Here is a 56,692-nt window from a genome sequence, read left to right as displayed (position 1 = left end):
CCCACCTGGTGCGCACCGGCACCGCGCCCGGCCGGATCGCTGTGCTGTGCCGCGGCGGCGCCGCCTTTCCGGACATCCACGCGGCGCTGGTCGCCCGTGAGGTGCCGGTCGAGGTGGTCGGCCTCGGCGGGCTGCTGCAGCTGCCCGAGGTGGCCGACCTGGTGGCGGTCTGCGAGGTGCTGCAGGACCCGACCGCCAACGCCGCGCTGGTGCGGCTGCTGGTCGGGCCGCGCTGGCGGATCGGCCCGCGCGACCTCGCGCTGCTCGGCCGCCGGGCCGCCGAGCTGGTCCGCACCGACCGGCCCGAGGGCGTCGAGGCGCTGGCCGCCGCCGTCGCCGAGGCGGACCCGACCGAGGTGGTGTCGCTGGCCGACGCGGTGGAGAGCTTCCTCGACGCGGAGCAGCCGGACGAGCTGCCGTTCTCCGCCGAGGCGCGGGTGCGTTTCGCCCGCCTCGCCCAGGAGCTGCGCGAGCTGCGCCGCTCGTTGGCCGACCCGCTGATGGACGTGCTGCACCGGGTGCTGGCGGTCACCGGCCTGGAGGTCGAACTCGCCGCCTCGCCGCAGGCGCTGGCCGCCCGCCGGCGGGAGACCCTGCACGCCTTCCTGGACGTCGCCGCCTCCTTCGCCGACCTCGACGGGGACCCGGGCCTCGCCGCCTTCCTCGGCTTCCTGCGGGCCGCGCAGGAGTACGAGCGCGGCCTGGACAGCAGCCTGCCCGGCGGCGAGGACACCGTGAAGGTGCTCACCGCGCACAAGTCCAAGGGCCTGGAGTGGGACGTGGTCGCCGTCCCCGGCCTGGTGCGGGGCGCGTTCCCCTCCTCGACCCCGCGCGAGCGCTGGACCAGCGCCAAGCGCGTGCTCCCGCACGCCCTGCGCGGTGACGCGGCCACCCTGCCCGACGTGCGCGGCGGGTGGACCGGCAAGGCGATGACCGCCTTCAAGAAGGAGCTGGCCGAGCACACCGCCACCGAGGAACTGCGCCTGGGCTACGTCGCGTTCACCCGCCCGCGCTCGCTGCTGCTGGCCTCCGGGCACTGGTGGGGCCCGAGCCAGAAGACCGTCCGCGGCCCGTCCGCCTTCCTGGAGGGGCTGCGCGAGCACTGCGAGCAGCCCGGCGCGGGCGAGGTCGAGCACTGGGCCGAGCAGCCGGAGAAGGGCGCCGAGAACCCGGCGCTGGCCGCCCCCGTCCAGCGCCCCTGGCCGCTGCCGCTGGACCCGGCCGCGCAGCACGCCCGGCGCCGGGTCGCCGAGGTGGTGCACGCCCGCCTGGCCGGTGCCACCTCGGCGACCGAGCCCGAGCCGATGGCCCCCGAGGACCAGCGCCAGGTGGCCTCCTGGGGCCGCGATCTGACCGCGCTGCTGGGCGAGTTGGAGCGCTCCCGGCGCACCGCGCGCGAGGTGCCGCTGCCCGCCGCGCTGTCCGCCACCCAGCTGCTGCGGCTGGCCGCGGATCCGGACGGCTTCGCGCGCGACCTGGCCCGCCCGATGCCGCGCCCCCCGCAGCCCGCCGCCCGGCGCGGCACCCGCTTCCACGCCTGGGTGCAGTCCCGGATCGAGCCGCTGCTGCTGGTCGAGCCCGGCGCGTTGCCCGGCGCCGACGACGACGGCATCGAGGACGAGCAGGACCTGGAGCGGCTCAAGGAGGCGTTCCTGCGCACCCCGTACGCGCAGCGCAAGCCCCACCGGGTCGAGGCGCCGTTCCAACTGGTGCTGGCGGGGCGGGTGGTGCGCGGCCGGATCGACGCGGTCTACCGGGACGGTGACGTGTTGTCGGGATCCGGTGGTGTGTCACGCTACGAAGTGGTGGACTGGAAGACCCACCGCGAGGAGACCGCGGACCCGCTGCAGCTCGCGGTCTACCGACTGGCCTGGGCCGAGCAGGCGGGCGTCGATCCCGAGCTGGTCACGGCTTCGTTCCTGTACGTCCGCAGCGGGCGGATCGTCCGTCCGGCAGGACTTCCCGACCGAAAAGAGTTGGAACGGCTCCTGATCGGGAACAGTGAATAATGAGTCACGCAGAGCATCCAAGTCATCACGCCAACGCCCGAAACCTGTGCGTCGTGCACGTTTCGCGCCTATTGTGGGGTCGGTAACCGGTCAACCCCCGTGCTCCGGCCGCCAGCGAGGCCCGTTTTCCCTGACCCTCAGTCATCACCGCAGGTGCCCTAGGGCATCGGCGTCTTCTGCTGGAGAAACCGACGTTGAGCGCGACCGGATGGATCAGAGAGCGGTTCACCGGGCCGACCCCGGGACCCGCTCCGGGCGCGACCGGCACCTGGCCGAGGACGGCGCTGGCGCTGCCGTTCATCGGGATGGGGCTGATCGTCGTCCTCGACTACCTCAGTGGCACCGGGGTGACGGTCGAACCGGCCCTCACCGCCGTGCCCGCGCTGGCCGCCGTGGTCAGCCGACGCACCTGGTACCCGTTCGTCATCGGGCTGTGCACCGAGGCGGCGGCCTTCCTGATGGCGTTCCGCAGCGACACGCTCGGCTCGTCCGTGCACGCCGCCAGCGTGATCGCCGTCCTGCTCGTCGCCGCCATCGGCTGGGTCAGCGCGACCCTGCGGCTGCGCCAGGAGCGGGCGCTGGCCGACGCCCAGCTGGTCGCCTCGATCGCCCGCCGGGTGCTGCTGCGGCCCGTCCCCGAGCGGGTCGGCACCGTCCGGGCCGCCGTCCACTACGAGGCCGCCGCCGCGCACGCCCGCATCGGCGGCGACCTCTACGAGGTGGTCAACACCCGGCACGGGGTCCGCGCCGTGGTGGGGGACGTGCGCGGCAAGGGCCTCGGTGCGGTCGAGACGGCCGCCGCCGTGCTCGGCGCCTTCCGCGAGGCCGCCCACCAGGAGCCCGCGCTGGACCGGGTGGCCGGCTGGCTGGCCGTCAGCCTCGACCGCGCCCTGCACGAGAACGACCACCCGGGCGTGGAGGAGGAGTTCGTCACCCTGGTGCTGATCGGCGTCGGTCCGGACGGCGCCGCCGAGATCGTCAACTGCGGCCACCCCGCGCCGCTGCTGCTGCGCGGCGGAGAGGTCCGCGCGCTCGAACTCGCCGAGACCGTACCGCCGCTGGGCGTCCTGGACCCGGCCGACGTGTGCCCGCCGGTCCACCGGGTGTCGCTGCAGGGCGACGACCGGGTGCTGCTGTTCACCGACGGGGTGATCGAGGCCCGCGACCGCGCGGGCGCCTTCTACCCGCTCGCCGAGCGGTTCCCGCGGTGCGCCGACGGCTGCCCCGCCGACGTCCTGCAGCGCCTGCACGAGGACGTGGTGCGGCACGTCGGGCGCCAGCTCGGCGACGACGCGGCCATGCTGCTCCTGCAGTACGACCCGCAGCCGACGGCGGGCGTCCACGTGCCGCAGCAGGCCGGTGCCCTGGCGCGCCATCAGCCGGCCGTGGGCGCTTAGGCCCTAGAGGGACACCTCGACCAGCAGCGGCCGGTGGTCCGACACCGTGGCGTGCGGCGCCGCGGCCGGACCCACGGCCGTGCGCGGCACGCCGATCGCCAGCACGTGGTCGAACTGCACCGCCGGCCGGTGCGAGGGGTACGTCGGCGTGCGCGCCAGGTCGTACCAGCCCTGCAGCCGGGCCCGCGGCTCGCGCACCCGCCGCCGGCGCGGCTCGGTCAGCAGGGGCCGGGCCCGCCGGGCCGCCCGCAGCTCCCGCACCCGGGCCCTGGGCGCGGTGCGGTCCAGCGCCGTCGCCCCGCCGAGCACCGTGCGCGGGACCGCGCCCACCAGGTTGAAGTCGCCCAGCACCAGGTACGGCTGGGGCAGGTCGGCGATCCACCGCCGGATGCCGGCCAGCTGCGCCATGTTCCAGCCCGGCACGAAGGACAGGTGCGCCGCCACCACGGTGAACGGTCCGCGCTCGCCCTCCAGTACCGCCGCCAGCGCCGTCCGGGGCTCGTCCGGCACCGGGGTCAGCCCGCGCCGCCCGGCTACCCGCAGCGGCAGTCCGAACGGCGCCGGGGCGAAGCGCCGGGCCCGCCAGTGCCGCACCGGCAGCCGGGTCAGCAGCGCCGTCCCGTACGAGGGCGGGGCCTCCTCGCCGACCTCGCCCGGCCCGTACACCCGCAGGCCGTTCGGTCCGGACGGCTCCGGCACCCAGCCCGCCACCGGCGCCGGGCGGCCGTGCAGGGCGGCGGCGAAGCGCCAGTCCTTCGCGCCCATGGCCGCGGCGGCGACCGCCGCCTGGTCGGTGCCGCCGGAGCGGGCCTGGTGCCGGTCCACCTCCTGCAGCGCCAGTACGTCGGCGTCCAGCGCGGCCACCGCCTCGGCCAACGGCTCCCCGGCGTCGGCCGGGTAGGGCCGCGGCGCGCCGTCCGGGGCGAGCGGCTGACCGTGCAACAGGTTGAAGGTGGCGATGCGCAACTGGCTCACACCGCACGACGGTACCCGGTCGGCGGGGGAGGGGGTGCGGCTTGAGGCGGTGGGGCATACCGGGTATACATACTGAGTATGTCCATCCGTCACGGTCTGCTCGCCCTGCTCGACCAGGGCCCGCGCTACGGCTACCAGCTGCGCACCGAGTTCGAGGCGCGCACCGGCGCCACCTGGCCGCTCAACGTCGGGCAGGTCTACACCACGCTGTCCCGGCTGGAACGCGACGGCCTGGTCGAGTCCGCGGGGGAGGACGGCGAGGGCCACCAGTTCTACGCCGCCACCGACGCCGGCCGCGCCGAGCTGCGGGCCTGGTTCGACACCCCGGTGCCCCGGACCAACCCGCCGCGCGACGAACTGGCGATCAAGCTCGCCATGGCCGTCACCGTCCCGGGGGTGGACGTCTCCGCCGTCGTCCAGGGCCAGCGCCGGCACAGCATCAAGGCGCTCCAGGACTACACCAGGCTCAAGGGCCGCGCCCTGGCCGGCGAGTCGCGACCCGGCGTCGTGCCCTCCGCGAGCAACGACCTCGCCTGGCTGCTCGTCCTCGACCAGCTGATCTTCCAGACCGAAGCCGAGATCCGCTGGCTCGACCACTGCGAGACCCGGCTCGCCCAGCAGGCCGAACTCCTGCAGACCCGCTCCGCCGAGGCCGCCCGCGACGGCGGCGCCGCACCCGCCAAACGCGGCCGCCGCCTGCGCACCTGAGGCCTCCGGCACCCGAACCACCGGCCCGGGCCCCGACCCGAGCCCACACCCAGCACAAGGGGGGAATCGTGTCCCACACCCGAGAGTCCCGGCAGACGCCGGTGTTGCACCTGGAGAACGTCACCCGCGTCCACGGCCACGGCGCGGCCGAGGTCCAGGCCCTGCGCGGCGTCGACCTCAAGGTCCACCCCGGCGAGTTCGTCGCCGTCATGGGCCCCTCCGGCTCCGGCAAGTCGACCCTGCTCACCCTGGCCGGCGGTCTCGACACCCCGAGCACCGGCCGGGTGCTGGTCGAGGGCGTCGTCCTGGGCGACCTCAACCGCAAGAAGCTCGCCCAGGTCCGTCGCCGCTCCGTCGGCTACGTCTTCCAGGACTACAACCTGATCCCGGCCCTCACCGCCGCCGAGAACATCTCGCTGCCGCGCGAACTCGACGGCCTGTCCGCCCGCGCCGCCCGCCGCGAGGCCCTGGTCGCCCTGGAGGAACTCGGTATCCCCGAACTCGCCGACCGCTTCCCCGACGACATGTCCGGCGGCCAGCAGCAGCGCGTCGCCATCGCCCGCGCCCTGATCGGCGACCGCCGCCTGGTCCTCGCCGACGAACCCACCGGCGCCCTCGACTCCACCACCGGCGAGGCCGTCCTCGCCGTCCTGCGCGCCCGCTGCGACGCCGGCGCCGCCGCCATGATGGTCACCCACGAGGCCCGGCACGCCGCCTGGGCCGACCGCGTGGTCTTCCTGCGCGACGGCCGCATGGTCGACGAGTCCGCCAGTCAGGACGCCGCCAGCCTGCTCGTCAGCGCCGCCACCAACAGCCTGAAGGTGGACGAGTGAAGCTCAGCGCCTGGCGGGTCGCCCTGCGCATCGCCCGCCGCGACGCCCTGCGCGCCAAGGGTCGCAGCGCCCTCGTCATCGCCATGGTCGCCCTGCCCGTCCTCGGCGTCAGCGGCGCCGACGTGTTCTACCGCAGCGCCGAACTCACGCCCGCCGAACACGCCGTCCGGATCATGGGCCAGGCCGGCGGCGAGCTGGAGATGGTCGAGCGCGGCTCCGCCGTGAAGCAGGCGCCCGACCCGGGGCAGGGGTTCAGCGTCCAGAACCCCAAGGACACCGTCAAGAACGGTGCCGCGCTCACGTACACCGCCGCCCAGCAGCGCGCCCTGGACACCGAACCAGCCGCGCTGGCGGGGCAGTTGCTCCCGGCCGGGGCCACCCTCGTGCCCGAGCGGCAGGGCCCGTACACCGCGGCGAGCAGTGCCGAGGGGCTGCTCAGCACCCGCATCAACGAGGCCGACCTGAGCGACCCGGTCTGGGAGGGCCGGATGAACCTGGTCAAGGGCCGTGCCCCGGCGGACGAGCACGAGGCCGCCGTCACCCCGGAGTTCCTCAAGCGCTCAGGCCTCAAGCTCGGCGACCGCACCGCCGTCCGCGGTCTGGAGGCGAGCCCCTTCACCATCACCGGCGTCTACGAGTACCCCGGCGAACTGAGCGCCACCGAGCTCTTCGCCCGCCCCGGCGCCCTGATCGACCGGCTCGCCAAGACCGCCGGCACCGGTCGCGGCAAGACCGACGGCACCGACGAGCCGATCCGGTGGCTGGTCAAGCTCCCGGCCGGCACCGTCCTCGACTGGCACAAGGTCACCGAACTCAACCAGTACGGCTTCAGCGTCACCTCCCGCGCCGTCCTGCTCGACCCGCCGGCCCGCGCCGACGTCCCGTACTACGTCGAGCAGGACGAGCGCGGCGGCGCCGGCACCCGGTACTTCGACCGGACCTCCGTCGTCATCCTCGCCACCGTCGTCGGCATGGCCCTGCTGGAGATCGTCCTCCTCGCGGGCCCCGCCTTCGCCGTCGGGGCCCGGCGTTCCCGGCGGCAGCTCGGCCTGCTCGCCGCCGCCGGCGGTGACCGAGCCAACGTCCGCGCCGTCGTCCTCGGCGGCGGCATCGTCCTCGGCGTCACCGGCGCCGCGATCGGCCTCGCCCTCGGCGTCGGCCTGGTCGCCCTGCTGCGCACCCAGGCCGAGGAGTACGCCGGCCAGCGGTTCGGCCACTTCGGCCTCCAGCCGCTCGACCTGCTCGGTGTCCTCCTGGTCGGCCTGGTCACCGGGCTGCTCGCCGCCATCGTCCCCGCCGTCCAGGCCTCCCGCCAGGACGTGGTCTCCGCGTTGACCGGCCGCGACTCGCTCAAGCCGCCGAACCGCAAGCTCGCCCTGCTCGGCCTGCTGATGCTCGGCGGCGGCGCCGCCCTCGCCCTGCTCGGGGCCACCAGCGGCGTCGCCAGCCGGAGCCTCGCCGTCCTAGGCGGCTCGGCCGTCGCCGAACTCGGCATGGTCGCCCTCACCCCCTCCCTGGTCACCCTGTTCGGGAAGCTCGGCCGCTGGCTCTCGCTCGGTCCCCGGCTCGCCCTGCGCGACTCGGTGCGCCACCGCGGCCGCACCGCGCCCGCCGTCGCCGCCGTCATGGCCGCCGTGGCCGGCTCCGTCGCGGTCGGCGTCTACTCCACGAGCTCGGACGAGCAGTACCGGCGCGAGTACGTCGCCCACGGCCCCTCCGGGTCCGTCCTGCTCGGCAACGGCTGGCTGGCCGGCGCCGACGGCAAGCTGCTGCCGCAGCTGCGCGAGGCCGTCGAGCGCAGCATCCCCGACCTCGGCCCGCGCGCCGACGTCCAGCGCGTCAGTTACAAGACCGCCTGCTCCGACAGCGGCCCGTGCGGCTACATCAGCGTGGAGATGCCCAAGGAGGACCGCTGCCCCGCCTTCGAGCCGGACAAGGTGCTGGCCCCGGGCGAGCTCGACCGGATCCTGGCGAGCGACAAGCGCTGCCAGGCCGACACCCGCCGCGGCAACCCGTTCGGCGCGTTGAACGCCGGTGACGCGACCCTGCTGCGCAACCTCTACGGCGTCACCGACGCGGCCGCCGTCCAGGCCCTCGCCGCGGGCAAGGCCGTGGTCTTCGACGCCCGGTACATCAAGGACGGCAAGGTCGCCGTCCAGTACAGCGAGCCGGTCGACTACACCGCGAGCGGCAACGCCGACCACAAGCCCACCCACACCGAGATCGCCGTCGACGCCGTCCTCGCGAACTCCGTGCTGTCCGCCCCCGGGCAGGCGGTGATCAGCCCGGCCACCGCCACCAGGCTCGGCTTCGTCACCTCGTCGGCCGGCTCGGTCTGGCTGCCCGACGCGATGCCCTCCGACGGCTCGCAGCAGCGGGCCGACGGCGCGCTCGCCAAGATCAGCGACCACGACGTCCTGACCATCGAGCGCGGCTACCAGTCCGAGGCCGGCCTGGTCACCCTCGGCCTGACCGCCTTCGCCGCGCTGGTCGCCCTCGGCGCGGCCGGCATCGCCACCGGGCTGGCCGCCGCCGACTCCCAGCGCGACCTGACCACCCTCGCGGCGGTCGGCGCCGAGCCCCGCATCCGGCGCTCGCTGTCCGGCTTCCAGTGCGGCGTGATCGCCGCCATGGGCGCCCTGCTCGGCGTGGTCTGCGGCATCGTGCCCGGCGTGGCGCTGCGCAAGGTCGAGGGCGCGTCGAGCACCTACCCCGGCATGAGCCCCGAGGAGATCGCCAACAAGGCGATCGTGGTCTTCCCGTGGCCCACCATCGCCGCCACCGTCGTGGTGCTCCCGCTGCTCGCGGCCGCCCTCGCGGCGGTGCTCACCCGCTCGCGGATCACGATGCTGCGCCGCTCGGGCTGAAACCCGCGGCCCCGCCACAGTCACCCCCGTCGCGCCCGTGCCGCGGCGGGGGTGACGGACGTTCGGGGGTGACGGAGGTTACAGCTCCGGGAGCGCCTGGCACCCGGACGGCCGGGGCGGACACCCGCACGGGCGAACTACAGTCGTCGGTATGACGAGAACCCCGGACAGCGCCGTCCGCTCCTACATCGACCGGCACCAGGCCGCCTTCCTCGCCGACCTCTCCGAGTGGCTGGCCATCCCGTCGGTCTCCGCCGAGCCGGACCGTGCCGAGGACGTACGGCGCTCGGCCGAGTGGCTGGCCGCCAAGCTGCGCGACACCGGCTTCCCGGTCGCCGAGGTGTGGGAGACCGACGGTCTGCCGGCGGTGTTCGCCGAGTGGTCCTCCGGGGACCCGTCCGCGCCGACCGTCCTGGTCTACGGGCACCACGACGTGCAGCCCGCCGCCAAGGAGGACGGCTGGGACACCGAGCCGTTCACGCCGACCGTGGTCGGGGGCCGGCTGTACGCGCGCGGCGCCGCCGACGACAAGGGCCAGGTGTTCTTCCACACCCTGGGCGTGCGCGCCCACCTGGACGCGACCGGCCGCACCGCGCCGGCCGTCAACCTCAAGCTGCTGATCGAGGGCGAGGAGGAGTCCGGCTCGCCGAACTTCGCCGACCTGGTGCGCCGCGAGGCCGACCGGCTGGCCGCCGACGTGGTCGTCATCTCCGACACCGGCATGTGGTCCGCGTCCACGCCGACCGTCTGCACCGGCATGCGCGGCCTCGCCGACGCCCAGATCGACCTGTACGGGCCGGACACCGACATCCACTCCGGCTCCTTCGGCGGCGCCGTCCCCAACCCGGCCCAGGTCGCGGCCGAGCTGGCCGCCGCCCTGCACGACGCCGACCGCAGGGTGGCGATCCCGGGCTTCTACGACGGCGTGATCGAGCTGACCGAGCGCGAGCGCGAGCTGTTCGCCGAGCTGCCCTTCGACGAGGAGGGGTGGCTGGAGGTCGCCAAGTCGCACGGCACCCGCGGCGAGGCCGGCTACTCCACCCTGGAGCGGATCTGGGCCCGCCCGACCGCCGAGGTCAACGGCATCTGGGGCGGCTACACCGGGCCCGGCGGCAAGACCATCGTCCCGGCGTCGGCACACCTCAAGCTGTCCTTCCGGCTGGTCGCCGGGCAGGAGGTGGAGAAGGTCCGCGAGGCGGTGCGGGAGTGGGTGGCCGGGCAGGTGCCCGCGGGCGTCCGGTACGAGCTGGTCTTCCCGGGCGCGACCCGCCCCTGCCTGACCCCGCTGGACCACCCGGCGCTGCAGTCCACCGTCCGCGCGATGGGGCGGGCGTTCGGGCAGAAGATCCTCTTCACCCGCGAGGGCGGCTCCGGCCCGGCCGCCGACCTGCAGGACGTGCTGGGCGCGCCGGTGCTGTTCCTCGGCATCTCGGTGCCCTCCGACGGCTGGCACTCCGTCAACGAGAAGGTCGAACTCGACCTGCTGGCCAAGGGCGTGGAGACCGCCGCGTACCTGTGGGGCGACCTGGCCGAGAACTTCCGGCCCGGCTCGTGACCGAGCGGCCGCACACCGAGGCAGTCAGATCACTCATCCGGATGATTCACCACCTGGGGATGGAACGACGTGAGCACCGTGCCTGAGACCGAGCGCCCCGCGTACCTGGCACTGGCCCGGGCCGGGGTGGACCGGGCGGCCGAGCACCGGTTCGACGAGCCCTGGCTGGCGGCGGCCTGGAGCCACCCGGCCACCCGGGTGCTGCCGATCGCCGGCGGCGAGGCGTTCGTGGTCGACACCGCGAAGGGCACCGAACTGGTCCTGATGCCCTCCTTCGAGGCGCCGCAGACCGGTGACCGGTACTTCCTCGGCACCGACCAGGACGGCGTGTCGTACTTCGCACTGGCCGGTGAGAGCCTGCCCGGGCGCCTCGACGGCGACGCCCGCCCGGCCGGTCTGCGCGAGGTCGGCGGGCTGCTGTCCGACCGCGACGCCGGGCTGCTGGTGCACGCCGTCGCGCTGGAGCACTGGCACCGGTTGCACAGCTTCTGTTCGCGCTGCGGCCACCCGACCGAGAAGGCCGGCGCGGGGCACGTGCGGCGCTGCACCTCCTGCGCGGCCGAGCACTACCCGCGCACCGACCCGGCGGTGATCATGGTGATCACCGACGAGCAGGACCGCTGCCTGCTCGGCCGGCAGGCGCTGTGGCCGGAGGGCCGCTGGTCGACCCTGGCCGGTTTCGTCGAGCCGGGGGAGTCCATCGAGCAGGCGGTGGCCCGCGAGGTGCACGAGGAGGCGGGCGTACGGGTCGGCGAGGTGCGCTACGTCGCCAGCCAGCCCTGGCCGTTCCCGTCCAGCCTGATGCTCGGCTTCACGGGCAAGGCGCTGCCGGGCGGCACCGAGATCACCGTGGACGGCGAGGAGCTGGCCGAGGCGCGCTGGTTCTCCCGCGAGGAGCTGCGGGCCGGGATGGAGGCGGGCGAGATCCTGCCGCCGTCCGGCATCTCGATCGCGCGGCACCTGGTCGAGCTCTGGTACGGCGAGCCGCTGCCCCCGGCGGCGCGCTGGTAATTCCGCAACGGGGGCGTCCGCCGAGCGGAGGCCCCCGCAGAAAGGGGGCGTGCGGCCAATGCCATGCGCCCCCTTTTTTCTTTCCAATCCCTTCTCGAATTCCTCACCACCTGCTGTTCGTATCCGGACGGGCCAGTTCTGCTACCGGCAGGCGGCTCGGCGGATCCGTCGCCGACCCGCACGGACGACATTGCCGGAAACGGCTGAAACCGTGTCACCGCGCTCGCTACATTCACTCGGGTGACAATCCCCCGGGGCACCGCCCAATCCCCCAAATACCAGCGCCTCGCCGCCGACCTCCGCCGTCGGATCGCCGAGGGCGAGTTCACCTCCGACGCCGCCCTGCCGGTGGAGAGCGAACTGGAGCGCCAGTACGGCGTCGCCCGCAACACCGTCCGCCTCGCCGTCGACGTCCTGGTCAACGAGGGCCGTCTGGTCCGGCTCCAGGGCAAGGGCACCTACCTGCGCGAACACCCGGTCCTGGACCACCGCGCCTTCGGGCCGACCCTCGCCCCCGCGCCGCGCGACTGCCTGGCCGCGCCCTCCGCCGTCTACCTCGGCGAGGCCGCCGAAGCCGGGCGCGAACTCGGCACCGACTTCGAGATGATGATCGTCCGGGCCCGGGTCGACATCGCCGAACGGCTGGGACTGCGCCCCGGCGAGGCCATCGTCGTCCGCCGCCAGCTGCGGCTGCTCGACCGCGAGCCGTACTCCATCGAGGAGAGCCACTACCGGGCCGGCCTCGCCGCCGGCACCCCGCTGATGGAACCCGACCCGGTCGAGGGCGGGGACGAAGCCGTGCTCGCCGCCCTCGGGCGCACCGAGATCGGCGCCGTCGACCACCTCGTCGCCCGGATGCCCGGCCCCGAGGAGGCCCAGTGGTTCCAGGGCGGCCCGGGCGTGCCGCTGATGGTGCAGACCCGCGTCACCTACGACCGGCGCGGGCCGGTGCGGGTCATCGAGACCCGCTACTCCGCCGACCGCAGCCGGCTCGTCTACGGCATCGGCGACCTCGGCGCGCGCACCACCCTGCCCGCGCCCGCCGCGCCCGTCGACCCCGCCCGGGCCGACGCGACCTGACGCGCGCCGACCGGGCGACCGGGCCGGATCAGGCCGCCAGGGCCTTCTTGACCTGCAGCAGGCTCGGGTTGGTCATGACGACCCGCTCGCCGCCGCCCACCGGCGTCACCAGCACCGTCGGCACCGTCTGGTTGCCGTTGTTCACGGACTCGACGAAGGACGCCGACGCCGGGTCCTCCTCGATGTTGATCTCGGTGTAGCCGATGCCTTCACGGTCCAGCTGGCTCTTGAGTCGGTTGCAGTACCCACACCAGGTCGTGCTGTACATCGTCACGGTGCCGGACATCGAGGGGGCTCCTTCGAAAGAGAGGTGCGTACGGTCTCCGGGGGCAACGTCCGCCGGGCGGCGGGCATTCCGGCCCGCCATCGGCCGCACTGCTGAGCGATCATCCTGCGATCACACCGGGCCTGTGGACAACCCCGCCCCCGTTGTCCCACCGGGCTGAGAAGATGGAACGCATGCAGGAAGACCTCTTGAGCGGCAGCCCGTACGACGCCTCCCACGGCTCCCCCTGGGCCGATCCCGGCGCCGCCACGGGCCCGGACGCGGTGCTCGCCGGGCTCGACCCGGAGCAGCGCGCCGTCGCCACCGCCCTGCACGGCCCCGTCTGCGTCCTCGCCGGCGCCGGCACGGGCAAGACCCGCGCCATCACCCACCGCATCGCCTACGGCGTGCGCAGCGGCGTCTACCACCCGCAGCAGGTCCTCGCCGTCACCTTCACCGCCCGCGCCGCCGGCGAGATGCGCGGGCGGCTGCGCCAGCTCGGGGCCGACGGCGTCCAGGCCCGCACCTTCCACGCCGCCGCCCTGCGCCAGCTCCAGTACTTCTGGCCGCGCGCCGTCGGCGGCCCCGTGCCCCAGCTGCTGGAGCGCAAGGTGCAGCTCGTCGCCGAGGCCGCCGGCCGCTGCGGCCTGCGCGTCCAGCGCACCGAACTGCGCGACCTCACCGCCGAGATCGAGTGGGCCAAGGTCACCCAGACCGGCCCCGACGACTATCCCGCCGTCGTCGCCAAGTCCGGCCGCGAGGCCCCCCGCGACCCGGCCGAGACCGCCCAGGTCTACCGCGTCTACGAGGAGACCAAGAGCCGCCGCGGCAACATCGACTTCGAGGACGTCCTGCTGCTCACCGCCGCCATCCTGGAGGACCGCCCGGACATCGCCGACCAGGTCCGCTCCCAGTACCGGCACTTCACCGTCGACGAGTACCAGGACGTCTCCCCGCTCCAGCAGCGCCTGCTCGACCAGTGGACCGGCCCCGGCGGCGGCGCCAGCCTCTGCGTCGTCGGCGACGCCAGCCAGACCATCTACTCCTTCACCGGCGCCACCCCCGACTACCTGCTGAACTTCCGCGGCCGTCACCCCGAGGCCACCGTCGTCAAGCTCGTCCGGGACTACCGCTCCACCCCCCAGGTGGTCCACCTCGCCAACGGACTGCTCGCCCAGGCCCGCGGCGAGGCCGCCCGGCACCGCCTCGAACTCGTCTCCCAGCGCGAAGCCGGGCCGGACCCGGTCTACACCGAGTACGAGGACGAACCCACCGAGGCCGAGACCACCGCGCGCCGGATCAAGGACCTCCTCGCGGCCGGCGTGCGCGCCAGCGAGATCGCCGTCCTCTTCCGCACCAACGGCCAGTCCGAGGTCTACGAACAGGCCCTCGCCGACCTCGGCGTCCCCTACCAGCTCAAGGGTGCCGAACGGTTCTTCGAGCGCCCCGAGGTCCGCGATGCCGGCGTCCTGCTGCGCGGCGCCGCCCGGGCCGCCTCCGACCCGCTCACCGACGGCGCCCCAGACCTCGCCGGCCAGGTCCGCGCCGTCCTCGCCACGCGCGGCTTCACCCCCGAACCCCCGGCCGGCTCCGGGGCCGTCCGCGACCGCTGGGAGTCCCTCGCGGCCCTCGTCCGGCTGGCCGAGGAGTTCGAGCGCACCCGCACCGCCGCGGGCCAGGACACCGACCTCGCCGCCTACGTCGCCGAACTCGACGCCCGCGCCGCCGCCCAGCACGCCCCCGCCGTCGAGGGCGTCACCCTCGCCTCCCTGCACGCCGCCAAGGGCCTGGAGTGGGACGCCGTCTTCCTCGTCGGCCTCACCGAGGGCACGCTGCCGATCATCTACGCCAAGACCGACGAGCAGGTAGAGGAGGAGCGCCGCCTGCTCTACGTCGGCGTCACCCGCGCCCGCAAGCACCTCAGCCTCTCCTGGGCCCTCTCCCGTTCCCCGGGCGGGCGCGCGAGCCGCAAGCCCAGCCGCTTCCTCGACGGGCTGCGCCCCGGCTCCGCCGCACCCGGCGCGCGGACCGGCGCGCGCGGCGGTCGAGGGGGCGTCGAGCCCGGCGAGCGCTCCGCTGCCCGGCGGGTCCGCGGACCGGTCAAGTGCCGGGTCTGCGACAAGGTGCTCACCGAGGCCGTCGAACGCAAGCTGCGCCGCTGCGAGAGCTGCCCGTCCACGATGGACGAGGGGCTCTACGAGCGGCTGCGCGAGTGGCGCGCCGGGCAGGCCCGGAAGCAGGGCGCCCCGGCCTACGTCGTGTTCACCGACGCGACGCTGATGGCGATCGCCGAGGACGTGCCCGCCGGCCGCGGCGAACTCGCCTCGATCTCGGGGGTCGGTGCCATGAAGCTGGACAAGTACGGGGCTGCCGTGCTCTCGTTGTGTGCGGGGGAGGAGCCCGAGGAGGATCCGGACGGCGTCGAGGACGACGGTCCGGTCGATCCGGCGTGAGCCGGCACGGGCGCGGTCCAGGGGACTGCTCGGGGGACTTCGAATCCGGCTGCGGAGCGCGCCGTGGAACTCACCGCGAAAAATAGTTTGCGCGGTGTACCGGGAGCGCAATAGCCTGCCGGGGCGGTCAAGGGGACGCGATCGCACGGGGTCACACCTGTGCCGATTCCCCTGCACCCAAAGCTGTACCGAGACAGACATCCGAACATTCGGAGCCGGGGGAACCTGGCTCCGCGAGACGCCGAGAGGAGGCGAAGACAGTGGGAAACATCATGATCACCAAAATGACTGGCCAGACCGTTGTCGCTGCCTCCCTGCGTGCCGCCCGCCTGCGGGCGCTCGCCGAGCTCGGTGGAACCGGTCTGGGTCTCGACACCACCGGTGTCTCCGTCGCCTCCGTTGTCAGTGGTCCTGGACACACTGATCTGTGCCTCACGGGCAGCAGGAGCGTCGAAGGCAGCGTTGTCGAGACCGGTCTGTCCCGTGGCTGGGCGTCGTTCGGCACGTCGCGCTCCCTGCGCGACGAGCGACCGACCCAGGCACCGAAGGCGGCCGTAGCCGCCGCCATGCATGGCGGCTATGCGCAGGTCATCGGTGCCGGAAACCCCCAGAAGCAGAACGAGCAGCTGATTAAGCAGGCCATGGCCGCCTTCAACGGCGCCAAGGCCGTCCGGATGTGGGCCTTCCGCGGCCCTGAACCCTGGAGAGAACGAACCTGAGTCAGCCTCAGGTCGGCACCTCCAGGGCCGCGGAACCCGTCACACCGGGATCCGCGGCCCTTCTGTTTTGTCCGGTACGCAAGACCAACCCAGGCCCTCCGGGGCCTCCGGCCCAGCACCACCAGTCCACTGGGCCGGAACCACTGAGAAGACGAGGAAGACGCCCACAGTGTCCACGGTCATCACGCCGCCCACCCCGTCCGTACCGCCGACAAGCCAGATCACCAAGGCCGACCAGGCCGACCCCCCGGAGGTTCCTTCCATGCAGATCAGCTCCATCGAGCAGGCCGAGGCGCTCGGTCTCCCCATCCCGTGCCGCGCCTTCGACCCCGAGGTCTTCTTCGCCGAGACGCCCGCCGACGTCGAGTACGCGAAGTCCCTCTGCGGCACCTGCCCGGTGAAGGACACCTGCCTGGCCGGCGCCCTGGAGCGGCGCGAGCCGTGGGGCGTCTGGGGTGGCGAGCTGTTCGTCCAGGGCGTCGTCGTGGCCCGCAAGCGGCCGCGTGGCCGCCCGCGCAAGACCGAGGTCATGGCGTGAACCCCGCCGACCAGGCCAAGGTCGTCCGCCGGGGAGAGCAGCCCCCGCTGGACAGCGCCCTCCGCCGTTCCGTGCGGATCGCCGCCGCCAAGGCCGACGCCGCAGCCCGTAGCCCATTCCCCAGCACGCACCACGAGCAGGACCACGACATGACCCCCGCCGCCGTCGATCCGACCGCCCGCGCCGAGCAGGCCACCGAACGTCAGACCCAGAACAGGATCCTCGAGATGCAACTCCTCCACGAATCCCTGGCCCGGGCCCATATGCAAGACAGGCTCCACGAGGCCGAGAACCAACGGCTCGTCAGCCGGGTCATCCGGGCCCGCAAGCTCAGGCAGCGGGCCGAGCGGGCCTCGCTGCGGGCCCGCAAGGCGCTCGCCGTGGCGCTGATGTAGGACCCGTGGGCCCCACGGGCCCCTTCGCTTGACCCCCGTCGCGCCGCAGGCCGCTCCCCGTTGTGGGGGAGCGGCCTGCGGCCGTCGGGGCCGACGACGGGGTGGACGCCCGCCGCCGGCCCCCGGCGGTGTCAGCCCTTCGTGACGCGGGCGGGGCCGGTGCCCTTGCGGGCCTTCGGCTGCTGCGGCTGCTTCCGCGGCTGCCGAGGCCGGTCGCCGAACTCGGGGAGCCACTCCAGCATCTCCGCACGGAACGGCGCCTTGGCTCCCAGCTGGCAGAGCACGCCGATGGTGCTCAGGGTCACCCGGTGGATCAGCAGGTAGGCGGGCGGCAGGTTGAGCTGCTTGCCCAGGTTGTAGGCGGGCGAACGCGGATCGGCGATCCGGGCCGCCTGCGCGCGCATCCAGGCGCGGGTGAAGTGGAAGCTCTCCACCGCGGCCGGTTCGATGATCGGGAGCAGGTAGTCCAGCACCGCGTCCGGATCGAGCTCGATCGAGGGCTTCACGAAGCCCTCCTCGCGCAGCATCTTCAGCACGCCCGCCGCGTTCCCGTCCAGCGCCATCCGCAGTGAGGCCCCGATCGGCGCGGGGAGCCCGCCGGGCACCCGGTCCACCGTGCCGAAGTCCAGCACGCCCAGCCGCCAGCCGGACACCGGGCCGTCGTCCTTCAGCAGCCGGAAGTTGCCCGGGTGCGGGTCCGCGTGCAGCAGGCCGGTCCGGGACGGCCCGGCGAACAGGAAGCGGGCCAGCAGCTGCCCGGCGCGGTCGCGCTCCTCCTGGGTGCCGCGCGCGATCACCTCGGCCAGCGGGGTGCCGTCCATCCACTCGGTGACCAGCACCTGGTCGGTCTGCGCCACCACGCCGGGCACCACGATGTCCGGGTCGCCCGCGAACTCCTCGGCGTGCCGGCGCTGGGCCTGCGACTCCAGCTCGTAGTCCAGCTCCTCGGAGACGCGCTCGCGCAGCTCGGCGATCAGCGGCTTGATGTCCAGCCCGGGGATCAGCGGGCCCAGCAGCCAGGCCACCCGGCTCAGCTGCGACAGGTCCGCGAGCAGTGCGTCGCCCGCGCCGGGGTACTGCACCTTGACCGCGACCCGGCGCCCGTCGTGCCAGACCGCCCGGTGTACCTGGCCGATCGAGGCCGCGGCCGCGGGCCGGTCGTCGAACTCCCGGAACAGCTCGCGCCAGTCGTCCCCGAGCCGCTGGGCGAGCGCGGTGTGCACCTTGGCGGCGGGCATCGGGGGAGCGGCGTCCTGGAGCTTGGTCAGCGCCGCCCGGTACGGACCGGCGACCTCCTCGGGCAGCGCGGCCTCGAAGACGGACAGCACCTGCCCGAACTTCATCGCCCCGCCCTTGAGCTCGCCGAGGACCTTGAACAGCTGGTCCGCGGTGGCCTGTTGGAGCTCGGCGGTGACCACCTCGGCGGAGCGGCCGCCGATGCGCCTGCCCAGGCCGAGCGTGGCGCGTCCGGCTATCCCCAGCGGCAGGGCGGCGAGCCGTGCCGTGCGGGTCACTGCCTTGCGCGGAAGATCGCTCACCCGGGCCTCCAATCCCCTGGCCCCCCGACACCGGACGGCCGACCATCACTACGCCATTGTGCCCGCTCCCCGCGCCGGGCCCGTCGGAATTGCGCGGGGCGGGGCGGGGAGTGCCGCCCCTTTGCGGGGAGTTGGGCGGCTTGGTCCGGTCGGCCGGGTCAGCGGGGCAGGCGCAGGGCGAGGCCGTCGAGGACGACCTCCAGGCCGTAGGAGAACTTGCTGTTGCGGATCTCGACCGGGTCGGGGGTCGCGGCGGCGGCCGCGTAGGCGCCGGAGAGGTGGGTGTAGTCGGCGGTGGCCTGCAGGGCGGCGGGCATCAGGCGGGCGATGAACTCGGCCTCGGTCTCGCCGGAGCGCGCCACCGTGGTGAGCCAGGCGGCCTCGGTGGTGCTCATGCCGATCACGAAGGCGAGGAGCGTGTCGATCGCCCGGGCCGGTTCGGGGAAGCCGGCGGTGGTGAAGAGGGCGCCCAGCCGCTCGGAGAAGGAGAGCAGGTTGGGCCCGAGGTAGGCGAGGCCGGCCTGGCCCAGGACGGAGGAGAGCCAGGGGTGGCGCAGGGCCGTCGCCCGGAAGGCCTCGGCGGCCCCGGTGGCGGCGGCGCGCCAGTCGGGGCTCCCGGTGGGCGGCAGGGCCATCTCGCCGAAGACCTCGTCCACGGCGAGCTCCATCAGCTCGTCCTTGGTGGCCACGTGCCGGTAGAGGGAGGTGGCGCCCGCGTTCAGGCGGGCGGCGAGCTTGCGCATGCTCAGGGCGTCGATGCCCTCGGTGTCCAGCATCGCGATCGCCTCGCGGACGATCGCGGCCCGGCTGAGGGCGGGCTGGTCGGGCTCGGGCTGCCGACGGGCCCAGACGGACGGGATCGGGTTCGTTCGGGCGGCCATGGGCGGCTCCTCCTCCTATGCGCTGCGTACACCGTTCGCATGGAGCGTACAGGAGTCGATGGTTGCGCACACCGTTCCGCTGTGCGTACAGTGTTCGCATCGACGGAACGCAGTGCGCACCGAGGGAACGGTGTGCGCAGATGGGGAGGGAAGGCCGATGTCAGTCGACGACGTGACCGGGGCGGGCGCTATCGCGGGGCACTCCACGGAGGGTCGCAATCCGCACCGCTGGTGGATCCTGATCGTGCTCTGCCTGAGCTCGCTGGTCCTGGTGGTCGACAGCATGGCCCTGACCGTCGCGGTGCCCTCGATGACCGCGGACCTCGGCGCGAGCGCCCAGGACACCCAGTGGATCCTCGACTCCTACGTCCTGGTCTTCGCCGGCCTGCTGCTGACCGCCGGCAGCCTCGGCGACCGGTTCGGGCGCCGGAAGGTCATGATCATCGGATTGCTGCTCTTCGGAGCCGCGTCGCTCGCGGCGACCGTGTGCACCAACCCCGGCGAGGTCATCGCGGCCCGGGTCGCGATGGGCGTCGGCGGAGCGCTGATCATGCCCTCGACGCTGTCGATCCTCATCACCGTCTTCGACGCGGAGGAGCGCAACAAGGCGATGGCCGCCTGGAGCTCGGTGGCGATGCTGGGGCTGGTCGGCAGCCCGGTGCTCGGCGGCGTGCTGATCGACCACTTCTCGTGGCACTCGATCTTCTTCATCAACGTCCCGGTGGTGGCGCTCGCGATCCTGGCCGGCCTGCTGCTGATGCCGGAGTCCAAGGGGCCCTGGCAGAAGCCCGACCCGCTCGGCGCGGTGCTGTCGGCCGTCGGCATGACCGCCCTGGTCTGGTGGATCATCGAGATCCCGCAGTACGGCGCGTTCGCCGGCCGCGAGCTGGTCACCCTGGCCGTCGCGGTGGTCGCGCTCGTCGGTTTCGTGGTCTGGGAGAACGTCACCGCCGCGCCGATGGTGCCCCTGGTGCTCTTCAAGGCCCGCGACTTCAGCGGCGGTTCGCTCTCGCTGACCCTGGTCCAGATCGGCAACGGCGGGCTGCTGCTGGTGCTCACCCAGTACCTGCAGTTCGTGCTCGGGTACTCGCCGGTCAAGGCGGGCCTGGCGTTCCTGCCGCTGGCCATCGCGGCGCTGCTCGGCAACGGGGTCGGCGCCAAGGCCGCGGCGAAGATCGGCAACCGGCTGCTGATCCTCGCGGGGATGCTCGTCATGGCCTCCTCGTTCGCACTGCTGACCACCGTCTCGGCCGACACCGGCTTCGCCGTCCCGGCGGCCGCGCTCGGTCTGCTCGGCCTCGGTGCGGGCCTGGCGATGCCGGCCGCGGTGGGCGCGCTGATGGGGACGATCCCGCCGGAGCAGGCGGGCGTCGGCTCGGCGCTGAACGACACCATCCAGCAGGCGGGCACCGCGCTCGGCATCGCGATCCTGGGCTCGCTGCTGTCGAGTGGCTTCGCCGACGGGATGCCGGCCGGGACGCCGGAGCAGGCGAAGCACTCCATCGCCGGGGCGCTGGCGATCGCCGGCGGGGACGCCGGTCTCGTCCGGACCGCCCGGGAGGCGTTCACCGGGGCGATGACGACCACCTTCACCGTGAGCGCGATCGGTGTGCTGGCGGCGGCGCTGGTGGCCACGCTGGTGATGCGGGACCGGAAGGCGGCGGGAGCCGCGGAGAACGCCGAGGAGGCTGTGAGCGCTGCCTGAGTCCTGGCGGCGAGTGCACCGGGAAGGCCGGCACCCTGCGGGGTGCCGGCCTCCGGCGTTCCCCGGCGTTCTGCGGTGCAGGCGGTGCAGGCGGTGCAGGCGGTGCCGCCCGGGCGACCGGGGCCGCCGTTCACCCCGGCGGTAGCGGCTGCCACAGGCACCCGCAGTCCGGATGGCCCCGCAGCCGCAGCCGCCGGGCCATCCCGTCGCCCGCCGACACCTCGCACCACCCGTCCACGCTCGGCGGCCGACCGCCGTCCAGGTACACCTGCACGTGCAGCGCGGCCAGCCCGGCGACCGCCGTCGCCAGGGCCGTGTCGCAGGCCGGTGTGCGGGCCCGCCCCGGGCCCTCGTGGGCCAGCTGGGCCAGGACCCGCGGCCAGGCCGCGTCCTCGTCCTCCCTCCGCAGCACCAGGCAGTGCCCGCACGCCGACATCCCGGGGACCACCAGCGGCCCGACGATGCCGAACTCCTCGACCACGCCCACGTACAGGTGCGGCACCCCGGCTCGGAGCAGCAGCCGGGCCTCGTACGTCCCGCCCGCGAAGGCGGCGCTGCCGTCCCTGGGCGCGAGGACCACGAAGTCCGGCGGCGGGCCCCCGGCTCTGCGGCGCGGCGCCGGAGCGGCCGGACGGCCCGTGGCGCGCAGCACCGCCTCCCGGGCCGCCGTCGCGCGCAGTCGCCCGACGTCCGCGGGCGGCAGCCCGGCCGGGGAGCAGTCGCCGGGCCCGACCCGGCCGCCGTCGGCGACCGCGACGGTGCCCGTTCCGCCGGCGGCGAGCACCGCCGCCACGGCGGCGCCGACCCGGCCCGCCCCGCGGACCTCGATCCGCGCGTCGGCCCGTCGGGCCAGGACCGCCGGAGCGGCGCCCGGGCCGGAGTGGACCAGGGAGAGCGAGGCGAGGTCGGGCCCGAGCAGCTCCCGGTGCGGCTGGGGGAAGCGGGCCAGGGCCCGGTCGGCGGCCTCCGCGTCGTCCAGCAGCCCGGTCTCCGCCAGCTCGGTCAGCAGGGTGTCGGCCGGCTCTCGGCCGAGGCCGATCCGCTCGCCGGCGGCCAGGAGCTCGGGCCGTTCGCGGGTGCCGTCGAGCAGCCCGAGGAACTCGCACAGGGCCGGGTCGGCGTTGCCGAGCACCCCCGCGTGGCGGGTGACGGTGCCGAACTGCAGGGTCTCGGAGTCCCGCCAGCTGCGGGACAGGGCGGGCTTCAGCGCGAGGCGCACGGCGATCTCCCTTCCGATCGATTCCGGACGGCTGACCGCAGCATGCACCACCGCGGTGACGGCGTGCCGAGCGTTGTCCACAGGCCCGTGCCCATGATCGGAACATCGGTTCGCACGCCCTGTGGATAACTGCTCATCCTCCCCGGCGTCGGTTTCCGGACACCCGCCGTCGACTTTTCGTTCCCGATCACTCCATGAAAGATTCCGGCCATGGCAGCGGACTTCTGTCCGTGCCACCGGGTAACGTCGTGTGCCATGGCAGCCGAGCGGGACTCCCATCCACCGGCGTCGCGTCGGCGTGCCCGTGCAGCGTCCGGGTCACAGATCGCGGCGCCGAACACGCGCGGGCGCCCGGACCAGATGCACCAGGAACAGCAGTCGAGGCCCTCGACGTCGCAACACCCGCCCGTCGGGGCGCTCTCCCCGGAGGCGCACGACCGCAACCGGGTCGAGGTGCGGCGCAGCGCCCGCCGAAGTCGTACGGTCTCCGCCTACCGCGAGGGCGACCGCACGATCGTGCTGATCCCGGCCCGGATGTCGCACGCCGAGGAGCAGCGCTGGGTCGCGCAGATGCTGGAGAAGCTCGCCGCCCAGGAGTCCCGGCGGATCCCCGGGGACGAAGCCCTGATGATCCGGGCCCGCGACCTGTCGGCCGCCTACCTGGGCGACCGCGCCCATCCCACCCAGGTCCGCTGGGTCACCAACCAGAACTCGCGCTGGGGCTCCTGCACCCCGAGCGAGGGCACCATCCGCCTCTCCCACCGCCTCCAGGGCATGCCGGAGTACGTGCTGGACTACGTGCTGCTGCACGAGCTCGCGCACCTGCTGGTGCCGGACCACGGCCCGGCGTTCTGGGCCCTGCTGGAGGCCTACCCCCGTACCGAGCGGGCCCGCGGCTACCTGGAGGGCGTGGCCTCGGCGGCCCGTCTCCCGCACATCCCCGGCGCCCGGCACGCCGATCCGGGGCCGGACCCGGCCGCCTCCTGCGGCTGAGGACGCGGCCTGCGGCGCGGCCGCCGACGCCGACGACGACGCTGCCGAGGGTGCGGTCGAGGACGGCCGGAGAACGGCCGGAGTCCGACCGGAAGGTGACGCGAAGGGGGCGCGGACCGATACGGCCCGCGCCCCCTTCGCCTGTCTCACCTCAGCCGGTCAGCCGCCGCGCCCGGGCCACCAGGTCGCGCACCGAGTGGTCGGTGAGCTCCGGCAGCCGGTCGTAGTCGAACCAGCGCAGGTCCAGCGACTCCTCGCTGATCAGTGCCTGCGCGCCGGCCGGGGCCACCGCGATGTACTGGACGTCGAGGTGGGTGTTCTCCGGCCGGTCCTTGCCGGCGCAGCGGACCAGGTGGCGGTCCAGCTTGACCGGGACGGGGGCGCCGTCCGCCTCCAGCAGGACCAGGTCGGGGATGCCGGACTCCTCGACGGCCTCGCGCAGCGCGGCCGAGGCGAGGTCGCCGTCCCCGGGCTCGCAGTGCCCGCCCATCTGCAGCCACATGCCGACCTTGGGGTGCAGGGTGAGCAGCACCCGGCCTGCCGTCGGGTCGACGACAGCCGCGCTGGCGGTGATGTGCGCCGGCAGGCAGGAGCGGTACAGGCCCTCGGGCTGCTCGGCCAGGTGCTCGAGGTAGTCGAGCCGCAGCCGTTCCTGCTCCTCGTCGGCGGGGCGCCACGCGGACAGCGTGCGGACGGCGTCCGCGTGCAGGGTGGACGCGGACGTCTCGGTGTCCGTCATGCGGTGGGCTCGCCCTTCCCGTCGGTGTCGGTGCCGTCGGTCTTCGGCTCGTCGTCGCGCTTGGTGAGGTCGGGCTTGCCCGCCGCGGCCTCGCCGAGCAGCTTGTCGATCGCGTCGAAGTCGATGCCGCCCTCCAGACCGTCCGCGGTGTCCCGGTGCACGAAGGCGTCCGGGTCGTCGAGGTCGGCGGCGGTGGGCAGCATGTCCGGGTGCTCCCAGAGCGCGTCGCGGCCCTCGATGCCCCGGGCGTCGGCGAGCAGCGCCCACAGCCGGGAGGCGTCGCGCAGGCGGCGCGGGCGCAGCTCCAGGCCGACCAGGGTGGCGAAGGTCTGCTCGGCGGGCCCGCCGGCCGCACGGCGGCGGCGGACGGTCTCGCGCAGCGCTCCGGCCTGCGGCAGGTGCGGTGCGGCGGCGGCGTGCACGACGGCGTCGACCCAGCCCTCGACCAGCGCGAGCGCGGTCTCCAGGCGGGCGAGCGCGGCCTTCTGCTCGGGGGTGTCCTCGGGCTGGAGCAGGCCGCCGGCCAGCGCGTCCTGGAGCGCCTCGGGGTTGCTCGGGTCGAGCTGGCCGACGAGCTCCTCCATGCGGGAGGTGTCGACCTTGATGCCGCGTGCGTAGGCCTCGACGGCGCCCAGCAGGTGGGCGCGCAGCCACGGCACGTGGGCGAAGAGCCGCTGGTGGGCGGCCTCGCGCAGGGCGAGGTAGAGCCGGACCTCGTCGGCGGGCACGCTCAGGCCCTCGCCGAACTCGGCGACGTTCTGCGGCAGCAGCGCGGCCTTGCCGGCCGAAGCGAGCGGCAGGCCGATGTCGGCGGAGCCGACCACCTCGCCGGCGAGCGCGCCGAGCGCCTGGCCGATCTGGGTGCCGAACATGGCGCCGCCCATGGAGCGCATCATGCCCATCAGCGGGCCGGCCATGGCCTGCATCTCCTCGGGCAGGATGCCGCCCATGGCGTTGCCGACGCGCTCGGCGACCGGGTCGACCAGGTCCTTCCAGACCGGGAGGGTGGCCTCGATCCACTCGGCGCGGCTCCAGGCGACGGCGGTGCCGGCGCCGGAGGGGAACTCGGTGGCGCCGTCCAGCCAGAGGTCGGCCAGGCGGACGGCCTCGGCGACGGCGGAGCGCTCCGCGTCGCTGACCGAGCGGTCCTTGCTCTTGCCCTCGGCGGGCTCGGCGACGACGCTCTGGCGGGCGATGTTGGTGGCGAGGTCCCAGTTCACCGGGCCGCCCTCGAACGAGAGCATCTGCCCGAGCTGCTGGAAGGCGGCGCCGAGGTCACCGGGGTTCATGCCGCCGAACATCGCGGCGAAGGGGTTGTCGGCACCGCCGCCGCCGGGGGCGCCGGGCATGCCGAACATCGCGCCGAAGGGGTTGGCACCCCCGAAGCCGAACGGCTGCGGGCCGGAGGCGGACTGCTCCTGGTCCTTCTTCCTCTGCACGTCGTCGGGCTTGGGCTTGCCGTCCTCGGGCTCCTCGGGCGGAACGCCGAATCCGAAGGGAAGGTCGCTCACGGGGTCCTCGATCCGGTCGGCCGTCATGCGGGTGTGGCGGAAAAGTCTGCGCCCGGGGCGACGGCGGAGTGGGGGACTCGGGGGCGGCTCCCGCGCGGCAGGCCCGCGCCGGGTGCACCGCCGGGCCTTCGCCTCGGGCAGGATGGACGTACGTGACACACGTCCGTACGCACATAAGCTAACCGTGGAGGATGGCCGGTGAGTTCCCCGCCTTCGGACGTTCGCTCTGGGCTGACCGGAGGAGAGGACGCGTCGGACACCACGGCGTCACCGCCTCCAGCCTACGGCGGACGGCCGCTGACCGTGGCCGTGACCGGCGCCGCGGGCGTGCTGGGGGAGCAGGTCGCGGCGCGGCTGGTGGCCTCCCCGCACGTGAAGAAGGTCCTGGCGGTCGACGACCGGCGCGGCGAGGTGCCGGGCGTGCACTGGCGGGTGCTGGACGTGCGGGACCCGGCGGTGGCCGAGCGGCTGGCCGGGGTCGACGTCGTGGTGCACCTGGCGATGGACTTCGGCATGGAGTCGGACCCGCGGGCCCGCAGCGCCTACAACGTGCGCGGCGCCCAGACGGTGCTGACCGCGGCCGCGGCCGCCGGGGTGCACCGGGTGGTGCTGTGCACCTCCGCGATGGTCTACGGCGCGCTGGCCGACAACGAGGTGCCGTTGGCCGAGGACTCCGAGCTGCGGGCGACCGAGGAGGCCTCGCTGGTCGGGGACCTGCTGGAGATCGAGCGGCTGGCCCGCCGCGCACCGCGCGCCCATCCCGGACTGCAGGTGACGGTGCTGCGTCCGGCCGTGGTGGTCGGCCCGGGGGTGGACACCGTGTTGACCCGGCACTTCGAGGCGCCCCGGCTGCTCGTGGTGGCCGGCTCCCGCCCGTGCTGGCAGTTCTGCCACGTGGACGACCTGGCGGCGGCGCTGGAGTACGCGGCGCTGGGCCTGGTCGAGGGCGAGGTGACGGTCGGCTGCGACGGCTGGCTGGAGCAGGAGGACGTGGAGCGGCTGTCGGGGATCCGGCGGATGGAGCTGCCGGCCGCGCTGGCGCTCGGGACGGCGGCGCGGCTGCACCGGCTGGGCCTGACCCCGGCGCCGGCCGGGGACCTCGCCTACACGATGTACCCGTGGGTGGTGTCCGGCAGCCGGCTGCACGAGGCGGGCTGGCGCCCGGCGCACACCAACGAGCAGGTGCTGGCCGAGCTGCTCGCCCAGGTGTCCGGCAAGCACGCGGTGGCCGGGCGCCGGCTGGGCGGGAAGGAGGCCGCGACCAGCCTGGGGGCGGCCGGGGCGACGGTGGCGCTGGTCGGTACGGCGGCGCTGGTGCGCCGGGCCCGCAAGCGGCGCCGTTTCTGAGGCCCCTCCCGGGACGGCGCCGCGGCACCGGCTGCGGCGCCGTTTCTCACGATGCGAAATTTCCACATCGTGATGCGGAAGACTCTTGCCTCCGACCGCCCCGGATGGGGAATCATGGGGTCATGTCCGAGAACCACGACCCCATCCGCCTGCTCGCCATCCGCGACACCCCGCTCTCGCTGGACGAGGTGTACGAGGCGGTCGGCGACGACGCGGCCGGCGGCACCACCGTCTTCGTCGGGACGGTCCGTGACCACGACGGCGGCAAGTCGGTCGCCGCGCTGGAGTACAGCTGCCACCCCACCGCCGAGCAGGAGATGCGGCGGATCGCGGAGAAGGTCGTCGCCGACTTCCCGGTCCGGGCGCTCGCCGCGGTCCACCGGATCGGCCGGCTGGAGATCACGGACAAGGCCGTGATCGTCGCCGTCTCCTGCGCCCACCGCGGCGAGGCCTTCGCGGCCGCCCGCCGGCTGATCGACGACCTCAAGCACGAGGTGCCGATCTGGAAGCACCAGGTCTTCGCCGACGGCGAGGAGGAGTGGGTCGGCGCCGGCAGTTGCTGACGGCCGCCCGTGCCGTGGAACCGCACCGGGCGACCCGCCTGCACCGGGGAACCGCACCGCGGAACCGCACCGGGCGACCGCTCGCGCCGCGGAACCGCTCGCGCCGGGGGAGCCGCACCCGCCGCGGAACCACCCACGCGTGCCCTGACCGGCACGCGGAACCGCCCGCACGTCCGGCGCGTCTGTCGGGGCAGGCGCGCCGGGGTCTCACTCGAACGGGTTCGCGGCGGCGCCCCGAATACTCCCTGGAAGTGAGCCGATCGGCCGTCCCGTAACCCGGACGGCGCCGGCCGCGTTGTCCGCCGGAGTGGTTAATCTGCTCATAGACACGACGAGCTGGGAGTACTGCTATGGGTGCGCTCGCCTGGTTGATCATTCCGGTTGTCGCCGCCGTGGCCGCCGCCCTCTGGGCGGGCTGGGCCCAGCGGGCCCCGCGGGCCACGGGGGATCCGGCCTCGCTCGCCGAACACCGGCGCTTCATGGCCGCCATGGAACGCACCACGGCGGGGGCGGCCGCCCCCGGCGAACGCTCCGGCCGGTAGCCCGCCGGGCGCCGCGTCACCCGCGTCCCGTACTGTCGAGGCATGCCACGCCGCTCCGCGACGATGCTCGCTGCCACCCTGCTGCTCATAGCACTGCTCTGCGTCTCGGTGCTGATGAAGGTGCCGTACACGGAGATGAGCCCGGGGCCGACGTACAACACGCTCGGCAACCAGGGGGGCAAGCCGGTGATCAGCATCGCCGGGCACGACTCCTACCCGACCACCGGCCACCTCAACATGACGACCGTCCAGGTCACCGGGGCGAAGTACGAGCCCAGCCTGGTCAACGCGGTGGTCGGCTGGCTGCGCGACGACGTGCTGATGGTGCCGCACGACAACGTCTACCCGAAGGGGCAGTCGGACGCGGACGCGAAGAAGCAGAACGCCGAGGAGTTCGCCTCCTCCGAGGACAGCGCCCGCACCGCGGCGCTCAAGCAGCTGGGCGTCCCGGTCGGCAGCGAGCTGATCGTCAAGTCGGTCACCGCCGGAGCGCCGGCCGAGGGCAAGCTGCACGCGGGCGACCAGATCGTCGCCGTCGACGGCGCCCCGGTCGCCACGGTCGACCAGGTGGTCGCGGCGGTCACCAAGCACAAGCCGGGCGAGTCGGTGGTCTTCACGGTCGTGCCGCGGGTCAAGGACGCCGCCGGCAACGCCGCCGCCGACCCCGCGGCCAGGACGGACGTCGCCGTCCCGACCGTCCGGGTCAAGGACCTCGACCCGAAGGCCGCGCCCGAGCGGGCCGAGCTCGCCGCCGTCGGCATCGGCACCGGGATCCGGCACACCTACCCGTTCCGGATCGACATCGGCCTGCAGGACGTCGGCGGCCCGAGCGCCGGCCTGATGTTCTCGCTCGGCATCATCGACAAGCTGACCCCGGGCGGCGACCTCACCGGCGGCCGGTTCGTCGCGGGCACCGGCACCATCGACGACGACGGCAAGGTCGGCCCGATCGGCGGGATATCGATGAAGCTGATCGCCGCCCGGGACGCCGGGGCCGAGTACTTCTTCACCCCGTCCTCGAACTGCGCCGAGGCCACCAAGAACATCCCGTCCGGGCTGACCCTGGTGAAGACGGACACGCTGGACGGCGCGCTGAAGTCGCTGGAGCAGATCCGCTCCGGGCAGACCTCCGCGCTGCCGTCCTGCGCCAAGTAGCGGCCGGGTAGGGGCCGAGCAGCGGCTAGGAGAAGGTCGCCAGCAGGGCGTCGGTGAGGCCGGGTACCAGGTCCGGACCGGTCAGCACCTCGCGGGCGACGTCCTTGGAACGCAGCCGCAGGGCGATCTCCTTCTTTCCGCCGCGCAGCACCGCGGCGGTGATCCGCACCTCCTCGCGCTGCGGGTGGTTGGACACCCACTCGGCGAGCTGCGCGTCGCTGGCACCGCGGGGGCGGGTCTGCTCGGCGCCCGGCGGCAGCATCTGCCGCTCGACGACCAGGGCGCAGCCGGCCACCGAGTCGGGCCAGGCGATGGTGCCGAGGAACTTGTCGAGCGGCGTGCCGGCCGGGATCTCGTCCTGCTCGATCGGGGTGAGGCCGGGCTCGTCGCTGTCGGCGAGGCCGAGCTGTTCGGCGATCTTCGGGTTGGCCTTGCGCAGGGCGGCGCTGTCCACCAGGGCGAACAGCCGGGCCGGGAGGTCCCAGCCGAGGGTGGCGGCGTACTCGTCGATCTCCAGCGCGGCCCGGGTGAGCGGGGTGGCGGCGGGGAGCTTGGAGACGTCGTCGGGGGAGTTGTTCAGATCAGACGCGTCGGACATGCCTCAATCCTCACACGCCGGGCGGGGCGCGCTCGCCGGACGGTCCGGTGGGGGCGGGCGGCGCGCTGCGCCCCGGGTGCGTGCGCGGCGGGGACGGCGGGGGCGGGGCGTCGTAGTAACCGTCTGCTAACGGTGGGAACTCGGCCAAAGCCTGGTTAAGTTGCTCTGACGACCGACCGATATCCAGACGACACAGCTGAGGTGCCACCGTGGTATTCCAGATGCCGGAACGCTCAGGGCCGGGTTTCCGGCGAAGGGTGGGCCCGCCCTCCCGGCGGGCGCGGGTGGCCCTGCTGACCCTGGGCGTACTCGCGGTGCTGTTCCTGTTGTTCGTCATGTTCGCGGGCTTCTGGACGGACTGGCTGTGGTTCAAGTCGGTCCACTACTCCTCGGTGTTCACCACCCAGTTGTGGACGAAGATCGGGCTGTTCGCGGTGTTCGGCCTGCTGATGGCGGTGACCGTCGGCTTCAACGTCTGGCTGGCGCACCGGCTGCGGCCGCCGCTGTCGGCGATGTCGGTGGAGCAGCAGAGCCTGGACCGCTACCGGGCGGGCCTGGCGCCGTTCAAGCGCTGGGCGCTGATCGGCATCTCGCTGGTGATCGGTCTGGTGGCGGGCGCCGCGGCGTCCGGCCAGTGGCGGACCTGGCTGATGTGGACCAACTCGACGTCCTTCGGGGAGAAGGACGCCCAGTTCGGCATGGACGTCTCCTTCTACGCCTTCGACCTGCCCTTCTACGAGTTCGTGCTGGGCTTCGCGTTCAGCGCGGTGATCGTCTCGCTGCTGACCTCCGCGCTGGTGCACTACCTGTACGGCGGGCTGCGACTGCAGGGCCCGGGCCGGCGGGCGAGCGCCGGCGCGCAGGGGCACCTGGCGGTGCTGCTGGGCGTGTTCGTGCTGCTGAAGGCCGTCGCCTACTGGCTGGACCGGTACGCGCTGGCGGTCAAGACCGGTTCGTACAAGGGTGTTTCGGGCTGGACGGGCCTGCGCTACGTGGACGCCAACGCGTTCCTGCCGGCCAAGACCATCCTGTTCTTCGTCGCGATCATCTGCGCCGTGCTGTTCTTCCTGACCCCGATCCGCCGCACCTGGGCGCCGGCCCTGATCGGGCTGGGGCTGATGGTGCTGTCGGCGGTGCTGATCGGCGGCCTGTACCCGGCGATCGTGCAGCAGTTCCAGGTCAAGCCGAACGAGCAGGCCAAGGAGACGCCGTACATCCAGAAGAACATCGACGCGACGCGGCAGGCGTACGGGATCGCCGACGCGCAGACCACGCCGTACAGCCCGCAGGGTTCGACCGGCGGTGACGCGCTCAAGCCGGACGCGCAGACCATCGCGGACGTGCGGCTCCTGGACCCGAACATCGTGTCGCAGACGTTCCAGTCGCTGGAGCAGCAGCGCAACTACTACGCCTTCCCGAGCACGCTGGACGTGGACCGGTACCGCACCGACACCGGCAAGCAGGACACCGTCGTCGGCCTGCGCGAGCTGGACCTCAACGGCGTGCAGCGCAACTGGATCAACGACCACTTCAAGTACACCCACGGCTACGGCGCGGCGGTCGCCAAGGGCAACCAGGTCGACGACAAGGGCGGGCCGGTGTTCACCGAGTCCGGCCTGCCGGCCACCGGCTCGCTCGGCGACTACCAGCAGCGGATCTACTACGGCGAGAAGACGACCACGTACTCGATCGTCGGCGGCTCCAACAAGGAGATCGACTACACCGACACCAAGACCGGCCAGAACGTGGAGTACACGTACACCGGTGCCGGCGGTGTCTCGCTGGACAACCCGATCACCCGGGCCGCGTACGCGGTGCGCTTCACCGAGCCGCAGATCCTCTACGCGGGGGCGATCACCGACGGCGCCAAGGTGCTCTACAACCGCACGCCGAAGGAGCGGGTGGAGAAGGTCGCCCCGTGGCTGTCGATCGACGCCGACCCGTACCCGGTGGTCCAGGACGGCCGCGTGGTGTGGGTGGTGGACGGTTACACCACCTCGGACGGCTTCCCGTTCTCCTCGAAGACGACGCTGGGCGCCGCCACCAAGGACTCGCTGACCAACCAGCGCGGTGAGCTGCTGACCGTCGCCAACCAGGTCAACTACATCCGCAACTCGGTCAAGGCCACGGTGGACGCCTACACCGGCGAGGTGAAGCTCTACCAGTGGGACGAGAAGGACCCGGTGCTGAAGACCTGGATGAAGGCCTTCCCCGGCACCGTGGAGCCGAAGGCGGACATCCCGCAGTCGCTGCTGCCGCACCTGCGCTACCCGCAGGACATGTTCAAGGTGCAGCGCGACCTGCTCGGCCAGTACCACGTGACCGACGCCAACTCGTTCTTCAACGGCAGTGACATCTGGCAGGTCCCGGTGGACCCGACCAGCGACACCAAGCAGGTCCAGCCGCCGTACTACGTGACCGTGCGGATGCCGGACGCCGCCGGCGCGAGCTTCTCGCTGACCAGCAGCTTCGTGCCCAACGGCCGTCCGAACCTGGCGGCGTTCATGGCCGTCAACGCGGACCCGGGCGACGACTACGGGAAGATCCGCGTCCTGAAGATGACCGGCGAGTCCGGTGCCCCCGGCCCCGGCCTGGTGCAGTCGAAGTTCAACTCCCGCCAGGAGGTGGCCTCGCAGATCTACGCGCTGAAGACCGGCGGTGACACCGAGCTGGAGTACGGCAACCTGCTGACCCTGCCGATGGGCGGCGGCCTGCTCAACGTCGAGCCGGTGTACGTGCGCGGGCGCGGCGCCAAGTACCCGACGCTGCAGAAGGTCCTGGCGGTGTACGGGGACGACAACGTGGCCTTCGAGGACACCCTGGAGAAGGCGCTGAACAAGCTCTTCGCCGGGCAGGCCCCGCCGGCCACGCCGGTGGCGCCGTCCAACCCGGGCAACGGGACGGCCCCGGGCACGCCGACCGCCCCGGGCACGCCGACCGCCCCGGCGACGCCCACGCCCACCGCGCCGACCACGCCCGCGCCGGGCGGGACGATCTCGCCGGAGCTGCAGAAGGCGCTGTCGGACGCGGGGAAGGCGTACAACGACAGCCAGACCGCGTTCAAGAACGGCGACTGGGTGGCCTACGGCAACGCCCAGAAGGCGCTCGGCGAGGCGCTGAAGGCGGCCGAGGCGGCCCGCGGCGGCAGCCCGGCGCCCGCCCCGACCGGCACTCCCACCGCGGGCGCCACGGGGGCCACGGGGGCCGGATCGCCGAGCCCCCAGCCGTAGTCCCCGACCGTGGGCCGCAGCGCCGGCCCGCTGAGCTGCGGTAACCGTTTTCCGTTCCACCCCGCATCAGTGCTATGGTTCAACCACCGACGCGGGGTGGAGCAGCTCGGTAGCTCGCTGGGCTCATAACCCAGAGGTCGCAGGTTCAAATCCTGTCCCCGCTACGAAGAGCAGAGGCCCGGAGGATTCTTCCTCCGGGCCTCTGCCGTTTCCGGGTCCGGACCCTTGGCGTTTCCGGGTCCGACCCCTGCTGCTTCCGGATCCGGACCCCTGCCGTTCTCCGCGTGTCCGGACCCCCGCCGCATTCGTGCTAAGGTTCAACTACCGACGCGGGGTGGAGCAGCTCGGTAGCTCGCTGGGCTCATAACCCAGAGGTCGCAGGTTCAAATCCTGTCCCCGCTACAAAGGCCAGAGGCCCGGAGGATCCTTCCTCCGGGCCTCCGGTGTTTCCGGGGGTGTTTTCGCGCGGAAGCGGTGGGAACCGCTCCGGTACTATCGACCGTCGCCAAGGAGGAGGGCGCAGGGGTTTGTGAGGTTGAAGTGTCGGGAAATCGACAAAGCGCCGAAGCAATTCCGTCGGCTTCGGGTCAGCCCGGCCCGAATTCGGCCGGGGCAGGTGTACGCGGGTAGCAGGTGATGCGACGATGGGACACATGGGGGACGGTGCACGGCTGCTGACCGGCCGTCGGGTCCGGCGCCTCTCCTGGGAGTCCCCCCGGTCGCACGCCGGGGCACGATGCCGCGACACTCTGGGGGAGCGGGAGTCGGCATGAGGCTGATCGGCAAGTCAGGCGCCAAGCCCGCGGCGGCGGCCGAGGCGGACACCGACGCCTGGGCGGAGAGCGCCGAGAGCCCCGAACACCGCCCCGGAGCCCTGCCGGCCCAGCGCACCAGCGGGCTGTCCGAACGCCCCACGCCGGGCTACGGCCCCGACAGCCTGGTCCACGTGTCCAGCCGTCAGTTCGCCGCCGCCGTCGGCGCGTACGGGGAACGGCCCGGTGACGAGCCCGCCGCCGGTGCCGCGCTGGACCCGGCGGGCCTGGACCCGACGAGCTTCGAGACCGCGCTCGCCGCCCGCGAGTCGGCAGCCCTGGAGGCCCGGCACCGGCAGGCCGCCGACGGCGGGGACCCGGACGCCGCCGGCCGGCTGGGCACCCTGCTGCTGCGCCGCGGGGACCTGGACGACGCCGAACCGTACCTGCGCGCCGCCGCGGCGGCCGGGGTACGCGCCGCCGCCAACAACCTCGGAGTGCTGCTGCACCAGCAGGGCCACCGGGCCGAGGCCGCCCAGTGGTGGCGCCAGGCCGCCGTCGCGGGCAGCGCCCCGGCCGCGCACGCGCTCGGGCTGCAGCTGCGCGACCAGGGCGAGGAGGAGGCCGCCGAGTACTGGCTGCACTTCGCCGCCGACCACGGGCACCCGCTCGGCGCCTACGCCCTGGGCGACCTGATGGAGCACCGGCGGGACGTCCGGGCCGAGCGCTGGTTCAAGGTCTCCGCCGACGCCGGGCACCGCGAGGCCTCCTACCGGCTGGCCCGGATGCGCGAGGCCGCCGGGGACAAGGACACCGCCGAGGCCTGGTACCGCACCGCCGCGGCCCGCAGCCACGCCCGCGCCGCGCTGCGCCTGGGCGTACTGCTGGAGGAGCGCGCCCGCACCGACCAGTCCCTGCTGGAGGAGGCGGCCCGCTGGTACCGGCAGGCCGCGCAGAACGGGGAGCCGCGCGCGGCCTGCGCGCTGGGCTTCCTGCTGCGCGACTCCGGGGACGTCGCGGCCGCCGCCGAATGGTGGCAGGAGGCCGCCGAGGCCGGGGACGGCAACGCCGCCAACGCGCTGGGCGCCCTGCACGCGAGCCGCGGCGAGGCCAAGGCGGCCGAGCGCTGGTACCGGGCCGCGCTGGAAGCGGGCGATCAGAACGGCGCCTTCAACCTCGGCCTGCTCTGCGCCGGCACCGGCCGCGAGCAGCAGGCCGAGCAGTGGTACCGCCGGGCCGCGTACGCCGGGCACCGGGAGGCCTGCAACGCCCTGGCCGTGGTGCTGCTGCAGCGCGGCGACGAGTCCGGCGCCGAGCCGTGGTTCTCCAAGGCCGCCGAGGCGGGCAGCGTGGACGGCGCGTTCAACCTCGGCGTGCTGCACGCCGGGCGCGGCGAGCAGCGGCAGGCCCAGGAGTGGTACGCGCGGGCCGCCGCCGAGGGGCACGGCGAGGCTGCGCTGCAGCTCGCCGTCGCCCAGGAGCAGCGCGGCAACCTGGCCGGGGCGCTGGAGCGCTACCGGCAGGCGGCGGCGGGCGGCTCGGCGGAGGGCGCGTTCCGGCTGGCCTCGCTGCTGGACCGGCGCGGGGACGCGGACGCCGAGGCCGAGCACTGGTACGCGCTGGCGGCCGACGCCGGGCACCGGCGGGCGCAGGTGCGGATGGGCGTGCGGGCGGCCGAGCGCGGGGCCCTGGAGATCGCCGAGAGCTGGTACCGGCGGGCCGCCGAGGCCGGCAGCCGCAGCGCCGCGTTCAACCTGGGGCTGCTGCTGGCCCGGCAGGACAGCGAGGCGGAGGCGATGCTCTGGTACACCCGGGCCGCCGACGCCGGGCACGGGCGGGCGGCGCTTCGCCTCGCGCTGCTGGCGCTGCGCCGGGGCGAGCCGGTGCAGGCGGAGAACTGGTGCCGGCGGGCGATCGACTACGGCCCGGCCGAGGTGGCGGAGCGGGCCGGGCGCCTGCTGGGAGCGCTGCACGCGGAGTTGAGCGCGTAGCGGCGCTCGACCGTTCGCGCTACCGGCGGCAGTCGGGGCACAGGCCGCGGTAGGTGACCTCGGCCGCGGTGACGGCGAAGCCGAAGCGCTCGGCCGCGGGCAGTGCGGCGAGCGGGTCGCCGTTCGGGTGGACGTCGCGGATCGCGCCGCAGCCCGAGCAGACCAGGTGCTGGTGGGCGCGGTGCGCGTTGGGGTCGTAGCGCCGGGCGCGGCCGTCGGTGGCGACCTCCAGGACCTCCCCGAGGGCGACCAGTTCGCCGAGCGTGTTGTAGACGGTGGCGCGGCTGATCTCGGGCAGCCGGGCCGCCGCGCGGGCGTGCACCTCGTCGGCGGTGAGGTGGACGTGCTCGCCGTCGAGGACCTCGGCCACGACCCGGCGCTGCGAGGTCAGCCGCCAGCCGCGTTCGCGCAGTCTCTCCAGCAGGTCGGTCATGTCCGCCAGGGTAATTCAGGTCCGGGATTGGTTCCAGTGTTGACTTGGACAAAGTCCAAGTTAGGATCGTGTCATCACGACCGGACCCGTGGAGGCACCCGTTATGACCACGCAGGACGAGCTGCGCCCGACCCTCACCACCGAGGCGGGTGCCCCCGTCGCCGACAACCAGAACACCGAGACCGCGGGCGTCGGCGGCCCGGCCCTGATCCAGGACCAGCTGCTGTTCGAGAAGCTCGCGCACTTCAACCGCGAGCGGATCCCGGAGCGCGTGGTGCACGCCCGTGGCGCCGGGGCGTACGGCACCTTCACGGTGACCGCCGACGTGACGCCCTGGACCCGGGCGGCCTTCCTGTCCGAGGTCGGCAAGCAGACCGAGGTCTTCCTGCGCTTCTCCACCGTGGCCGGCAACCTCGGCGCGGCCGACGCGGTGCGGGACCCGCGCGGCTTCGCGCTGAAGTTCTACACCGAGGAGGGCAACTACGACCTCGTCGGCAACAACACCCCGGTGTTCTTCATCAAGGACGCCATCAAGTTCCCCGACTTCATCCACACCCAGAAGCGGGACCCGTACACCGGCTCGCAGGAAGCCGACAACGTCTGGGACTTCTGGGGCCTGTCCCCCGAGGCCACCCACCAGGTCACCTGGCTCTTCGGCGACCGCGGCATACCCGCCTCCTACCGCCACATGAACGGCTACGGCTCGCACACCTTCCAGTGGCAGAACGAGGCCGGCGAGCACTTCTGGGTCAAGTACCACTTCAAGACCGACCAGGGCGTCCGCAACCTCACCCAGGCCGAGGCCAACACCCTCGCCGGCGAGGACCCGGACAGCCACCAGCGCGACCTGCGCGAGTCGATCGAGCGCGGCGAGTTCCCCGCGTGGACGGTGCAGGTCCAGATCATGCCGGCGGCCGACGCGGCGAACTACCGCTTCAACCCCTTCGACCTGACCAAGGTCTGGCCGCACGCCGACTACCCGCCGATCGAGATCGGCCGGCTGGAGCTCAACCGCAACCCCGACAACGTCTTCGCCGAGGTCGAGCAGTCGGTGTTCTCCCCGGCGCACTTCGTGCCCGGCATCGGCCCGTCCCCGGACAAGATGCTCCAGGGCCGCCTGTTCGCGTACGCCGACGCCCACCGGTACCGGGTCGGCATCAACGCCGACCACCTGCCGGTGAACCGTCCGCACGCCACCGAGGCGCGCACCAACGGCCGCGACGGCCACCTGTACGACGGGCGCCACGGCCGTCAGAAGAACTACGAGCCGAACAGCTTCGGCGGCCCGGTGCAGACCGGCCGCCCGCTGTGGGCCGCCACCGCCGTCGACGGCCTCACCGGCACCCACGTGGCGCCCGCGCACGCCGAGGACGACGACTTCGTGCAGGCGGGCAACCTGTACCGGCTGTTCTCGGAGGACGAGAAGCAGCGGCTGATCGCCAACCTGGCCGGCTTCATCGCCAAGGTCTCGGCCGACCGCGAGGACATCGTCGAGCGGGCGATCGACAACTTCCGCAAGGCCGACGCCGATTACGGGCAGCGGCTGGAGGCGGCGGTCCTGGAGCTGCGCAAGCGGTAGCAGCAGCCGGGCCGAGAAAGCGGCAGGCCCCGTGACCGGCTCCCACCGGTCACGGGGCCTGCATCCACGTTCAGACCGAGAGGCGGCGCAGCGCCTCCTCGTGCAGCAGGCCGTTGGAGGCGACGGCGTCCGCTCCGCCGGGGCCGGGGATGCCGTCCAGGCCGGTGAAGCGGCCGCCGGCCTCCTCGACGATGACGCAGTTGGCCGCCATGTCCCACAGCGACAGCTCGGGCTCGGCGGCGATGTCGACGGCGCCCTCGGCGACCATCATGTAGGACCAGAAGTCGCCGTAGGCACGGGTGCGCCAGCAGGCGCGGGTGAGGTCCAGGAACGGGTCGAGGCGGCCACGCTCCTCCCAGCCGGAGAGGCTGGAGTAGGAGAAGGACGCGTCCTCGATCCGGGAGACGCCGGAGACGTGGATCCGGGAGGCCTTGGCCAGGCTGCGGCCGGCGAAGGCGCCGAGACCCTTGGCCGCCCACCAGCGGCGCTGCAGCGCGGGGGCGGAGACGATGCCGACCACCGGGCGCTCGACGCCGTCCGGGCCGTCCTCCAGCAGGGCGATCAGGGTGGCCCAGACCGGGACGCCGCGGATGTAGTTCTTGGTGCCGTCGATCGGGTCGATCACCCAGCGGCGCGGCCCGGAGCCCTGCAGGCCGAACTCCTCGCCCAGGACCGCGTCGCGCGGGCGGGCGCGCTGGAGCACACTGCGCACGAGCTCCTCGGCGGCCTTGTCGGCGTCGCTCACCGGGGTGAGGTCCGGCTTGGTCTCGATCTTCAGGTCGAGGGCGCGGAAGCGCTCCAGGGTGACCGAGTCGGCCGAGTCGGCGAGGACATGGGCGAGTCGGAGATCGTCGTGGTAGTCGGCCATGTCCAAGACCCTAGCGAGCCCGCCCCGATCGGCACAGCCGGGCTCGCGGAGCGGGACGCGGCCTTCCCGCGCGCCCCGGCGCGCCGTGACGCGTCTCAGTGCGACGTACCGCTGAGCTGCAGGCCGATGACACCCGTGATCACCAGGGAGATCGAGACCAGCTTGAGGACCGAGGTGCTCTCGTCCAGGAAGACCATGCCGTAGATGGCGGTGCCGGCTGCGCCGATGCCTGTCCAGACGGCGTAGGCGGGGCCGATGGGCAGGCTCTTCAGCGAGAGGGTGAGCAGGCCGAAGCTGCCGAGGGCGAACACGCAGAAGCTGATGGTGGGCCAGAGCTTGGTGAAGCCCTCGCTGAGCTTGAGGTTGATCGCGAAGCCGGTCTCCAGCAGGCCGGCCAGGATCACCAGGGCCCATGCCATCGCGCGCCCTCCCAGTGGATCGACGGTCGGACCGCACCCGGCCCGACCTTCCTATGATCGCCAGGCAGGGGCGGTCCGACACCTCGAACGGGCCACGGACCTCGGGGGCCCGGAGGGCTCAGTCGCCCTCGCGGGCCTCCTTGCTGGCCAGCAGGCGGCGCAGCGAGTAGAGCCGGGCGGCCTCGGCGTGGCCGTCGGCCACCCAGGCGTCCAGCGCGCAGTCCGGCTCGTCGTGGCTGCACGCGCGCGGGCAGTCGACGGTGCCGGGCTCCAGGTCCGGGAAGGCGAGGATGACCCGGGACGGGTCGATGTGCGAGAGGCCGAAGGAACGGAAGCCCGGGGTGTCGATCACCCAGCCCGGGTCCAGCGCCTTCTTCGAGCCCGGCTTGGCACCGGGCGGCGGCGGCAGCCGCAGCGCGAGGGCGGAGACGGTGGTGTGCCGGCCGCGGCCGGTGACCGCGTTGACGCGGCCGGTCTGCCGCTGGCGGTCCGGGACGAGGGCGTTGACCAGGGTGGTCTTGCCGACGCCGGAGTGGCCGATGAACACCGTGGAACGCCCGCGCAGGTGCTCGCGGACGGCCTCGGCGCCGGCGGTCTCCAGTTCGTCGCGACGGGTCACCACGTACCGGATGCCGAGCGGGGCGTAGGAGTCCAGCAGCGACGCGGCCGGGGCGAGGTCCGACTTGGTGAGCACCAGCAGGGGCTCCATGCCCGCGTCGTAGGCGGCCACCAGGCAGCGGTCGATCAGCCGGGGGCGCGGCTCCGGGTCCGCCAGCGCGGTGACGATGGCCAGCTGCTCGGCGTTGGCGACGACGATCCGCTCGTACGGGTCGTCGTCGTCCGCGGTGCGTCGCAGGACCGAGCTGCGTTCCTCGACCCGGACGATCCGGGCGAGGGTGTCGGCGTCCCCGGAGAGGTCGCCGACCAGGTTGACGATGTCTCCGACGACGACGCCCTTGCGGCCCAGCTCGCGGGCCTTCATGGCGACGACCTCGCGCTCGTGTTTGGTGCCCGGGTCGACCAGGCAGGTCAGCCGACCGCGGTCGACGGTCAGCACCATCGCCTCGGCGGCGTCCTCGTGCTTGGGCCGGATCCGGGTCCGCGGCCGGGAACCCCGGCGGGCGGGGCGGTTGCGGATGTCGTCCTCGTCGGCGTCTTTGCCGTAGCGGCGCATGTGCTCAGTCTCCGCTCAGGCGTCCGCCGCCGCTTCGCCGAGCAGCTCTGCCCACATCGCCGGGAAGTCGGGCAGGGTCTTGGCGGTGGTGGCGACGTTCTCCACCCCGATGCCGGGCACGGCGAGGCCGAGCACGGCCGCGGCGGTGGCCAGACGGTGGTCCTCGTAGGTGCGGAAGGTGCCGCCGTGCAGCGGGCGCGGGCGGATCCGCAGGCCGTCCTCGGTCTCGGTGACGTCGCCGCCGAGGTCGTTGATCTCCTTGGCGAGCGCGGCGAGCCGGTCCGTCTCGTGCAGGCGCAGGTGGGCGATGCCGTACAGGTGGGACTCGGAGTCGGCCAGCGCGGCGACGGCGGCGATCACCGGGGTGAGCTCGCCGACGTCGTGCAGGTCGGCGTCGATGCCGTGGATCCGGCCGGTGCCGGTGAACTGCAGGCCCTCGTCGGTGAACTCGCAGGCGCCACCCATCCGGGTGTAGATCTCGCGCAGCTGGTCGCCGGGCTGGGTGGTGTGCCTGGGCCAGTCGCGCACGGTGACGCGGCCGCCGGTGACCAGGGCCGCGGCGAAGAACGGTGCGGCGTTGGAGAGGTCCGGCTCGACCACCAGGTCGCGGCCGATCAGGGCGCCGGGGGTGACCCGCCAGACGTCCTTCTCGCCGCCGTCCTCGGGGGCGTCGACCTGGGCGCCGGCCTTGCGCAGCATCTCCACGGTCATCCGGATGTGCGGCAGCGACGGCACCGGGCCGCCGACGTGCCGGACCTCGATGCCGTGGTTGTAGCGGGCACCGGAGAGCAGCAGGGCGGAGACGAACTGGGAGGAGGAGGAGGCGTCCAGCTCGACCGGGCCGCCGTCCAGCGAGCCGGTGCCGTGGACGGTCAGCGGGAACGCACCGCGGCCGCCGTCGTCGATGCGGGCGCCGAGGGCGCGCAGGGCGTCGATCACGCCGTGCTGGGGACGCTCGTAGCAGCGCGGGTCGCCGTCGAAGTGCACCGGGCCGTCGGCGAGGACGGCGAGCGGGGGCAGGAAGCGCATGACCGTGCCGGCGTTGCCGACGTCGACGGAGGCGGGGCCGCGCAGCGCGGGGGCGGGGAAGACCCGCCAGGCCTCGCCGCCGCCGGTGCCGCCGGCGTCGTTGTTGACCGTCTCCTCGATGGTGACCCCGAGGGCGCGCAGGCCGTCGGCCATCAGCTGGGAGTCGCGGCTGCGCAGCGGCCGGCGCACCCAGCCGGGCCGCTCGGCGAGTGCCGCCAGCACCAGGGCCCGGTTGGTGACCGACTTGGAGCCGGGGATGGTGACGGTCGCGTCGACGGGGCTGGTGGCGACGGGGGCGGGCCACGGGGTCTCGGTCATGTGGCAAGTCTAGGGGCCGTACCGGAACGGACCGTGATTCGCCCGCTCGCCTCCGGGCGGCTCGGGGTGCGGCGCCGAGGGGCGGGGTCAGTGCAGCGGCTGGAGGAGCCAGGTCGCGCCGAGGGCAAGGCAGGCGAGGGCGACGAGGAGGAAGACGGTGACCCAGGCGAGGGCGGGGACGTGGGTGAGGCGGGCGAGCTGGTCGGCGTCGGAGTCCCGGGCCCAGCCGATGCGGCGCTGGTGCTGGAGTTCCAGGACGGGACGGACGGCGCCGAAGAGCAGGAACCAGCAGCCGAGGTAGGCGAAGCCGGCCTGGACCTCGGCGCTGCCGAACCAGGAGACCAGGAAGAAGGCGCCGCCGGCGACCAGGACGACGAAGAGGCCGAAGGCGTTGCGGATGCGCAGGAGCAGGGCCAGCAGCAGGGCGATCGCCAACCAGAGCAGCAGGGTGATCCGGTCGGCGGCGAGCAGCGCGGCGCAGCCGAGCCCGAGCAGGGCGGGGGCGGTGTAGCCGGCCGCGGCGGTGAGGACCATGCCGGGGCCGGTGGGGCGGCCGTAGGAGAGGGTGAGGCCGGAGGTGTCGGAGTGCAGCCGGATGCCGGCGAGCTTGCGGCGGGTGGCGAGGGCGACCAGGCCGTGGCCGCCCTCGTGGGCGATCGTGACGGCGTTGCGGGCGACGTGCCAGAGCGGGCGGGCCAGCACGGTGAGCAGGGCGGCGGCGCCGGTGGCCAGGACCAGCCAGCCGGGCGGGGCGGGCTGGCTGCCGGTCACCTGGTCCCACAGGGCGCTCAGGGTCTGGTCGTCGGTGCTCATGTGATCCTCCCCGCCTCCGTTCGCTGCGTTGGGCCGTTCGGGGCAGCCTCCCATGGGGAGACGGGCGGGCGGGAGCGGGCGGTTCTGGTCCGGGCGTGAACAAGTGATGAGGAAGGGCGGCATGGCAAGCTGGCCCGCATGTGCGGTCGGTTCGCAGCCAGCAGCAAGCCCGAGGACGTCATCGAGCTGTTCGACGTCGAGCAGTGGGATCCCGAGGAGACCCTGGACCCGAACTGGAACGTCGCACCGACCGACAGTGCCTTCGTGGTGCTGGAGCGGATGGCCAGGGAGCAGCCGCGGGCCGTGCGGCAGCTGCGGGTGCTGCGCTGGGGGCTGGTGCCGCAGTGGTCGAACACCGCGGAGACGGCGGTGAAGATGATCAACGCCCGGTCGGACACGGTGCACGAGAAGCCCTCCTACCGGCAGGCCTTCGCCGCGCGCCGGTGCATCCTGCCGGTGGACGGCTACTACGAGTGGCAGACGGTGCCGGGCGAGCGGGGCAAGGCGCGCAAGAAGCCGTACTTCGTCTCCCGGGCGGACCGCACCCCGCTGGCGCTGGCCGGGCTGTACGAGTTCTGGCGCAACCGGACGGTGCCGCCCGGGCACCCGGAGGCCTGGCTGGTGACGTTCACGATCGTCACCACGGACGCCGAGGAGTCGCTGGCGCCCATCCACGAGCGGATGCCGCTGTTCCTCGACCCGCAGGACTGGGACGCGTGGCTGGACCCGCGGCTGACCGACCCGGACGCCCTGGGCCGGCTGCTGATACCCCCGCCGCCCGGCGCCCTGCTGGCCACCCCGGTGTCGCCGGCGGTCGGCAGCATCCGCAACAACGGCCCGGAGCTCAAGGAGCCCTGGGACGAGGTCGAGTACGAGACCACCCTGTTCTGAGAGCGCATTCGGGAGCGAGCAGCGATGACGACCCAACTCATCCCCACCGAGGCCGGGGAGGCCCGGATCACCCACCACCGGGCGGCCGCGCCGAAGGCCGTCCTGGCCCTCGGGCACGGCGCGGGAGGCGGGATCGAGGCCCGGGACCTCGTGGAGCTGGCCGGGCGGCTGCCGGAGCGCGGGATCAGCGTGGCGCTGGTCGAGCAGCCCTGGCGGGTGGCGGGCAAGAAGCTGGGCCCGGCGCCGAAGACGCTGGACCTCGGCTGGCGGCCGGTCGCCGAGCACCTGGCCGGTCAGGGCTTGCCGCTGGTGGTGGGCGGGCGCAGCGCCGGGGCGCGGGTGGCCTGCCGGACGGGGGCGGCCACCGGGGCGGTGGGCGTGGTGGCGCTGGCGTTCCCGCTACACCCGCCGGGCAAGCCGGAGAAGAGCCGGGCGGAGGAGCTGCTGGAGTCGGGGCTGCCGACGCTGGTGGTGCAGAGCGTGCAGGACCCGTTCGGCGGGCCGGAGGAGTTCCCGGAGCTGCCGCCGGGGCACGAACTGGTGGCGGTGCCGTACGGCAGCCACGGGTTCGCGGTGCCCAAGCGGGCGCCGATGGGGCAGGACGAGGTGCTGGACCTGATCTGCGCGGCGGTCGGGGACTGGGTGCTGGAGCTGGTCTGAGGCGGCGGGTGCCGGGGCGGGCGGCTGCCCCGGGGCCGGTGCGCGGTCGGGGTGCGGGCACCGCTGTGAACAGGGAGTTTCCGGTCGCTCACTCGTGCGAGTGAATGGTGCGTACGGACGGGAATGCGGGCGGGGCCCGGGTGGTTGACACCCTCGTCAGCACGAGTCACCGGTGAGAGGCAGGGCAGATGGGTTCGATCGCGTGCCCCGAACGGCCTGAGGAGCGCGAGGCCGCCACGGCCTTCGTCCACTCCTGGCCGGAGTGGATTGACGCGGGCGAGAAGCCCGTCAGCCCGATATCCTCCATTTCTGGGCGGCCCGCCGTGGGCCGTGGCCGTCATGCCGAGGAGGTGGGTCCGGTCGTCGGGACCGAGCACGAGGCCGAGCCGGGTCGTGGCCCGGACGAGGTCCGGCCTGCGGGCGAGGCGCTGACCGGTGAGGAGCTGGCCGAGGCGATCGGTGAGGACACCTACCGGGTGTCGGCGGAGGAGAGCGAGGAGGCCCGGCGGGAGCGCTTCGAGCGCGACGCCCTGGGCTACCTGGATCCGATGTACTCGGCGGCGCTGCGCATGACGCGCAACCCGGCCGACGCGGAGGACCTGCTCCAGGAGGCGTTCGCCAAGGCGTACGCGTCCTTCCACCAGTTCCGTGAGGGTACGAACCTCAAGGCCTGGCTGTACCGCATCCTCACCAACACGTTCATCAACTCGTACCGCAAGAAGCAGCGGGAGCCCCAGCGCACCGCGGCGGAGGAGATCGAGGACTGGCAGCTGGCCAGGGCGGAGTCGCACATGTCGACCGGCCTGCGCTCGGCGGAGACCCAGGCGCTCGACCACCTCCCCGACAGCGATGTGAAGGACGCGCTCCAGGCCATCCCGGAGGAATTCCGGATCGCCGTCTATCTCGCGGACGTAGAAGGCTTTGCGTACAAGGAGATCGCGGACATCATGGGTACTCCCATCGGTACGGTGATGTCCCGGCTGCACCGCGGTCGCCGTCAGCTGCGCGGCATGCTGGAGGATTACGCCCGTGAGCGCGGGCTCGTCCCGGCCGGCAGCGGGGCAGGGCAGGAAGCGAAGGGCTCGGGCTCATGAGCTGCGGCGATCCGCACGAAACCGAGTGTGGCGAGGTCCTCGACCACCTCTATGAATTCCTCGACAACGAGATGGCCGAGGGCGACTGCGCAAAGTTGCGCGTGCACTTCGAGGAGTGCTCGCCCTGCCTGAAGCAGTACGGGCTGGAGCAGGCGATCAAGGCGCTGATCAAGCGTTCCTGCGGGTGCGACGACACACCGACCGACCTGCGCAGCAAGGTGCTGGCCAGGATCGACTCGATCCGGGCCGGGCAGCGCTCGGGCGAGCAGGTGGTGGTCGCGGTGGAGGCCTCCGTCGAGGTGCACGCCGAGTCCGCCCGGCCGGCGCCGACGTTGGCGCAGGGCGAGGCGGGCGAGGAGCCGGCCGAGCGTCCGAGCGCCCCGGTCGAGGCCGGCGCCCCGGTGGAGTGACCGTCAAGGCCTGGGTGTCCGCCGGTCCGTCGACGAGGGCGGGCCGGGCGGTTCGGGTAGGGAGTCCAGGGGCCCCGGGAGCATGCGCTCCCGGGGCCGCTCCCGTTCTGCTCGCGTGCGCCGTCACTCCTTCGGGTGAGTTGGCGGTGCGCCAACTGCGCCATTGCGCGATCATGCGTCCCCGCACCCGGACGGCGGCCTATCCTCCTGACGGACGCTCACCGCCGGTTCGCCCGGCGTGCTGAGGCAACACGGGCCCGGACGGCGGGGAGGTCGATATCGCTACCGACAGTGGGGGCGCGACCCTGCCGCCCGGGGCGGCGCGCTACCTGGTGGCCGTCCCGGTGGCGGCGCTGTGCTGCCTGGTGCCGCTGCTGCCCGCCGGGGCCACCCCGGGAGTCCCGCGCTGGCTCGGTCAGCCGGTGGACTGGCCCAAGGTCGGGCTGCTGGCCTTCCTGCACGGCTGCTGGGAGTCACTGGCCCAGGGTCTGCCGACACCCTGCCTGGTGCTGGTGCGGCGACTGCTGCGCCGCCCGGCGCCGCCCGAGCGGGTGCCCGCCCGGCCCGGGGTGAACGCCTTCTTCCCGGTGCTGTTCGCCGGGGTCCTGATGCTCCCTCCGGCCGCCGCCGCCCTGATCGCCGCACCGGCCGCCCTGCTCGGCGGGCCGAGCGGGCGCGGCTGCCGCGGGCGCCAGCTGTTCAACGGCTCCCAGCTCGCGCTGTGCGCCTTCGCCTCCTCGGTCGTCTTCCACCTGTTGCGTGGCCCGCAGCTGTTGCTGGGCTCCCGATTCCCGGCCGCGCTGCTGCCCGGCTTCACCGCAGTCGCCGCGTTCTGCCTGGTCAACGGGGTGGTGGTGGGTGTGATGGTGATGCTCAGCGAGCGCCGCGGGGCCGGGGTGCTGCTGCGCGGGGCCTGCTCGGTGTGCGGACTGCCGGTGCTGGTGCACGCGGCCGGCGGACTGATGGTCGCCGTGCTCTGGCAGGGCCCGTACGGCGCGTTCGCGGCGCTGCTGGCACTGCTGCCGCTGTCCATCTCCGCCTGGGTGTTCGCCCAGGGCCAGCGCGAGCAGGACGCCCACCAGGCCACCGTGCAGTCGCTGGTGCAGGCCGTGGAGATCAAGGACGCCTACACCCGCGGGCACAGCGAACGGGTCGGCCGGGCCTCGGTGCTGATCGCAAGTCAGCTCGGCATGGAGGCCGACCGGCTGCGCACCCTGCGCTTCGCGGGGATCCTGCACGACGTCGGCAAGCTCGGGGTGGCCACCGAGCTGCTGCGCAGAAACGGTCCCCTCAGTGAGGCGGAGCGCCGGGCGGTGGAGATCCACCCGGTCTACGGGTACGAGCTGGTGCGCGGGATCGACTTCCTCGGCGAGGCGCACGCCGGGATCCTGCACCACCACGAGCGGGTGGACGGCCGGGGCTACCCGAGCGGGCTGGCGGGCGACCAGATCCCCGAGTTCGCCCGGATCATCTCGGTCGCCGACGCCTTCGACTCGATGACCTCCACCCGCTCCTACCGGCGCGGCCGCCCGGTCGCCGAGGCGGTGGCCGAGCTGGAGCGCTGCTCGGGCAGCCAGTTCGACCCGGTGATGGTGCGGGCGCTGATCGACGCGCTGGCCGCCCACGACTGGCGGCCGGTGGTGCACTCCGAGGACTGCGTGCGGGCCGTCCCGGACATCCCGCTCGGGGTGCCCGAACCGGTCCGGGCGGCTCCCGGCCGGGTACCCGCCCAGGGCGGCGCCCCCGCGCCCGGGCAGCCGTGACGGGCCCCGTGCCTGCGGCCCCCGGCCGGACGGCCCGCGGCCGCACGTTCGCCGACCGCACGGCGTGCGGGCCCACCACCCGCGCGGTGCACGCGGCCGCCGCCGCGCTGCTGGCGCTCGCGCTGGGCGCGGTCGCGGTGCGCGGGGTCGCGGAGCCCAAGGTCGCGCTGGCGTTCACCGTGCTGATCGCGCTCGGCGAGTGCGTCCGGATCACCCTTCCGGGGGATCGCGAACAGGCGCCCATCGGCGCCGCCGGTGCGCTGGCGTACGCCCTGCTCGGGCCACTGCGCGGGGTACCGACCGCGCACGGGATGCTCCAGGTGGTCGCGGTGACCGGGGTCGGCCTGCTGCTGGCCTGGCTGCCCGGGCTCGCCCTGCCGCACCGCCCCGAGCGCCCGCACCGCCGCCCGCCCTGGGCCGACCCGGCCCGCCGCGACAGCGCCGCCCGCCGACTGCTCGCCGTCGGCTTCGCGGCCGCCGTCTTCCAGCCGCTCTACAACGGTGGCCTGGTCGACCGCTTCTCGCCCGAGGGTCCGGCGTACGGGGCGTTCCTGACCGCCGTCGCCGCGCTGGCCGCGCTGTGCGACGCCACCCTGGCGGCCCTGCTGCGCCGCTCGGTCGGCGGGTTGCGCTTCCCCGCGGCGCTGGAGGACGAGCTGCGCTCGCTGTTCGGCATCGGCTCGGCGATCGTCGCCACCGGGATGCTGGTCAGCCTCGCGGCCGGTGAGGTCGGGCTCTGGGCGCTGCCGCTGTTCTGCACCCCGCTGCTGCTCGCCCAGGTGTCCTTCCGGCGCGCCGCCGCGGTGCGGGCCACCACCGGTCAGACCATCGCCAGCCTCGCCCGGGCCACCGAGGTGGCCGGCTACACGCCGCACGGGCACGCGCGCCGGGTCGCGGACACGGCGTGCGCCCTGGGGCGCGAGCTGGGTCTGGGCACCCGTGAGCTCGCCCTGTTGGAGTACGCCGCGCTGATGCACGACGTCGGCCAGCTGTCCCTGGTCGAGCCGGTGCCGGACGGCGCCACCGCGGTGCTGCCCTGCGCCGAGCAGCAGCGGATCGCCCGGCTGGGCAGCGAGGTGATCAGCCGTACCGGGGTGCCCCGGCAGGTCGCCGAGCAGGTCGCCCGGCTGGCCGACCCCTGCGCCGGGCCGGCCGTCGGCGAGGGCCCGGTGCCGTTCGCGGCCCGGATCATCCGGGTCGCCAACGCCCACGACGACCTGCTCACCGTGGCCCGCGGCCGGGGCGTCGGAGAGGCCGTCGGGCGGTTGGAGGCGCTGGAGGTCATCCGGCTGGGGCGCGGCCGGGTCTACGACGCCCGGGTGGTGGACGCCCTGGCCAGGGTCGGCGGGCAGGCCAGGGGCTGACGTTCGGGGGCCTTCGGCAGGGGCCGAGGCCCCGGGCCGGTTCCGGGCCTCGGCCCCTGCCGGCCCGGGCGGGGCCCACGTCGGAACGGGGGTCGGACCCGCCAGGGGTTGAGAGGGCGCGGCCGGGCGGGCAGGCTGGGGAGGGGCGGGCCCCAACCTCGACGGTGGGGAGCGCGGGCGGGGGCGGGCGTGGTTGGATGCGGTCGTAGCGTGGAACACCGACCCGGAGCGCCGGGCCCGGTACGCCGTCCGAGGCGGTACGGGCACGGTGGCACGGGACTTGAGCGGACGACGACGGCAGGGACGAACGTGAGGATCTTCCACCGGGCACGGCACCGGCCGTCCGCCACCTGGCGGCAGACGACCGACCGGGCCTTCACGCTGATCGGCGACGGTCGCTACGAGGACGCCGGCGCGCTGCTGGTGATGGCCGCCGACCTGGAGCCGTGGCTCTCCGACTCGTGGTTCAACCTCGCCCTCCTGCACAAGTTCCGCCGCGACTGGGAGCAGGCCCGCTCGGCCGGTCTGCGCGCCGTCGCCCTGCTGGACCGCGAACACGGCGCCCCCGACTGGTGGAACCTCGGCATCACCGCCACCGCGCTGCAGGACTGGCCGCTCGCCCGCCGCGCCTGGCAGGCGTACGGGCTCAAACTGTCCGGCGGCCCCGGCGGGCAGCCCGACGGTCCGGTCAGCCTGGACCTCGGCACCACCCCCGTACGGCTCTCCCCCGACGGTGAGTCCGAGGTGGTCTGGGGCCGTCGCCTGGACCCGGCCCGGATCGAGGTCCTCTCCATCCCGCTGCCCTCCTCCGGCCGCCGCTGGGGCGAGGTGGTGCTGCACGACGGCGCCCCGCACGGCGAGCGGGTCACCGACGGCGTCGCCTACCCGGTGTTCGACGAGATCGAGCTGTGGGCCCCCTCCCCGGTGCCGACCTACGTGGTGCTGCTGCAGGCCGCCACGGCGGGGGACCGCGACGCGCTGGAGCGGCTGGTCGCGGACGCCGGCTACGCGGCCGAGGACTGGACCTCGTCGGTACGGCTGCTCTGCCGCGCCTGCTCGGAGAGCCGGATGGCCTCCGACGACGGCGTCGCCGCCCACCACGACCCGCACGACGACGGCGACGCCGCGCACCCCGGCCACCTCAGCCACCTCAGCCAGGGCGGCGCGGCCGGGATGTCCTGGCTGGTCGAGCGCGAGTGCGGGATCGCCGCACCCGCCCACCTGGTGCGCACCCTGCTGGACCGCTGGGTCGCGGCCTCCCCGGGAACCCGGGCGTACCGGGATCTCGAAGAGGTCTGCTGAACCCCGCTGAGTACCCTGGTCAGGTACGCGTAGACCTATGGAAGCGGAAGACATGGCGGAGCAGCACGACCACGATCACGAGCACGAGCACGACGTGGAGGGGGCGGCGCCCGAGGCGCCCGTGAAGGTGATCGGTGAGGAGCCCGACCTCGGCAAGGGCACCGCCCGTCCGATCACGGTCGTCGGCAACCCGGTGCTGCACCGCGAGGTCAAGGACGTCACCGTCTTCGACGGCGAGCTGTCCGCGCTGATCGACGACATGTTCCAGTCGATGTACGCCGCCGAGGGCGTCGGCCTCGCCGCCAACCAGATCGGCGTGGACCTCAAGGTCTTCGTCTACGACTGCCCGGACGACGAGGGCGTGCGCCACATCGGCCACGTCATCAACCCGGTGCTGGAGGACTACCCGGCCGACCGCCGCCGCGTCCTGGACGACGGCAACGAGGGCTGCCTCTCCGTCCCCACCGCCTACGCCGAGCTGGCCCGCCCGGACTACGCCGCGGTCACCGGCGTCGACAAGGAGGGCAAGCCGATCCGCGTTGAGGGCACCGGCTTCTTCTCCCGCTGCCTGCAGCACGAGACCGACCACCTGTACGGCACCCTCTACATCGACAAGCTGTCGAAGCGCGACCGCAAGGACGCCCTGAAGCAGATGGCCGAGGGCACGCCGAAGTACGCGACGGTGCCGAACGCCTGACGGCGGAGCGGCGCTTGCCGGAGGCCGGTGCGGACCCGTCCGCGCCGGCCTCCGGCGTTCCCGGCCTCCGGCGTTCCCGGCCTCCGGCGTCCGCCCTCGCCGACGATGTCACGTCCTCGTGCCGCGTCCGGTCTACCCGGTGGGGAGTGACCGAGCGAAGGAGATCCGTCATGAAGGCCGTCATCGTGTGCGCGTCCGTGTCCCACGGCAATACGCGGAGGATCGCCGAGGCCGTCGGCCGGGTGCTGTCGGCCCCGGTCGTCGAGCCCGAGCAGATCGATCCGGCGGAGCTGGCCGACCACGACCTGGTGGGATTCGGCTCGGGGATCTTCACCGGCCGCTTCCACCCGCGGCTGCGCGACTTCGTCCGGTCGGTTCCGCGGGAGCAGCGCGCCAGGGCGTTCGTGTTCGCCACCAGCGGGCTGCCGGAACTGCCGGTCCGGCCCTTCACCCGTCCGCTCGCACGGGCCCTGGAGCAGAAGGGCTTCGAGGTGGCCGGCGCCTTCTCCTGCCGCGGCTTCGACACCTGGCTCCCGTTCAGGCTCGTCGGCGGCATCAACAAGGCGCGGCCCGGCGCGGCGGACCTGGCGGCGGCGCGGGCGTTCGCCGAGGGGCTGCGGGCCCGCGGCCTCGAAGGCGGTGGGAGGTGAGCGAGGGCCGGCGCGGGCGCACCGCACCGGCCCTCGGTTCGTCCGCAGGCCGCTACGGGATGAAGAGCCATTCCGGGCCGTAGGTGTGGTGGGGGTCGGCGGGCAACTTGATGGCGTTCAACTGCCGCGCGAAGTCGCCCAGATCGCTCATGTGCCCGATCGCGTCGAACAACTTGTTCCCGTCGCCGGCCCAGGCCGCTTCGAGGGAGCGCAGCATGTCGCTGTAGGCGGTGTTGAAGTCGTGCAGCACGGTGGCGGTGGCCGGGTCGGGGGTGTTGGCGGGGTCGTTGACCCAGCCGCCGGCGGGGACACGGGCGACCTGTGCGGCGTCCGGGAGCGGGACGTCGGGGCCGGTGAACTCGAACTTCCCCGTCGCGGGGTCCTGCACCAGCTTCTTGCCGACGGCGATCTCCTTGAAGGCGTAGTAGTGGGCGAGTTCGCCCGGGGCGCCGGGGAAGGGGTTGTCCGGGGAGGCCGTGGTGCCCTCGCCCTGGGTCTGGATGACGTGGATGGCGTTGAGCACGTCGGTGATGGTGTTCATCGCGACGATGTTGTTCCCGGCGCCGTGCTGCGACCCGAGCGGGAAGGTCACCTGGTTCTGCCCGGTCAGCAGGTGGGCGAAGTTCGGGAAGACGTTGGCGATGCGCTGGTAGAAGGCGCCGATCGTGTTGCCGTCGGCGGCGAAGGCGAGCGGGTTCTCGGGCTTCTCGATGTCGGCGAAGAGCGCGGCCGACTCCCGGGACAGCCCGCTGAGGAAGACCTCCAGCCCGGGGTTGACCCCGCCGGGCAGCTCACCCGGGTACTTGGGGACGGTGAGCGGGTCCTTGAGGACGACGGTGCCGCCGATGCTGGTGAGCATGTTGCAGACCAGGCCGAAGTGCGACATCTCGTCGAAGACGATCTCGCGGATGGTGTGGCGGACCGGCTTGCTGTCGTCCTGATCGATGATCGACCACAGGGCGGTGGCGTAGGGCGGGATGGTGGAGAGCTCCAGCATGATCGCCCGCTGGAGGGCGTCCTTGAGCTCCTGCTCGCCCCAGTCGTCCGCGGGGATGTTCATGAGCTTGACGATCGCGTCGCTCTCGTAGTCCAGGATTCCGGTCGTGGTCACGCTGGGCCCCTTTCGTTCGGCTGTGCGCCGGACCGTAGCCGGGGCCCGGTCGTCCGGGTGCGTGGAATGCCGGTGTGGCCCGGGAGTTCATCCGGACGGGCGGGCGGGGAGTTGTCAGGGGGCGCGCCCAGGGTGGCCGACAAGATCATCGACTGGCAGTGCCGGGGTCGGTCGGGGCGAGCGCGGAGGTGTGCCGGTGGCCTGGTGGAACAGGAAGCCGAGGGGGAACGTCCGCAGTGGGTACTGGACCCGCTGGCGGGGGTCGGGCCGCTTCGGTTCGGGATGAGCCCCGACGAGGTGGAGGCGGCTCTTGCCGGAGCCGTCGCCCAGGTCTGGCGGCGGCGTGCGGGGAACGAGGTGACGAGAGCAGTACCGCGACCTCGGGGTGACCGCGTTCTTCGGACCGGAGCCGCGGCTGCTCGCCGTGGTGCGGACGGGACCGGCATCTACGTCCGGGCCACCAGGGCCGGGGACACCATGCTCAGTGAGGCCCGGTTCTGCACCGAGGACTGGCGCGAGGACTGACGGGCTGAAGGTTGTCGCCTGCGCTGCGGCCGGCCCGCCCGGCCCGGGCGGTGTCGCGGCGCCCGGGTACCGTACCGGGGTGTCCACGACATTCGATCTTCCGGCCGAGTTGTCCGCCTCGCTCGCGGGCCCGGCCGCCGCCTGGCGGTTCGTCGAACGGTTCGCCGCACACCTCGGAGCACCGGTCGAGGAGGCGCACGGCTGCACGGAGGAGGAGTTGGCCGCCGCCGAGCAGCGCCTCGGCCTGCCGCTGCCCGGTGCACTGCGAGAGGCGTACGGCAGGTTCGGGCGGCGCTTCGACCTGTTCGGCGGCCAGGAGCAGTGGATCCCGCTGGAGGACGTGGAGGTGGAGGACGGGATCCTCATCTTCATGGCCGAGCGGTACTGGTACTGGGCGGTCGGAATCCGGCTCGACCAGGCCGGCGGTGACGACCCGCCACTGGTGACCGACGCGACCCCGGGCGACCCGGTGGAGGCGGAGTGGGAGCCGATGGCCGACCGCTTCTCCGCGGCCTTCGTGGAGTCGGTGCTGAACGGGAACCTCCTCTGCGACGACATGGGCGGGATGCGCCGGGAGATGGTGCCCGGCGACCTCGACCACGTGGAGCGGGAGTTCACCCCGGTGCCGCCCTTCGAGGAAGGGCCGACGGAGGACGGCCGCCGGTGGTACGCGGGACCGGAGGTGCTGGTGTGCATCGACCGGACGGACCCCGACGTCGAACTCGGCTGGCTCTGCGTCCGGGCCTTCAACCGGCAGGCGCTCGACGGGATGTGTGCTGCCCTGCGGGGTGACTGGACCTACACCATGAACTACTGAGCGAGCCGGCCGCCGGTCGGACAGGGGAGGCCCGGCCAGGTGCGATTGGGGCACACGATCACGTAGTGGCCACGGGTCACCACCGGGGATGTGCTGCTCGTAGCGCTCCGCGAGCCAGTCGACTGCACCTTCCCGGTGCCAGGGCCGTCATTGTGGCGCAGGAAGTCGGCCTGGCCGACTTCCTGCGCTCGGATATCGACCGGGCTCCTGAGCAGTCGGAGGAAGGATGCCCGGGCTTCGACGGCCCGGATGGCGTCCTGGTGCTTCCAGCAAGGACACGATCTTTCGGGAGCGGGAAAGGGGGGGCGGTTCGCCCCGCCCCGGCGTGGATGCCGGGGCGGGGCGGGGGGAGTTCAGGGGCGGTCGGTGGTGATGGTGATCGGGTGGGCGGTCCAGTCGGTCATCTCGCCGACGTAGAGGGTGATGCTCCAGCTGCCGTCCTGGTGCAAGCGGCGGGCGACCCCTTCGCCGCCGCCCGGGCCGATGCAGATCCGGATGAGGTCCCGGTGGGCCTCGCGGATCGGGAGGTTGCGGACGCGCTCCCACATGACGGGGAGGGCGTGGTCGAGGCTGGGGAAGACCGTGGGCAGCATGATGCCCGAGATCTCGGCCCGGACGGTGCTCACGCGGCGGCCTCGGCGGGGGCGGAGACGTGGCACCAGACGAACTTCCCGACGCCGCCGGCGCGCGGGCAGCAGCCCCACTGGGTGGCCAACTCGTGGACCAGCAAAAGGCCTCGGCCGCTCTCGTCGGCGGTGGTGGTGTCGCGGAGCGAGGGCTTCTCGCTGTCGGCGTCGTGGACCTCGATACGGAGGGTGTCGTCGTCGGGGGAGAGGCGGAAGCGGACGAAGATCAGGCGCCCGCGCGGCGTGCGGGCGTGCTGGACGGCGTTGGTGACCAGCTCGCTGACCAGCAACTCACCGGTGGGGAGCAGGGGTTTGCCCGAGGGGTGGGGGCGGAGGAAGTCCCGCAGCTCCTGACGGGCGGCGCGGGGGGACCTGTGGTGCCAGGGCAGCCAGCAGGAGTGTTCGGTAGGGGCATTGTTGCGCGTCATGAGCTGGCCCTCTTCGGGGGATGTCGCGGATTTGCGATCCGTGGGTAGTTGCCTGATCGCTCCAAGTAGCATGCGATGGAACATCCGCAACTCGCAACTTGCTCATTGGAAATTTTCCATGATCTTTTATAGGGGGATAGGCTTGAGGTTCTATCTGCGTGAGGGAGCATCAGGTGGGCACTGTGCAGTCATCGGTGCGCCGGAGGTGGCTTGCGGCAGCGCTCGTGACGCTGCGCCAGAAGGCAGGCAAGACGCCGGATGAAGCGGCGCAGCGAATCGGCTGTCACCGGTCGAAGATCAGCAGGATCGAGAACGCCCGACTGGGTATGTCTCTTGGCGAGCTGAGGGACCTGCTGGCGTTCTACGAGGTCGACGATCCCGACTACGTGGACGACCTGCTCGGGCTGGCGGCGCGTCGGCGAGAACCAGACTGGCTGCGCAGGGTGATTCGGATCAGGCCGGCCTACGCGGATCTTGTGGCGTACGGGGAGATGGCCGAGTCCATCCGGTCATTCGAAGGGCTGATGATTCCCGGTCTGTTGCAGACGCCGGAGTACGCTCGTGCCCTCATCGGAGCGGGGCCGCGTCCACCAGCGAGGGAGGAGATCGATGCCCTCGTGACGGCCAGGCTTGAGCGCCAGAAGATCCTGAGCATGGAGAACCCTCCGCAGCTGGCGTTCGTCATCGGCGAGGCGGCACTGCGGATCGCTGTGGGCGGCGCAGAGTCCATGGGTCGGCAACTCGATCACCTGATGGAGATGGCTCAGCTTCCCGGCATCGATCTACGGGTCATGCCCGACAACACGGGCGCGCACACAGGGATGTTCGGACCGTTCGTCCTCTTTGGGTTCAGGACTCGCGTGTTCTCAGGCTCGGTCGTCTGCCTGGAGTATCGCGCCGGGACGATCTACTTGGAGAGGGAGGACGAGGTGGAGATCCACATGGAGGAGTTCGAGGCGATTCAGTCGAGCGCCCTGAGCCCTGGCAGCAGTCTGGAAACGATCGCTCGGGTACGGCAGGCGCAGTACTGCTGAGCGGAGAAGAAGGTATCCGGTTCTGCTCTTTCCGGCTGATGCCTGGTCTTCCTTCCTCGCCGGGGTCAAGTCCGGCGAGTTTCCGACCGATTGATCCAAGAGTGGTGCCCCCGCACGGGCTGTGGCCGTGCGGGGGCACCACTGTGCGGTCAGCTGAAGTTGTCGACCCAGAAGAACACGGTCCGCAGGACCGCGCCCGGAGCACCTGCACCGAAGGCGAGGACCATGGACTGGGCGACCGCCACATCCGTGGGGTCGATGCCCTGGGACCAGTCGATCCGGGCGTCCAGGCCGGGAATCGTGCTTCCTGGCGCATACGCCCGGTACGAGCCGCGGGCATCCGCTATGCGCACTCCGTTTCGGCGCAGCTCCGCCCGGCGGAGGCTGGTGGCCCGCAGCTCGTAGGTGCGGTCGCCGAGCACTGCCGTGCGGGTGCGTGACTTCCGCCTGATCGGCACGTTCTGGCCGTTGACGTTCATGGCGCCGTGGTCGCGGTCGGGCACCACCGTGACGGTGGGCATCCCCGCCCCCTGCACCCGGGCCACGACGGACGGCCAGCGATCATGACTGACCTGTATCGGCCCGAACGGGCCGTTGATCACACGCTGTTGGAGCTTGGGCATGCCTGGGTATCCCCCGAACCCTGAGAACCGACAGCGGAGCTGCCGTCATGGCAGCTCCGCTGTTCGCCGAACCTTGTCGATTTAGAAGTCGTCGTCGAAGGAGACCGAACCCTCGACCGCGACCTGGTACGCGGACACCCGGCGCTCGAAGAAGTTGGTCAGCTCCTGGACGTTCTGCAGCTCCATGAAGCCGAACGGGTTGGTCGACCCGTACCGGATCGGCAGGCCCAGACGCGCCAGGCGCTGGTCCGCGACCGCCTGCAGGTACTCCCGCATCGAGGCGGTGTTCATGCCGGGCAGGCCGTCACCGCACAGGTCCTGGGCGAACTGGAGCTCGGCCTCGACGGCCTCCTCCAGCATCTCCGTGACCTGCTTCGCCATCTCGTCGTCGAAGAGGTCGGGCTCCTCCTCGCGGACGGTGTCCACCACGGAGAACGCGAAGTCCATGTGCATGGACTCGTCGCGGAACACCCAGTTGGTACCCGTGGCCAGGCC

The 56,692-nt window shown here is 73.3% G+C and carries 51 protein-coding genes and 2 tRNA genes (2 of these 53 only partly in view); 34 read left to right on the top strand and 19 right to left on the bottom strand.

The window, feature by feature from the left end; all coding sequences use genetic code 11:
* Positions 1–2,009, top strand: partial view of an ATP-dependent helicase gene (locus ABTY56_RS10940; protein WP_350628223.1) — the 3' portion only. The gene continues 1,204 nt to the left of window position 1, outside the view; only the last 2,009 of its 3,213 coding nucleotides appear in the window; its start codon lies beyond the left edge, outside the window; its stop codon occupies positions 2,007–2,009.
* Positions 2,010–2,203: 194 nt separating this feature from the next.
* Positions 2,204–3,406 (top strand): PP2C family protein-serine/threonine phosphatase, encoded by a 1,203-nt coding sequence (locus tag ABTY56_RS10935; protein WP_350628222.1) that lies wholly within the window; start codon positions 2,204–2,206, stop codon positions 3,404–3,406.
* 3 nt (positions 3,407–3,409) lie between these two features.
* On the opposite strand, the gene ABTY56_RS10930 is transcribed toward ABTY56_RS10935, so the two are convergent.
* Complete coding sequence (locus ABTY56_RS10930; RefSeq protein WP_350628221.1) at positions 3,410–4,381, bottom strand: endonuclease/exonuclease/phosphatase family protein; 972 nt, start codon at positions 4,379–4,381, stop codon at positions 3,410–3,412.
* Between the two features lie 78 nt (positions 4,382–4,459).
* On the opposite strand from ABTY56_RS10930, the gene ABTY56_RS10925 reads away from it, so the two are divergent.
* From ABTY56_RS10925 to ABTY56_RS10900, 6 genes are all read left to right on the top strand, one after another.
* The gene (locus ABTY56_RS10925) at positions 4,460–5,089 is read left to right on the top strand and encodes a PadR family transcriptional regulator (protein ID WP_350628220.1); all 630 of its coding nucleotides are present in this window, start codon (positions 4,460–4,462) and stop codon (positions 5,087–5,089) included.
* 65 nt (positions 5,090–5,154) lie between these two features.
* The gene (locus ABTY56_RS10920) at positions 5,155–5,922 is read left to right on the top strand and encodes an ABC transporter ATP-binding protein (protein ID WP_502893079.1); all 768 of its coding nucleotides are present in this window, start codon (positions 5,155–5,157) and stop codon (positions 5,920–5,922) included.
* Complete coding sequence (locus tag ABTY56_RS10915) at positions 5,919–8,789, top strand: FtsX-like permease family protein (RefSeq protein WP_350628218.1); 2,871 nt, start codon at positions 5,919–5,921, stop codon at positions 8,787–8,789. Before ABTY56_RS10920 ends, ABTY56_RS10915 begins: the two co-directional genes overlap by 4 nt.
* A 151-nt stretch (positions 8,790–8,940) precedes the next feature.
* Complete coding sequence (locus ABTY56_RS10910; protein ID WP_350628216.1) at positions 8,941–10,344, top strand: dipeptidase; 1,404 nt, start codon at positions 8,941–8,943, stop codon at positions 10,342–10,344.
* Positions 10,345–10,413: 69 nt separating this feature from the next.
* Positions 10,414–11,355: an NAD(+) diphosphatase gene (nudC, locus tag ABTY56_RS10905; RefSeq protein WP_350628215.1), complete on the top strand. Its 942-nt coding sequence runs from the start codon at positions 10,414–10,416 to the stop codon at positions 11,353–11,355.
* A 240-nt stretch (positions 11,356–11,595) separates the two neighbouring features.
* Positions 11,596–12,435, top strand: a complete 840-nt coding sequence (locus ABTY56_RS10900; RefSeq protein ID WP_350628214.1) for a GntR family transcriptional regulator — start codon at positions 11,596–11,598, stop codon at positions 12,433–12,435.
* 28 nt (positions 12,436–12,463) lie between these two features.
* On the opposite strand, the gene ABTY56_RS10895 is transcribed toward ABTY56_RS10900, so the two are convergent.
* Complete coding sequence (locus ABTY56_RS10895; protein ID WP_030236313.1) at positions 12,464–12,721, bottom strand: mycoredoxin; 258 nt, start codon at positions 12,719–12,721, stop codon at positions 12,464–12,466.
* A 164-nt stretch (positions 12,722–12,885) separates the two neighbouring features.
* Here ABTY56_RS10895 and ABTY56_RS10890 point away from each other — a divergent pair, with 164 nt between their 5' ends.
* The 4 genes from ABTY56_RS10890 (at position 12,886) to ABTY56_RS10875 (ending at position 16,805) form a co-directional block, all read left to right on the top strand.
* Complete coding sequence (locus tag ABTY56_RS10890; RefSeq protein WP_502893073.1) at positions 12,886–15,153, top strand: ATP-dependent DNA helicase UvrD2; 2,268 nt, start codon at positions 12,886–12,888, stop codon at positions 15,151–15,153.
* Positions 15,154–15,413: 260 nt separating this feature from the next.
* Positions 15,414–15,872, top strand: a complete 459-nt coding sequence (locus ABTY56_RS10885; RefSeq protein WP_350628213.1) for a hypothetical protein — start codon at positions 15,414–15,416, stop codon at positions 15,870–15,872.
* Between the two features lie 169 nt (positions 15,873–16,041).
* Positions 16,042–16,410, top strand: coding sequence for a WhiB family transcriptional regulator (locus tag ABTY56_RS10880; protein WP_502893072.1), 369 nt, complete (start codon positions 16,042–16,044; stop codon positions 16,408–16,410).
* On the top strand, positions 16,407–16,805 hold the full coding sequence (locus ABTY56_RS10875) for a putative WhiB-interacting protein (RefSeq protein WP_350628212.1): 399 nt from the start codon (positions 16,407–16,409) through the stop codon (positions 16,803–16,805). Before ABTY56_RS10880 ends, ABTY56_RS10875 begins: the two co-directional genes overlap by 4 nt.
* Before the next feature lie 131 nt (positions 16,806–16,936).
* On the opposite strand, the gene ABTY56_RS10870 is transcribed toward ABTY56_RS10875, so the two are convergent.
* Both ABTY56_RS10870 and ABTY56_RS10865 read right to left on the bottom strand, forming a co-directional pair.
* Positions 16,937–18,343: an ABC1 kinase family protein gene (locus tag ABTY56_RS10870; protein WP_350628211.1), complete on the bottom strand. Its 1,407-nt coding sequence runs from the start codon at positions 18,341–18,343 to the stop codon at positions 16,937–16,939.
* Positions 18,344–18,501: 158 nt separating this feature from the next.
* Entirely contained in the window at positions 18,502–19,224 is a 723-nt protein-coding gene (locus tag ABTY56_RS10865) for a TetR/AcrR family transcriptional regulator (RefSeq protein ID WP_350628210.1), read from the bottom strand.
* Positions 19,225–19,381: 157 nt separating this feature from the next.
* Here ABTY56_RS10865 and ABTY56_RS10860 point away from each other — a divergent pair, with 157 nt between their 5' ends.
* Positions 19,382–20,929, top strand: a complete 1,548-nt coding sequence (locus tag ABTY56_RS10860; RefSeq protein WP_350628209.1) for an MFS transporter — start codon at positions 19,382–19,384, stop codon at positions 20,927–20,929.
* 130 nt (positions 20,930–21,059) lie between these two features.
* On the opposite strand, the gene ABTY56_RS10855 is transcribed toward ABTY56_RS10860, so the two are convergent.
* Positions 21,060–22,148, bottom strand: coding sequence for a TOMM precursor leader peptide-binding protein (locus ABTY56_RS10855; protein WP_350628208.1), 1,089 nt, complete (start codon positions 22,146–22,148; stop codon positions 21,060–21,062).
* 360 nt (positions 22,149–22,508) lie between these two features.
* Here ABTY56_RS10855 and ABTY56_RS10850 point away from each other — a divergent pair, with 360 nt between their 5' ends.
* Positions 22,509–23,141 (top strand): M48 metallopeptidase family protein, encoded by a 633-nt coding sequence (locus ABTY56_RS10850; protein ID WP_350628207.1) that lies wholly within the window; start codon positions 22,509–22,511, stop codon positions 23,139–23,141.
* 151 nt (positions 23,142–23,292) lie between these two features.
* On the opposite strand, the gene ABTY56_RS10845 is transcribed toward ABTY56_RS10850, so the two are convergent.
* Positions 23,293–23,880: an NUDIX hydrolase gene (locus tag ABTY56_RS10845; RefSeq protein ID WP_350628206.1), complete on the bottom strand. Its 588-nt coding sequence runs from the start codon at positions 23,878–23,880 to the stop codon at positions 23,293–23,295.
* Positions 23,877–25,391: a zinc-dependent metalloprotease gene (locus ABTY56_RS10840; protein WP_350628205.1), complete on the bottom strand. Its 1,515-nt coding sequence runs from the start codon at positions 25,389–25,391 to the stop codon at positions 23,877–23,879. Before ABTY56_RS10840 ends, ABTY56_RS10845 begins: the two co-directional genes overlap by 4 nt.
* Before the next feature lie 198 nt (positions 25,392–25,589).
* On the opposite strand from ABTY56_RS10840, the gene ABTY56_RS10835 reads away from it, so the two are divergent.
* The 4 genes from ABTY56_RS10835 to ABTY56_RS10820 all read left to right on the top strand — a co-directional run bounded on the left by ABTY56_RS10835 (position 25,590) and on the right by ABTY56_RS10820 (position 28,998).
* Positions 25,590–26,738, top strand: a complete 1,149-nt coding sequence (locus tag ABTY56_RS10835; protein WP_502893071.1) for an NAD-dependent epimerase/dehydratase family protein — start codon at positions 25,590–25,592, stop codon at positions 26,736–26,738.
* Positions 26,739–26,860: 122 nt separating this feature from the next.
* Entirely contained in the window at positions 26,861–27,301 is a 441-nt protein-coding gene (locus ABTY56_RS10830; RefSeq protein WP_350523028.1) for a molybdenum cofactor biosynthesis protein MoaE, read from the top strand.
* A 368-nt stretch (positions 27,302–27,669) separates the two neighbouring features.
* Positions 27,670–27,843: a hypothetical protein gene (locus ABTY56_RS10825; RefSeq protein WP_350628203.1), complete on the top strand. Its 174-nt coding sequence runs from the start codon at positions 27,670–27,672 to the stop codon at positions 27,841–27,843.
* A 42-nt stretch (positions 27,844–27,885) separates the two neighbouring features.
* Entirely contained in the window at positions 27,886–28,998 is a 1,113-nt protein-coding gene (locus ABTY56_RS10820; RefSeq protein ID WP_350628202.1) for a YlbL family protein, read from the top strand.
* 25 nt (positions 28,999–29,023) lie between these two features.
* On the opposite strand, the gene ABTY56_RS10815 is transcribed toward ABTY56_RS10820, so the two are convergent.
* A complete protein-coding gene (locus tag ABTY56_RS10815; RefSeq protein WP_350628201.1) occupies positions 29,024–29,596 on the bottom strand; it encodes a PPA1309 family protein in 573 nt (190 codons plus the stop codon).
* Positions 29,597–29,817: 221 nt separating this feature from the next.
* Between ABTY56_RS10815 and ABTY56_RS10810 the strand changes: the two genes are divergently transcribed.
* From ABTY56_RS10810 to ABTY56_RS10795, 4 genes are all read left to right on the top strand, one after another.
* Entirely contained in the window at positions 29,818–32,826 is a 3,009-nt protein-coding gene (locus ABTY56_RS10810; protein ID WP_350628276.1) for a UPF0182 family membrane protein, read from the top strand.
* Positions 32,827–32,916: 90 nt separating this feature from the next.
* Positions 32,917–32,990 (top strand) — tRNA-Met (locus tag ABTY56_RS10805).
* A gap of 164 nt (positions 32,991–33,154) precedes the next feature.
* Positions 33,155–33,228 (top strand) — tRNA-Met (locus tag ABTY56_RS10800).
* Between the two features lie 367 nt (positions 33,229–33,595).
* Positions 33,596–35,569, top strand: a complete 1,974-nt coding sequence (locus ABTY56_RS10795; protein WP_350628200.1) for a tetratricopeptide repeat protein — start codon at positions 33,596–33,598, stop codon at positions 35,567–35,569.
* A 19-nt stretch (positions 35,570–35,588) separates the two neighbouring features.
* Here ABTY56_RS10795 and ABTY56_RS10790 read toward each other — a convergent pair whose 3' ends face one another.
* The gene (locus tag ABTY56_RS10790) at positions 35,589–36,002 is read right to left on the bottom strand and encodes a Fur family transcriptional regulator (RefSeq protein ID WP_350628199.1); all 414 of its coding nucleotides are present in this window, start codon (positions 36,000–36,002) and stop codon (positions 35,589–35,591) included.
* Positions 36,003–36,105: 103 nt separating this feature from the next.
* On the opposite strand from ABTY56_RS10790, the gene ABTY56_RS10785 reads away from it, so the two are divergent.
* Positions 36,106–37,581 (top strand): catalase, encoded by a 1,476-nt coding sequence (locus tag ABTY56_RS10785; protein WP_350628197.1) that lies wholly within the window; start codon positions 36,106–36,108, stop codon positions 37,579–37,581.
* Between the two features lie 70 nt (positions 37,582–37,651).
* On the opposite strand, the gene hisN is transcribed toward ABTY56_RS10785, so the two are convergent.
* The 5 genes from hisN to ABTY56_RS10760 form a co-directional block, all read right to left on the bottom strand.
* The gene (gene hisN, locus ABTY56_RS10780; RefSeq protein WP_350628196.1) at positions 37,652–38,449 is read right to left on the bottom strand and encodes a histidinol-phosphatase; all 798 of its coding nucleotides are present in this window, start codon (positions 38,447–38,449) and stop codon (positions 37,652–37,654) included.
* Positions 38,450–38,544: 95 nt separating this feature from the next.
* On the bottom strand, positions 38,545–38,868 hold the full coding sequence (locus ABTY56_RS10775; RefSeq protein ID WP_350628195.1) for a DMT family transporter: 324 nt from the start codon (positions 38,866–38,868) through the stop codon (positions 38,545–38,547).
* A 118-nt stretch (positions 38,869–38,986) separates the two neighbouring features.
* On the bottom strand, positions 38,987–40,042 hold the full coding sequence (rsgA, locus tag ABTY56_RS10770) for a ribosome small subunit-dependent GTPase A (protein ID WP_350628193.1): 1,056 nt from the start codon (positions 40,040–40,042) through the stop codon (positions 38,987–38,989).
* Positions 40,043–40,057: 15 nt separating this feature from the next.
* Entirely contained in the window at positions 40,058–41,389 is a 1,332-nt protein-coding gene (gene aroA, locus ABTY56_RS10765; RefSeq protein WP_350523017.1) for a 3-phosphoshikimate 1-carboxyvinyltransferase, read from the bottom strand.
* A gap of 87 nt (positions 41,390–41,476) precedes the next feature.
* Complete coding sequence (locus ABTY56_RS10760; RefSeq protein WP_350628191.1) at positions 41,477–42,202, bottom strand: M50 family metallopeptidase; 726 nt, start codon at positions 42,200–42,202, stop codon at positions 41,477–41,479.
* 138 nt (positions 42,203–42,340) lie between these two features.
* On the opposite strand from ABTY56_RS10760, the gene ABTY56_RS10755 reads away from it, so the two are divergent.
* The 9 genes from ABTY56_RS10755 (at position 42,341) to ABTY56_RS10715 (ending at position 51,033) form a co-directional block, all read left to right on the top strand.
* On the top strand, positions 42,341–43,093 hold the full coding sequence (locus tag ABTY56_RS10755) for an SOS response-associated peptidase (protein WP_350628190.1): 753 nt from the start codon (positions 42,341–42,343) through the stop codon (positions 43,091–43,093).
* A 24-nt stretch (positions 43,094–43,117) separates the two neighbouring features.
* Positions 43,118–43,753 (top strand): alpha/beta hydrolase family protein, encoded by a 636-nt coding sequence (locus ABTY56_RS10750; protein ID WP_350628188.1) that lies wholly within the window; start codon positions 43,118–43,120, stop codon positions 43,751–43,753.
* A 350-nt stretch (positions 43,754–44,103) separates the two neighbouring features.
* Positions 44,104–44,847 (top strand): sigma-70 family RNA polymerase sigma factor, encoded by a 744-nt coding sequence (locus tag ABTY56_RS10745; RefSeq protein ID WP_396544461.1) that lies wholly within the window; start codon positions 44,104–44,106, stop codon positions 44,845–44,847.
* The gene (gene rsrA / locus ABTY56_RS10740; protein WP_350628187.1) at positions 44,844–45,257 is read left to right on the top strand and encodes a mycothiol system anti-sigma-R factor; all 414 of its coding nucleotides are present in this window, start codon (positions 44,844–44,846) and stop codon (positions 45,255–45,257) included. Before ABTY56_RS10745 ends, rsrA begins: the two co-directional genes overlap by 4 nt.
* A gap of 332 nt (positions 45,258–45,589) precedes the next feature.
* Positions 45,590–47,020, top strand: a complete 1,431-nt coding sequence (locus ABTY56_RS10735) for an HD-GYP domain-containing protein (RefSeq protein ID WP_350628186.1) — start codon at positions 45,590–45,592, stop codon at positions 47,018–47,020.
* Positions 47,021–47,028: 8 nt separating this feature from the next.
* A complete protein-coding gene (locus ABTY56_RS10730; RefSeq protein ID WP_350628185.1) occupies positions 47,029–48,384 on the top strand; it encodes an HD-GYP domain-containing protein in 1,356 nt (451 codons plus the stop codon).
* A gap of 309 nt (positions 48,385–48,693) precedes the next feature.
* The gene (locus ABTY56_RS10725; protein WP_350523010.1) at positions 48,694–49,686 is read left to right on the top strand and encodes a tetratricopeptide repeat protein; all 993 of its coding nucleotides are present in this window, start codon (positions 48,694–48,696) and stop codon (positions 49,684–49,686) included.
* A 52-nt stretch (positions 49,687–49,738) separates the two neighbouring features.
* Positions 49,739–50,383, top strand: a complete 645-nt coding sequence (def, locus tag ABTY56_RS10720) for a peptide deformylase (RefSeq protein WP_350628184.1) — start codon at positions 49,739–49,741, stop codon at positions 50,381–50,383.
* A 170-nt stretch (positions 50,384–50,553) separates the two neighbouring features.
* Positions 50,554–51,033 (top strand): flavodoxin family protein, encoded by a 480-nt coding sequence (locus ABTY56_RS10715; protein ID WP_350628183.1) that lies wholly within the window; start codon positions 50,554–50,556, stop codon positions 51,031–51,033.
* Between the two features lie 52 nt (positions 51,034–51,085).
* Here ABTY56_RS10715 and ABTY56_RS10710 read toward each other — a convergent pair whose 3' ends face one another.
* Complete coding sequence (locus ABTY56_RS10710) at positions 51,086–52,144, bottom strand: ferritin-like domain-containing protein (protein ID WP_350628181.1); 1,059 nt, start codon at positions 52,142–52,144, stop codon at positions 51,086–51,088.
* A 604-nt stretch (positions 52,145–52,748) separates the two neighbouring features.
* Between ABTY56_RS10710 and ABTY56_RS10705 the strand changes: the two genes are divergently transcribed.
* Positions 52,749–53,486: an SMI1/KNR4 family protein gene (locus tag ABTY56_RS10705; RefSeq protein WP_350628179.1), complete on the top strand. Its 738-nt coding sequence runs from the start codon at positions 52,749–52,751 to the stop codon at positions 53,484–53,486.
* Between the two features lie 353 nt (positions 53,487–53,839).
* On the opposite strand, the gene ABTY56_RS10700 is transcribed toward ABTY56_RS10705, so the two are convergent.
* Positions 53,840–54,112, bottom strand: a complete 273-nt coding sequence (locus ABTY56_RS10700; protein ID WP_350628177.1) for a hypothetical protein — start codon at positions 54,110–54,112, stop codon at positions 53,840–53,842.
* Positions 54,109–54,540 (bottom strand): ATP-binding protein, encoded by a 432-nt coding sequence (locus ABTY56_RS10695; RefSeq protein ID WP_350628176.1) that lies wholly within the window; start codon positions 54,538–54,540, stop codon positions 54,109–54,111. The genes ABTY56_RS10700 and ABTY56_RS10695 overlap by 4 nt, the downstream gene beginning before the upstream one ends.
* 173 nt (positions 54,541–54,713) lie before the next feature.
* Here ABTY56_RS10695 and ABTY56_RS10690 point away from each other — a divergent pair, with 173 nt between their 5' ends.
* On the top strand, positions 54,714–55,574 hold the full coding sequence (locus tag ABTY56_RS10690) for a helix-turn-helix domain-containing protein (protein WP_350628174.1): 861 nt from the start codon (positions 54,714–54,716) through the stop codon (positions 55,572–55,574).
* Between the two features lie 149 nt (positions 55,575–55,723).
* Here ABTY56_RS10690 and ABTY56_RS10685 read toward each other — a convergent pair whose 3' ends face one another.
* Positions 55,724–56,197: a hypothetical protein gene (locus ABTY56_RS10685; protein WP_350628173.1), complete on the bottom strand. Its 474-nt coding sequence runs from the start codon at positions 56,195–56,197 to the stop codon at positions 55,724–55,726.
* 81 nt (positions 56,198–56,278) lie between these two features.
* Positions 56,279–56,692 carry the end of a ribonucleotide-diphosphate reductase subunit beta gene (locus ABTY56_RS10680; protein WP_350628275.1) on the bottom strand. Its footprint extends 582 nt past the window's final position, so 414 of the gene's 996 nt are visible here — the last part of the coding sequence; its start codon lies beyond the right edge, outside the window; it ends in the stop codon at positions 56,279–56,281.

This window comes from Kitasatospora sp. NPDC097691, assembly GCF_040302665.1.
GTDB lineage: Bacteria > Actinomycetota > Actinomycetes > Streptomycetales > Streptomycetaceae > Kitasatospora.
This window is presented reverse-complemented; position numbering and strand designations above follow the sequence as displayed.

What these genes read in the sequence shown, in the direction of transcription:
- ABTY56_RS10910 (WP_350628216.1), top strand. Translation starts at nt 8,941, where the DNA reads ATGACGAGAACCCCGGACAGCGCCGTCCGCTCCTACATCGACCGGCAC.
- ABTY56_RS10760 (WP_350628191.1), bottom strand. Translation starts at nt 42,202, where the DNA reads ATGAGCACCGACGACCAGACCCTGAGCGCCCTGTGGGACCAGGTGACC.
- ABTY56_RS10750 (WP_350628188.1), top strand. Translation starts at nt 43,118, where the DNA reads ATGACGACCCAACTCATCCCCACCGAGGCCGGGGAGGCCCGGATCACC.
- rsrA (WP_350628187.1), top strand. Translation starts at nt 44,844, where the DNA reads ATGAGCTGCGGCGATCCGCACGAAACCGAGTGTGGCGAGGTCCTCGAC.
- ABTY56_RS10925 (WP_350628220.1), top strand. Translation starts at nt 4,460, where the DNA reads ATGTCCATCCGTCACGGTCTGCTCGCCCTGCTCGACCAGGGCCCGCGC.
- ABTY56_RS10755 (WP_350628190.1), top strand. Translation starts at nt 42,341, where the DNA reads ATGTGCGGTCGGTTCGCAGCCAGCAGCAAGCCCGAGGACGTCATCGAG.
- ABTY56_RS10795 (WP_350628200.1), top strand. Translation starts at nt 33,596, where the DNA reads ATGAGGCTGATCGGCAAGTCAGGCGCCAAGCCCGCGGCGGCGGCCGAG.
- ABTY56_RS10695 (WP_350628176.1), bottom strand. Translation starts at nt 54,540, where the DNA reads ATGACGCGCAACAATGCCCCTACCGAACACTCCTGCTGGCTGCCCTGG.
- ABTY56_RS10775 (WP_350628195.1), bottom strand. Translation starts at nt 38,868, where the DNA reads ATGGCATGGGCCCTGGTGATCCTGGCCGGCCTGCTGGAGACCGGCTTC.
- ABTY56_RS10895 (WP_030236313.1), bottom strand. Translation starts at nt 12,721, where the DNA reads ATGTCCGGCACCGTGACGATGTACAGCACGACCTGGTGTGGGTACTGC.
- ABTY56_RS10830 (WP_350523028.1), top strand. Translation starts at nt 26,861, where the DNA reads ATGTCCGAGAACCACGACCCCATCCGCCTGCTCGCCATCCGCGACACC.
- ABTY56_RS10715 (WP_350628183.1), top strand. Translation starts at nt 50,554, where the DNA reads ATGAAGGCCGTCATCGTGTGCGCGTCCGTGTCCCACGGCAATACGCGG.
- ABTY56_RS10810 (WP_350628276.1), top strand. Translation starts at nt 29,818, where the DNA reads ATGCCGGAACGCTCAGGGCCGGGTTTCCGGCGAAGGGTGGGCCCGCCC.
- ABTY56_RS10865 (WP_350628210.1), bottom strand. Translation starts at nt 19,224, where the DNA reads ATGGCCGCCCGAACGAACCCGATCCCGTCCGTCTGGGCCCGTCGGCAG.
- rsgA (WP_350628193.1), bottom strand. Translation starts at nt 40,042, where the DNA reads ATGCGCCGCTACGGCAAAGACGCCGACGAGGACGACATCCGCAACCGC.
- ABTY56_RS10850 (WP_350628207.1), top strand. Translation starts at nt 22,509, where the DNA reads ATGCACCAGGAACAGCAGTCGAGGCCCTCGACGTCGCAACACCCGCCC.
- def (WP_350628184.1), top strand. Translation starts at nt 49,739, where the DNA reads ATGGCGGAGCAGCACGACCACGATCACGAGCACGAGCACGACGTGGAG.
- ABTY56_RS10785 (WP_350628197.1), top strand. Translation starts at nt 36,106, where the DNA reads ATGACCACGCAGGACGAGCTGCGCCCGACCCTCACCACCGAGGCGGGT.
- ABTY56_RS10815 (WP_350628201.1), bottom strand. Translation starts at nt 29,596, where the DNA reads ATGTCCGACGCGTCTGATCTGAACAACTCCCCCGACGACGTCTCCAAG.
- hisN (WP_350628196.1), bottom strand. Translation starts at nt 38,449, where the DNA reads ATGGCCGACTACCACGACGATCTCCGACTCGCCCATGTCCTCGCCGAC.
- ABTY56_RS10890 (WP_502893073.1), top strand. Translation starts at nt 12,886, where the DNA reads ATGGAACGCATGCAGGAAGACCTCTTGAGCGGCAGCCCGTACGACGCC.
- ABTY56_RS10860 (WP_350628209.1), top strand. Translation starts at nt 19,382, where the DNA reads ATGTCAGTCGACGACGTGACCGGGGCGGGCGCTATCGCGGGGCACTCC.
- aroA (WP_350523017.1), bottom strand. Translation starts at nt 41,389, where the DNA reads ATGACCGAGACCCCGTGGCCCGCCCCCGTCGCCACCAGCCCCGTCGAC.
- ABTY56_RS10685 (WP_350628173.1), bottom strand. Translation starts at nt 56,197, where the DNA reads ATGCCCAAGCTCCAACAGCGTGTGATCAACGGCCCGTTCGGGCCGATA.
- ABTY56_RS10790 (WP_350628199.1), bottom strand. Translation starts at nt 36,002, where the DNA reads ATGACCGACCTGCTGGAGAGACTGCGCGAACGCGGCTGGCGGCTGACC.
- ABTY56_RS10820 (WP_350628202.1), top strand. Translation starts at nt 27,886, where the DNA reads ATGCCACGCCGCTCCGCGACGATGCTCGCTGCCACCCTGCTGCTCATA.
- ABTY56_RS10845 (WP_350628206.1), bottom strand. Translation starts at nt 23,880, where the DNA reads ATGACGGACACCGAGACGTCCGCGTCCACCCTGCACGCGGACGCCGTC.